This window comes from Humibacter soli, assembly GCF_054779035.1.
Map to the genome: position 1 here is coordinate 623656 of NZ_BAAGYX010000002.1, position 53539 is coordinate 677194.

Annotated in this window: 62 protein-coding genes, 2 tRNA genes and 2 pseudogenes (2 of these 66 running past the window's edge); 36 read left to right on the top strand and 30 right to left on the bottom strand. The window is 66.4% G+C overall.

Annotated elements, in window-relative coordinates; translation table 11 throughout:
- Positions 1-775, top strand: partial view of a glycoside hydrolase family 13 protein gene (locus ACYVDN_RS16025; protein WP_460573184.1) — the end only. The gene continues 1136 nt to the left of window position 1, outside the view; only the last 775 of its 1911 coding nucleotides appear in the window; its start codon lies off the left edge, out of view; its stop codon occupies positions 773-775.
- Positions 776-990: 215 nt separating this feature from the next.
- Here the strand turns inward: ACYVDN_RS16025 and ACYVDN_RS16030 are convergent, their stop codons facing one another.
- Positions 991-1215, bottom strand: a complete 225-nt coding sequence (locus ACYVDN_RS16030) for a hypothetical protein (protein ID WP_460573185.1) — start codon at positions 1213-1215, stop codon at positions 991-993.
- Positions 1216-1298: 83 nt separating this feature from the next.
- Between ACYVDN_RS16030 and ACYVDN_RS16035 the strand changes: the two genes are divergently transcribed.
- The 3 genes from ACYVDN_RS16035 to ACYVDN_RS16045 all read left to right on the top strand — a co-directional run bounded on the left by ACYVDN_RS16035 (position 1299) and on the right by ACYVDN_RS16045 (position 2045).
- Positions 1299-1796: a MarR family winged helix-turn-helix transcriptional regulator gene (locus ACYVDN_RS16035; protein ID WP_460573186.1), complete on the top strand. Its 498-nt coding sequence runs from the start codon at positions 1299-1301 to the stop codon at positions 1794-1796.
- A gap of 62 nt (positions 1797-1858) precedes the next feature.
- Positions 1859-1933, top strand: a tRNA-Thr gene (locus tag ACYVDN_RS16040).
- Positions 1934-1971: 38 nt separating this feature from the next.
- Positions 1972-2045 (top strand) — tRNA-Met (locus ACYVDN_RS16045).
- A gap of 240 nt (positions 2046-2285) precedes the next feature.
- Here the strand turns inward: ACYVDN_RS16045 and ACYVDN_RS16050 are convergent.
- Positions 2286-3470 (bottom strand): site-specific integrase, encoded by a 1185-nt coding sequence (locus tag ACYVDN_RS16050; RefSeq protein ID WP_460573187.1) that lies wholly within the window; start codon positions 3468-3470, stop codon positions 2286-2288.
- A gap of 1398 nt (positions 3471-4868) precedes the next feature.
- Between ACYVDN_RS16050 and ACYVDN_RS16055 the strand changes: the two genes are divergently transcribed.
- Both ACYVDN_RS16055 and ACYVDN_RS16060 read left to right on the top strand, forming a co-directional pair.
- Positions 4869-5219 (top strand): hypothetical protein, encoded by a 351-nt coding sequence (locus ACYVDN_RS16055; protein ID WP_460573188.1) that lies wholly within the window; start codon positions 4869-4871, stop codon positions 5217-5219.
- A 179-nt stretch (positions 5220-5398) separates the two neighbouring features.
- Positions 5399-5737 carry a hypothetical protein gene (locus ACYVDN_RS16060; protein ID WP_460573189.1) on the top strand — a complete coding sequence of 113 codons (339 nt, stop codon included), beginning with the start codon at positions 5399-5401 and terminating at the stop codon, positions 5735-5737.
- A gap of 161 nt (positions 5738-5898) precedes the next feature.
- Here the strand turns inward: ACYVDN_RS16060 and ACYVDN_RS16065 are convergent, their stop codons facing one another.
- The gene (locus ACYVDN_RS16065; protein WP_460573190.1) at positions 5899-6288 is read right to left on the bottom strand and encodes an MmcQ/YjbR family DNA-binding protein; all 390 of its coding nucleotides are present in this window, start codon (positions 6286-6288) and stop codon (positions 5899-5901) included.
- 145 nt (positions 6289-6433) lie between these two features.
- The gene (locus tag ACYVDN_RS16070; RefSeq protein ID WP_460573191.1) at positions 6434-7312 is read right to left on the bottom strand and encodes a DUF695 domain-containing protein; all 879 of its coding nucleotides are present in this window, start codon (positions 7310-7312) and stop codon (positions 6434-6436) included.
- A gap of 555 nt (positions 7313-7867) precedes the next feature.
- Between ACYVDN_RS16070 and ACYVDN_RS16075 the strand changes: the two genes are divergently transcribed.
- A complete protein-coding gene (locus ACYVDN_RS16075) occupies positions 7868-8233 on the top strand; it encodes a hypothetical protein (RefSeq protein WP_460573192.1) in 366 nt (121 codons plus the stop codon).
- Here ACYVDN_RS16075 and ACYVDN_RS16080 read toward each other — a convergent pair.
- The 4 genes and pseudogenes from ACYVDN_RS16080 to ACYVDN_RS16095 form a co-directional block, all read right to left on the bottom strand.
- Positions 8220-8516 carry a helix-turn-helix transcriptional regulator gene (locus ACYVDN_RS16080; protein WP_460573193.1) on the bottom strand — a complete coding sequence of 99 codons (297 nt, stop codon included), beginning with the start codon at positions 8514-8516 and terminating at the stop codon, positions 8220-8222. The two genes, ACYVDN_RS16075 and ACYVDN_RS16080, sit on opposite strands and share 14 nt — an antisense overlap.
- A 79-nt stretch (positions 8517-8595) precedes the next feature.
- Positions 8596-8940: a type II toxin-antitoxin system PemK/MazF family toxin gene (locus ACYVDN_RS16085; protein ID WP_460573194.1), complete on the bottom strand. Its 345-nt coding sequence runs from the start codon at positions 8938-8940 to the stop codon at positions 8596-8598.
- A pseudogene (locus tag ACYVDN_RS16090) lies at positions 8937-9209 on the bottom strand (ribbon-helix-helix protein); the annotation flags it as partial. The gene ACYVDN_RS16085 and the pseudogene ACYVDN_RS16090, both read right to left, overlap by 4 nt.
- A gap of 243 nt (positions 9210-9452) precedes the next feature.
- A complete protein-coding gene (locus tag ACYVDN_RS16095; protein ID WP_460573195.1) occupies positions 9453-10040 on the bottom strand; it encodes a TetR/AcrR family transcriptional regulator in 588 nt (195 codons plus the stop codon).
- 44 nt (positions 10041-10084) lie between these two features.
- On the opposite strand from ACYVDN_RS16095, the gene ACYVDN_RS16100 reads away from it, so the two are divergent.
- Both ACYVDN_RS16100 and ACYVDN_RS16105 read left to right on the top strand, forming a co-directional pair.
- Complete coding sequence (locus ACYVDN_RS16100; protein WP_460573196.1) at positions 10085-10417, top strand: antibiotic biosynthesis monooxygenase family protein; 333 nt, start codon at positions 10085-10087, stop codon at positions 10415-10417.
- Positions 10418-10603: 186 nt separating this feature from the next.
- Positions 10604-12910, top strand: coding sequence for an FUSC family protein (locus ACYVDN_RS16105; RefSeq protein ID WP_460573197.1), 2307 nt, complete (start codon positions 10604-10606; stop codon positions 12908-12910).
- A 7-nt stretch (positions 12911-12917) separates the two neighbouring features.
- Here ACYVDN_RS16105 and ACYVDN_RS16110 read toward each other — a convergent pair.
- Both ACYVDN_RS16110 and ACYVDN_RS16115 read right to left on the bottom strand, forming a co-directional pair.
- A pseudogene (locus ACYVDN_RS16110) lies at positions 12918-13275 on the bottom strand (metallopeptidase family protein).
- Positions 13276-13366: 91 nt separating this feature from the next.
- Positions 13367-13597: an Lsr2 dimerization domain-containing protein gene (locus ACYVDN_RS16115; protein ID WP_460573198.1), complete on the bottom strand. Its 231-nt coding sequence runs from the start codon at positions 13595-13597 to the stop codon at positions 13367-13369.
- A gap of 376 nt (positions 13598-13973) precedes the next feature.
- On the opposite strand from ACYVDN_RS16115, the gene ACYVDN_RS16120 reads away from it, so the two are divergent.
- Positions 13974-14555 (top strand): ASCH domain-containing protein, encoded by a 582-nt coding sequence (locus ACYVDN_RS16120; RefSeq protein ID WP_460573199.1) that lies wholly within the window; start codon positions 13974-13976, stop codon positions 14553-14555.
- A gap of 106 nt (positions 14556-14661) precedes the next feature.
- Here ACYVDN_RS16120 and ACYVDN_RS16125 read toward each other — a convergent pair whose 3' ends face one another.
- The gene (locus ACYVDN_RS16125) at positions 14662-15330 is read right to left on the bottom strand and encodes a VOC family protein (protein WP_460573200.1); all 669 of its coding nucleotides are present in this window, start codon (positions 15328-15330) and stop codon (positions 14662-14664) included.
- Positions 15331-15449: 119 nt separating this feature from the next.
- Between ACYVDN_RS16125 and ACYVDN_RS16130 the strand changes: the two genes are divergently transcribed.
- A complete protein-coding gene (locus tag ACYVDN_RS16130; RefSeq protein WP_460573201.1) occupies positions 15450-16622 on the top strand; it encodes an alpha/beta hydrolase in 1173 nt (390 codons plus the stop codon).
- A 7-nt stretch (positions 16623-16629) separates the two neighbouring features.
- On the opposite strand, the gene ACYVDN_RS16135 is transcribed toward ACYVDN_RS16130, so the two are convergent.
- Positions 16630-17391, bottom strand: a complete 762-nt coding sequence (locus ACYVDN_RS16135) for a Pr6Pr family membrane protein (protein WP_460573202.1) — start codon at positions 17389-17391, stop codon at positions 16630-16632.
- Between the two features lie 126 nt (positions 17392-17517).
- Between ACYVDN_RS16135 and ACYVDN_RS16140 the strand changes: the two genes are divergently transcribed.
- The 4 genes from ACYVDN_RS16140 (at position 17518) to ACYVDN_RS16155 (ending at position 19043) form a co-directional block, all read left to right on the top strand.
- Positions 17518-17745: an RNA-binding S4 domain-containing protein gene (locus ACYVDN_RS16140; protein WP_460573203.1), complete on the top strand. Its 228-nt coding sequence runs from the start codon at positions 17518-17520 to the stop codon at positions 17743-17745.
- 139 nt (positions 17746-17884) lie between these two features.
- Positions 17885-18217, top strand: coding sequence for an ArsR/SmtB family transcription factor (locus ACYVDN_RS16145; protein ID WP_460573205.1), 333 nt, complete (start codon positions 17885-17887; stop codon positions 18215-18217).
- Positions 18214-18690: an SRPBCC family protein gene (locus ACYVDN_RS16150; RefSeq protein WP_460573207.1), complete on the top strand. Its 477-nt coding sequence runs from the start codon at positions 18214-18216 to the stop codon at positions 18688-18690. Before ACYVDN_RS16145 ends, ACYVDN_RS16150 begins: the two co-directional genes overlap by 4 nt.
- Positions 18687-19043 (top strand): VOC family protein, encoded by a 357-nt coding sequence (locus tag ACYVDN_RS16155; protein WP_460573209.1) that lies wholly within the window; start codon positions 18687-18689, stop codon positions 19041-19043. Before ACYVDN_RS16150 ends, ACYVDN_RS16155 begins: the two co-directional genes overlap by 4 nt.
- 22 nt (positions 19044-19065) lie before the next feature.
- Here the strand turns inward: ACYVDN_RS16155 and ACYVDN_RS16160 are convergent, their stop codons facing one another.
- Positions 19066-19644, bottom strand: a complete 579-nt coding sequence (locus ACYVDN_RS16160) for a TetR/AcrR family transcriptional regulator (protein ID WP_460573211.1) — start codon at positions 19642-19644, stop codon at positions 19066-19068.
- A gap of 110 nt (positions 19645-19754) precedes the next feature.
- Here ACYVDN_RS16160 and ACYVDN_RS16165 point away from each other — a divergent pair, with 110 nt between their 5' ends.
- On the top strand, positions 19755-20774 hold the full coding sequence (locus tag ACYVDN_RS16165) for an aldo-keto reductase family protein (RefSeq protein ID WP_460573213.1): 1020 nt from the start codon (positions 19755-19757) through the stop codon (positions 20772-20774).
- A gap of 4 nt (positions 20775-20778) precedes the next feature.
- On the opposite strand, the gene ACYVDN_RS16170 is transcribed toward ACYVDN_RS16165, so the two are convergent.
- Entirely contained in the window at positions 20779-21336 is a 558-nt protein-coding gene (locus tag ACYVDN_RS16170; protein WP_460573215.1) for a class I SAM-dependent methyltransferase, read from the bottom strand.
- A gap of 281 nt (positions 21337-21617) precedes the next feature.
- Here ACYVDN_RS16170 and ACYVDN_RS16175 point away from each other — a divergent pair, with 281 nt between their 5' ends.
- Entirely contained in the window at positions 21618-22070 is a 453-nt protein-coding gene (locus ACYVDN_RS16175; RefSeq protein WP_460573217.1) for a hypothetical protein, read from the top strand.
- A 44-nt stretch (positions 22071-22114) separates the two neighbouring features.
- Here ACYVDN_RS16175 and ACYVDN_RS16180 read toward each other — a convergent pair whose 3' ends face one another.
- Both ACYVDN_RS16180 and ACYVDN_RS16185 read right to left on the bottom strand, forming a co-directional pair.
- Entirely contained in the window at positions 22115-23071 is a 957-nt protein-coding gene (locus ACYVDN_RS16180) for an SDR family NAD(P)-dependent oxidoreductase (RefSeq protein WP_460573219.1), read from the bottom strand.
- Complete coding sequence (locus ACYVDN_RS16185; RefSeq protein ID WP_460573221.1) at positions 23068-23514, bottom strand: MerR family transcriptional regulator; 447 nt, start codon at positions 23512-23514, stop codon at positions 23068-23070. The genes ACYVDN_RS16180 and ACYVDN_RS16185 overlap by 4 nt, the downstream gene beginning before the upstream one ends.
- Positions 23515-23656: 142 nt before the next feature.
- Here ACYVDN_RS16185 and ACYVDN_RS16190 point away from each other — a divergent pair, with 142 nt between their 5' ends.
- Together ACYVDN_RS16190 and ACYVDN_RS16195 are read left to right on the top strand one after the other, a co-directional pair.
- On the top strand, positions 23657-24160 hold the full coding sequence (locus ACYVDN_RS16190) for a hypothetical protein (protein WP_460573223.1): 504 nt from the start codon (positions 23657-23659) through the stop codon (positions 24158-24160).
- Positions 24161-24287: 127 nt separating this feature from the next.
- Positions 24288-24797 carry a DUF6611 family protein gene (locus ACYVDN_RS16195; protein WP_460573225.1) on the top strand — a complete coding sequence of 170 codons (510 nt, stop codon included), beginning with the start codon at positions 24288-24290 and terminating at the stop codon, positions 24795-24797.
- 57 nt (positions 24798-24854) lie between these two features.
- Here the strand turns inward: ACYVDN_RS16195 and ACYVDN_RS16200 are convergent, their stop codons facing one another.
- Positions 24855-25340: a hypothetical protein gene (locus ACYVDN_RS16200; RefSeq protein ID WP_460573227.1), complete on the bottom strand. Its 486-nt coding sequence runs from the start codon at positions 25338-25340 to the stop codon at positions 24855-24857.
- A gap of 475 nt (positions 25341-25815) precedes the next feature.
- On the opposite strand from ACYVDN_RS16200, the gene ACYVDN_RS16205 reads away from it, so the two are divergent.
- The 6 genes from ACYVDN_RS16205 (at position 25816) to ACYVDN_RS16230 (ending at position 29403) form a co-directional block, all read left to right on the top strand.
- Positions 25816-26577, top strand: a complete 762-nt coding sequence (locus tag ACYVDN_RS16205) for an alpha/beta fold hydrolase (RefSeq protein ID WP_460573229.1) — start codon at positions 25816-25818, stop codon at positions 26575-26577.
- Positions 26574-27041 carry a MarR family winged helix-turn-helix transcriptional regulator gene (locus ACYVDN_RS16210; RefSeq protein WP_460573231.1) on the top strand — a complete coding sequence of 156 codons (468 nt, stop codon included), beginning with the start codon at positions 26574-26576 and terminating at the stop codon, positions 27039-27041. The genes ACYVDN_RS16205 and ACYVDN_RS16210 overlap by 4 nt, the downstream gene beginning before the upstream one ends.
- Before the next feature lie 29 nt (positions 27042-27070).
- The gene (locus tag ACYVDN_RS16215) at positions 27071-27415 is read left to right on the top strand and encodes a metalloregulator ArsR/SmtB family transcription factor (protein ID WP_460573233.1); all 345 of its coding nucleotides are present in this window, start codon (positions 27071-27073) and stop codon (positions 27413-27415) included.
- Entirely contained in the window at positions 27412-28173 is a 762-nt protein-coding gene (locus ACYVDN_RS16220) for a YqjF family protein (RefSeq protein ID WP_460573235.1), read from the top strand. Before ACYVDN_RS16215 ends, ACYVDN_RS16220 begins: the two co-directional genes overlap by 4 nt.
- Before the next feature lie 91 nt (positions 28174-28264).
- Positions 28265-28732, top strand: coding sequence for an SRPBCC family protein (locus ACYVDN_RS16225; protein ID WP_460573237.1), 468 nt, complete (start codon positions 28265-28267; stop codon positions 28730-28732).
- Positions 28729-29403, top strand: a complete 675-nt coding sequence (locus tag ACYVDN_RS16230) for a class I SAM-dependent methyltransferase (RefSeq protein ID WP_460573239.1) — start codon at positions 28729-28731, stop codon at positions 29401-29403. Before ACYVDN_RS16225 ends, ACYVDN_RS16230 begins: the two co-directional genes overlap by 4 nt.
- 19 nt (positions 29404-29422) lie before the next feature.
- Here the strand turns inward: ACYVDN_RS16230 and ACYVDN_RS16235 are convergent, their stop codons facing one another.
- The 5 genes from ACYVDN_RS16235 to ACYVDN_RS16255 form a co-directional block, all read right to left on the bottom strand.
- Positions 29423-30025, bottom strand: a complete 603-nt coding sequence (locus ACYVDN_RS16235; protein ID WP_460573241.1) for a gamma carbonic anhydrase family protein — start codon at positions 30023-30025, stop codon at positions 29423-29425.
- 30 nt (positions 30026-30055) lie between these two features.
- Positions 30056-30328, bottom strand: coding sequence for a type II toxin-antitoxin system RelE family toxin (locus ACYVDN_RS16240; RefSeq protein WP_460573243.1), 273 nt, complete (start codon positions 30326-30328; stop codon positions 30056-30058).
- Entirely contained in the window at positions 30325-30546 is a 222-nt protein-coding gene (gene relB / locus ACYVDN_RS16245; RefSeq protein ID WP_460573245.1) for a type II toxin-antitoxin system RelB family antitoxin, read from the bottom strand. Before relB ends, ACYVDN_RS16240 begins: the two co-directional genes overlap by 4 nt.
- 39 nt (positions 30547-30585) lie before the next feature.
- A complete protein-coding gene (locus ACYVDN_RS16250) occupies positions 30586-31323 on the bottom strand; it encodes a class I SAM-dependent methyltransferase (protein WP_460573247.1) in 738 nt (245 codons plus the stop codon).
- Positions 31324-31424: 101 nt separating this feature from the next.
- Positions 31425-33827, bottom strand: coding sequence for a polysaccharide lyase family protein (locus ACYVDN_RS16255; protein WP_460573249.1), 2403 nt, complete (start codon positions 33825-33827; stop codon positions 31425-31427).
- Between the two features lie 465 nt (positions 33828-34292).
- Between ACYVDN_RS16255 and ACYVDN_RS16260 the strand changes: the two genes are divergently transcribed.
- The 4 genes from ACYVDN_RS16260 (at position 34293) to ACYVDN_RS16275 (ending at position 36071) form a co-directional block, all read left to right on the top strand.
- Complete coding sequence (locus ACYVDN_RS16260; RefSeq protein ID WP_460573251.1) at positions 34293-34562, top strand: type II toxin-antitoxin system Phd/YefM family antitoxin; 270 nt, start codon at positions 34293-34295, stop codon at positions 34560-34562.
- Positions 34559-34945: a type II toxin-antitoxin system VapC family toxin gene (locus ACYVDN_RS16265; RefSeq protein WP_460573252.1), complete on the top strand. Its 387-nt coding sequence runs from the start codon at positions 34559-34561 to the stop codon at positions 34943-34945. The genes ACYVDN_RS16260 and ACYVDN_RS16265 overlap by 4 nt, the downstream gene beginning before the upstream one ends.
- Before the next feature lie 295 nt (positions 34946-35240).
- Positions 35241-35771: a hypothetical protein gene (locus ACYVDN_RS16270; RefSeq protein ID WP_460573253.1), complete on the top strand. Its 531-nt coding sequence runs from the start codon at positions 35241-35243 to the stop codon at positions 35769-35771.
- Between the two features lie 63 nt (positions 35772-35834).
- On the top strand, positions 35835-36071 hold the full coding sequence (locus tag ACYVDN_RS16275; RefSeq protein WP_460573255.1) for a hypothetical protein: 237 nt from the start codon (positions 35835-35837) through the stop codon (positions 36069-36071).
- A 156-nt stretch (positions 36072-36227) separates the two neighbouring features.
- On the opposite strand, the gene ACYVDN_RS16280 is transcribed toward ACYVDN_RS16275, so the two are convergent.
- Positions 36228-36647 carry a PNPOx family protein gene (locus ACYVDN_RS16280; RefSeq protein WP_460573257.1) on the bottom strand — a complete coding sequence of 140 codons (420 nt, stop codon included), beginning with the start codon at positions 36645-36647 and terminating at the stop codon, positions 36228-36230.
- The gene (locus tag ACYVDN_RS16285; RefSeq protein ID WP_460573259.1) at positions 36644-37252 is read right to left on the bottom strand and encodes a TetR/AcrR family transcriptional regulator; all 609 of its coding nucleotides are present in this window, start codon (positions 37250-37252) and stop codon (positions 36644-36646) included. The genes ACYVDN_RS16280 and ACYVDN_RS16285 overlap by 4 nt, the downstream gene beginning before the upstream one ends.
- 133 nt (positions 37253-37385) lie before the next feature.
- On the opposite strand from ACYVDN_RS16285, the gene ACYVDN_RS16290 reads away from it, so the two are divergent.
- Positions 37386-39881 (top strand): MMPL family transporter, encoded by a 2496-nt coding sequence (locus ACYVDN_RS16290; protein ID WP_460573261.1) that lies wholly within the window; start codon positions 37386-37388, stop codon positions 39879-39881.
- Positions 39882-40273: 392 nt separating this feature from the next.
- Here the strand turns inward: ACYVDN_RS16290 and ACYVDN_RS16295 are convergent, their stop codons facing one another.
- Positions 40274-41239, bottom strand: coding sequence for a LacI family DNA-binding transcriptional regulator (locus ACYVDN_RS16295; protein WP_460573263.1), 966 nt, complete (start codon positions 41237-41239; stop codon positions 40274-40276).
- 171 nt (positions 41240-41410) lie between these two features.
- Here ACYVDN_RS16295 and ACYVDN_RS16300 point away from each other — a divergent pair, with 171 nt between their 5' ends.
- A complete protein-coding gene (locus tag ACYVDN_RS16300) occupies positions 41411-43414 on the top strand; it encodes an aldo/keto reductase (protein WP_460573265.1) in 2004 nt (667 codons plus the stop codon).
- A gap of 51 nt (positions 43415-43465) precedes the next feature.
- Here the strand turns inward: ACYVDN_RS16300 and ACYVDN_RS16305 are convergent, their stop codons facing one another.
- A complete protein-coding gene (locus ACYVDN_RS16305) occupies positions 43466-43669 on the bottom strand; it encodes a DUF1918 domain-containing protein (protein WP_460573267.1) in 204 nt (67 codons plus the stop codon).
- 431 nt (positions 43670-44100) lie between these two features.
- Between ACYVDN_RS16305 and ACYVDN_RS16310 the strand changes: the two genes are divergently transcribed.
- Complete coding sequence (locus tag ACYVDN_RS16310) at positions 44101-44490, top strand: VOC family protein (RefSeq protein ID WP_460573269.1); 390 nt, start codon at positions 44101-44103, stop codon at positions 44488-44490.
- Positions 44491-44665: 175 nt separating this feature from the next.
- Here ACYVDN_RS16310 and ACYVDN_RS16315 read toward each other — a convergent pair whose 3' ends face one another.
- Together ACYVDN_RS16315 and ACYVDN_RS16320 are read right to left on the bottom strand one after the other, a co-directional pair.
- Entirely contained in the window at positions 44666-46465 is a 1800-nt protein-coding gene (locus ACYVDN_RS16315) for a beta strand repeat-containing protein (protein ID WP_460573271.1), read from the bottom strand.
- 137 nt (positions 46466-46602) lie between these two features.
- Positions 46603-47628: a hypothetical protein gene (locus tag ACYVDN_RS16320; RefSeq protein WP_460573273.1), complete on the bottom strand. Its 1026-nt coding sequence runs from the start codon at positions 47626-47628 to the stop codon at positions 46603-46605.
- A gap of 538 nt (positions 47629-48166) precedes the next feature.
- On the opposite strand from ACYVDN_RS16320, the gene ACYVDN_RS16325 reads away from it, so the two are divergent.
- From ACYVDN_RS16325 to ACYVDN_RS16335, 3 genes are read left to right on the top strand one after another with little or no spacing between them, the layout of a single operon-like run.
- A complete protein-coding gene (locus ACYVDN_RS16325; protein ID WP_460573275.1) occupies positions 48167-48613 on the top strand; it encodes an FAS1-like dehydratase domain-containing protein in 447 nt (148 codons plus the stop codon).
- A complete protein-coding gene (locus ACYVDN_RS16330; RefSeq protein WP_460573277.1) occupies positions 48613-49041 on the top strand; it encodes a hotdog family protein in 429 nt (142 codons plus the stop codon). Before ACYVDN_RS16325 ends, ACYVDN_RS16330 begins: the two co-directional genes overlap by 1 nt.
- Entirely contained in the window at positions 49023-50240 is a 1218-nt protein-coding gene (locus ACYVDN_RS16335; RefSeq protein ID WP_460573279.1) for a UDP-N-acetylmuramate dehydrogenase, read from the top strand. The genes ACYVDN_RS16330 and ACYVDN_RS16335 overlap by 19 nt, the downstream gene beginning before the upstream one ends.
- Before the next feature lie 255 nt (positions 50241-50495).
- On the opposite strand, the gene ACYVDN_RS16340 is transcribed toward ACYVDN_RS16335, so the two are convergent.
- Both ACYVDN_RS16340 and ACYVDN_RS16345 read right to left on the bottom strand, forming a co-directional pair.
- Entirely contained in the window at positions 50496-51092 is a 597-nt protein-coding gene (locus ACYVDN_RS16340; protein ID WP_460573281.1) for a hypothetical protein, read from the bottom strand.
- A 63-nt stretch (positions 51093-51155) separates the two neighbouring features.
- Positions 51156-52727, bottom strand: a complete 1572-nt coding sequence (locus ACYVDN_RS16345) for a PspC domain-containing protein (RefSeq protein WP_460573283.1) — start codon at positions 52725-52727, stop codon at positions 51156-51158.
- Positions 52728-52841: 114 nt separating this feature from the next.
- On the opposite strand from ACYVDN_RS16345, the gene ACYVDN_RS16350 reads away from it, so the two are divergent.
- Positions 52842-53539, top strand: partial view of an ATP-binding protein gene (locus ACYVDN_RS16350; protein ID WP_460573285.1) — the 5' portion only. 547 nt of this gene lie beyond the right edge of the window; the window shows 698 of its 1245 coding nt (coding positions 1-698); its start codon is at positions 52842-52844; its stop codon lies beyond the right edge, outside the window.

Genomic DNA, 53539 nt, shown 5'->3' on the forward strand with positions numbered 1-53539 from the left:
TGGCGCGATGACCTACGCCAACTTCACGCGGCCGGTGTGGGGGTGGCTGTCCCAACCCGGCAGCCCTTCGACCTACTTCGGGCAGCCCGTCGGTGTCATCCCTTCTTATAAGGGGCATGAGCTCGTGGATGCCCACAACCGCTTCGCCGCCGCCTTCCCGTGGCGGGTTCTGCAGGGCACGATGAACGCGATCGACTCCCACGACGTGCCGCGGTTCCGTACCCACGCCCTGGCGGGCACGGCCCCTGTTGCGCTCGGACTGTCGGTTGCGTTGCCCGGCATCCCCGTGGTGTGGGCGGGCGACGAGTTCGGGGTCGTGGCCGACGACGGGGAGGAATCGCGGATGCCCATGCCATGGCATCTGCTCGACGCGCCGGCCGACGACCCGCCGGTCGACGCCGCGACCGGGGTCACAGCCGCGCACGCGCAGGAGACGCACGCGCTCTACCGAGACCTGATCCGGTTGCGGCGGAACCACCCCGCTCTGAACGACGGCGGCATGCGGTGGCTGCACGTGGGGGATGACGTGCTGGTGTTCATCCGCGAGTCCGCCGAGGAGTCGGTTCTCGTCGTGGCGTCGCGTGGTGCCGCGGACGTGCGGGTGCCGTTCGACGCGGCGAAGGGGTGGGATGCTGCGCAGTCGCTCTTCGGTGAGCTGGCTGTCGACGTGGATGCCCCGGGAGACGAAGACGAGGGCGGCGTGCGCCTCCGCGTCGCCGGCGCCCAGTTCGCCGCGCTGCGCCTCCCCGGCGTGGTAGTGCCGCCCCGTCGCTGACGCTGCGCACCATTCCCCGTGGGTTGAGGAGCACGCCGCAGGCGCGCGTCTCCCGTGGGTTGAGGAGCACGCCGCAGGCGCGCGTCTCGAAACCCGCCGCAGCCGCCGTCCCTCGTCCCTCCCGCGAGACTGCATCCCCGCGCCAAACCCGTGGGTACACCCCGCTGTGATGGCGTGGGCGTGAAGTCTCGCGGTCGGGCGACTGGCGGTGGGTATCAGGCCGCGCGGGGTGCCGGGCACACCAGACGGCTGGCGGTGTGCTGGTCGGTGGAGCGCTCCACCACGTGCTCGGTCATCGGATGCCCGCAGATCGGGCACGCCGCGTCGGCACGCCGCACGTCAGGCGCCTCCGGGTGTCCCGCCCCGAGCTGCGCGGGACCGGTGAATGTGCGCACGACGCTGTTGAACTTCTCGTACCAGCCCCAGAAACCGCGTGCCACGGCATCCTCCTCGTCCGCGTGCATTCATATAGTTAGTGCACTAATGATTAGTGCAAGCGTAACATGGTGGTCAGGAGGTTGCGATGAGTCAAAGCGCGGCGGAGAGATCCGATGACCTGGTCGAGGCGGCCCCGCCAGCCAACGACCTGCTCAAGCTGCAGAACCAGGTGTGCTTCGCGCTCGCCGTTGCGTCTCGCAGCGTGATCGCGCTGTACCGCCCGGTGTTGGAGCCGCTCGGGCTGACGCATCCGCAATACCTCGTCATGCTCGCCCTGTGGGAGGAGAGCCCGCGCACTGTCGGCGCCATCGGGCGCGCCTTGCAGCTTGAGCCGGCGACCCTGTCACCCCTGCTGAAGCGTCTCGAGGCGGCCGGACTGATCGACCGAGTGCGCGACCCGCAGGACGAGCGGATGCTCCGCGTCGGCCTCACCGAGACAGGTCGTCGGCTGCGCGAGCAAGCGTTGGGCATCCCGCCGCAGATCATCGAGAAGCTCGGCATGCAGCTGTCGGAACTGGAGGAGCTGCGCACCGTTCTGCACCGTGTGATCGGGGCCGCGACCGGGGACGGTAACGCGGCTTAACGGGCAACCGGATGATGGTATCCTCGTACGGTTGCCGAAACGGCCTACGGTCGCTCGGCTCCGCCCCGATAGCTCAGTGGTAGAGCACTTCCATGGTAAGGAAGGGGTCGTCAGTTCAATCCTGACTCGGGGCTCCAGCTTTGTGCAGAGGCAAGATCGCCCGCACGAAGTCTGCGGCGGGATAGCTCAGGTGGTTAGAGCACACGGCTCATAATCGTGGTGTCGCGGGTTCAAGTCCCGCTCCCGCTACTCATCTAGAAAACACTGGGAACGGCAGCCATTGGATGGCTGCCGTTCTTGTGTTTCAGGGTCCTTTTGGACACACATTGGACACAGCCCGACGGGTGCCAGAAGAGCGCGTCGGAGGGGATGAGCGGCGCGGTCCGACCCGGCGTTGTTCGATGTGCGTGTGCCGTGTCCGGATGTGTCCACGTCCTCATCGCAGGGGGACGGCGCGAAGGTTGGCACGGACCCCGATGCGGCTCGAGATCAGAACAGCGTCGGACCTTTCGTGGATGCTCGCGGTCCGGTTGCCGGGCTAGGACCCGATGCGTCGTATGCTGCCGGTGGCGGCGTTGGGTTGCTGAGCCGAGCGGCCTGGTCCAGACGGTGCGCGACGTTGTCGAGGTCGTCGGTGAACAGGTCGGCGTACACGTCGAGGGTCATCGCGGCTGAGGCATGGCCGAGCATCCGCTGCACCGCCTTGACGTTGGCGCCGGCGGAGATGGCGAGGCTGGCCGTCGTGTGCCGAAGGTCGTGGATGTTCATGTGGGGGAGTCCCGCCGCGTCCAGTGCTCGGTCGAACCAGGAGTTGTACCGGATGGTCGGGGTGACCATGTGCTGGCCGTACCGGTCAGGGAACACGAGATCGTCCGGACGTTTGCCGGCAATGGCCGCGGCCATGCCGGAGGCAAGGAGCGCGGGGTAGGGCACACTGCGGCGCTTGTACGTCTTCGGGCTGCCCACCACGATGTCTCCGCGGACAAAGACAGCGTTCTCCACCACGTGCACGCGACGCCGCTGCAGGTCGATGTCCCGCACACGCAAGGCCGACGCCTCACCCCAGCGCAGCCCGCAGTAGCCCAGCAGCAGGATCAGAGTTCCGTGATCGCCGCACGCATCCGCGAGGCGGCGCAACTCTTGGTGTGTGAGGTAGCGATGTTCGCGTGAGACCTTGCGAGGCAGGTTGACGCCGCGTGCCGGATTCGAGGAGATGCGACGGTCACGGACGGCGACATCAAGAATCGAGGCCAGGATGCCATAAGCCCGATGAACGAGCGCGGGCGACTTGGATCGTGCACCATCGACGCCGCCGTTCGCCAGTGCCGACACCCACGCCTGCACTTCGCTGTGACGGATAGATCCGATCGTGACGTCGCCCCATCGAGGCTTCACGTGCAGACGCCAGGCCGATTCCATGACCGCGACAGATGACGGCTTGAGATGCGTCTGCGTGGCGAACCACTCGGCACCTAGCGAGCCGATCGTGACACGGCCCGAAGCCGAGTCGATGTAGTCGCCGGCAGCCTTCTTCAGCTCAACGGATGCCAGATACAGCTCTGCATCGCGCTTGGTGCGGAACCCACGCTTGGCGCCCTGACTGTGATCCGGTTTGCGGTAGCGGACCCGATAGCGGCGACCCTTGGCGCTCTCGTACGGCTCGATGCTTCCCATGGTGAGACTCCTGCCCTCACCTCTAATTCACGAATGAGGTCAGTTCGCGACGTTCTCCGGCGCGCACTCGGCGGGCTGTGGAAGCGGACGGTGCGCAAGCGGATCCTGTCCTGCTGCGCGCGTTTGTCGTCAGGCGTCCTGTGCCGGAGAATCGCCGTGTCTGTGTGCACGTGCGGGCTGATTCGAGGGCTTTGGTCCGTCACTGGTTGAAGGAGTCGTGTGTCGGAGGTCGCCGGTTCAGCATCGAGATCGGTTCCGCATGCTGACCACGTATTCGAGATGACGGCGCAAGCTCATTTCGCGTCGCGGATGGCGATTCTGGCGGCGATCCTTCGTCACTTCTGGTGGGTCATTGTGCTGCCCGCTGTGATTGTCGGGGCCGGGTGCGGGTTCGCAATTTGGCACGGGGTCACGTCGTCGTCGTGGGGCTCTGCCGTGATCGGGGTTCTTTTTCTGGTCATCATGTCTGGCTGCGGAGCGTTTGGCTTTCTTCGTGAGGTACAGCGTTACCGGGGTCTCGCGAGGGAGTCAGCTCGGAAGTCGTTACGCCTTGCGACAGGGTTTGATGAGGACGGGTTCTGGTTCATCCGCAACGGCCGACCGTTGTGGATTCCTTACGCCGCGATTGGCACTGTTCGTGTGTCTCTAGGTTGGGTGCTTCTGTGGACTAGGACGAGGGCACGTACCATCGGTATTCCTCGCGAACTGGTTCCGCAAGTCGCTCTCAATGCTCTTCGTCACGCCGCGCAGCGCAACCAACGGGCAGGACGTGTCGCAAATCCCTGGCGCCTCAGCGAGCACACCAGCGGCAAACGACAACGCGCCGCCGCGTAAGCTCATTGGCCCGCGGGAGGATCTGCTTTCGCGCGACAATCGCGCGAGGTGATGCTGAGCCAGCCTCGCGTGCAGCGCATCGGACTCGTACTCTGGGCGGGTGGGCGAAGACTGGCGGCTAACCGACCAAGAGACCTACCTCGAGGGTAGGTCCCTGCGCTTCGCAGGCTGGACCGCTTATCGACCCGGCTGGGACCACGACCACTGCGAGTTTTGCTTCGCGGAGATCTCCAACGACTCCACTGGGCACGCCGAGTACAGCGAAGCATGGGTGACAGCTGACGACGGATATACGTGGGTGTGTCCGCAATGCTTTACCGACCTCCGCCAACGGTTTCACTGGGTCGTCGTCGACTCCTAATACGAGCCCGCAAGCCCGCAACCGGATCCGCATAAGTTCTTTGAGCGGTTGGCAGTCTGGTAGAACGATCGAATGCACGCGGTCGCGATCAAGCCGGGTCCGGGGAGAACTACACGTTTGGTGAAGACGCAGGTCCGGTCCGCATGACGTTTGAAGAAGTGAGCGTCCCTGCCCTCTGGAGAGGCACAGAAGTCTCCTCTCGGGTGCGATTCGCGGCCGGTGATATCTGCGTCGTGGAGGTCAGCGTCGACGGCGGGATCGAGGCCAGTGCCGAGGGTCCGGACCTGTTTGAAGCTCTCGCATTGGTTCGCGGTCAGTTGGAAGTTCACGAGGTGCTGATCGGCTGTAACGGGGCTCGCCGTGACGTGTTCCCGTCGGTCATGCAGCGCCAGGCGACCATAGATAGACGAGCGTATGTGCTCGCAATGCCGCGCGGGGCCTCGAGGCCGTCCACGGTAGACGTGTTCGCTCCGGCACCTGACATGTCCTTGCTCGGCACCGTGGATGAGCAACGAGCGTGGTTTGACACCTGGCGTCAAAGCGGGCTGGCATAGCTGCCCGCAGGCCGATCACCTAAGGGGCGGCCTTTGTGCACTTCAACTGCCTGACGCCGTCTTGAGGAGTGTCGTGCGGGTGTCTGGAGTCTCCGGAATACAGTGATCCAAGCTCAGTTTCCGAAGGGATCACGGTGATGCGCGCAATTGCGTTGAACGCTGCCTCCTCGGAGTCACCCGTGCTCGCAATCGAGACCTCGTCGGGGAGGCTGACCGGCAGATGGATGGGCGATGGCACAGTCCCGGTTGGCGAAGTTCTTAGTCTCGGACTCGAACTCGCTCGGCCGCACACCTGGGCCGAGATCTCAGGGGTCAACACCAATCCTGGTGGTGTTGATCTCGGTGCCGGGCGGGTGCACGGAACGGTCGAACTCGCGTTTGAAGACGGGGTGCTCGCTGTCCGGATCGGAGAAGCAGTCACGCAACTGGAGGTGCTTGGCGAGGTCCCCGCAGATGCGATTGGTGCACTCGTGCTGATCCCGGAGGACGACATCGAGCACTGCCCGACCGGAGCCTGAGTCGTGCTGAGCCGCCAGCGACAGGCCATTGGCAGAAGGCCTCGTCCACGGATCGGATTGCACTCCTGTGCACGCAACCGGATCCGCTTGCGTGCAGGATCGTCGGAGCAATCTAGCCACTCCGGGCGGCTCGGCGAGGTGTTCCTTGTTTGGCTCGTCGTCTAACGGCCAATGTCGTCGATCTCACGCCGCAGATACCGTGGAGCCTGTACACGCCACGCCTCTGTCACGAGCTCGGCAAGATGGTCCTGGTCGATGCCGGCCATGCGGAACGCGACTTTGGGTTGCCCCCAGGGGGTGGTGGTGCGCAGGAACACCGTGGGCGCCATCTCAATAAGGGCGAGCGCGTCCAGGCTGTCGGCGACCTTCACGCCGACGACGAGCTCGGCCGCGATGATCTCGCGCACGTCAACGGGGATGCTGGGCCAAGGACGGCACTCCCACGCATATAGCTTGCCGCGAACGAACCACGCAGCGCCGCCCGTCGTCGACCGCTCCTCACTTCCAGGCAACCCAACCGCAGTGCGGCGCAGATCGTCGAGATCAGCCATCCTGTGACGATATTCCCCACCACCGACACGGAGCAGAACGCATCAGCTAGCGATCCGTCAGTGACGCATCCTGATCGCGGACGTATCGGCGAAGGAACCGCTCCCTAGAGAACAACGAGTCCGCAGACCGATCCGCCTGCGGGCGTTAGCCGATGAAGCGGTGGACGTTTCGCCAGCCAGGATCCGCAATGGTCTTGATCTCTAGGCGATGTTCCGTGGCCCATTGCGTGAGGGTGTCGGTAGCGTTCTGGTCTTCGCTATCCGTGTAGAGGTGGAAAGTGCGATGCCCAGAGATGGTGTCGTATGCGACGAGAATGCCGCGTCCCGCCAGAGTTGACTGCATTCCGTCTTCCAATGCGCGGAGAGACTCGAGCACATCAGCATCGGCGGGCAGGCCATCGGCGCGTGTCGGGTAGCTGACGCGGATTTGTTGATAGAGGTCATGTGTCGGATAGTCGACGCGGCGCAGTGCGGGGCGATAGCTGGCCAAGCCGGGCGAGCCGTTCTCGTCCTGCCAGGACGCGATCACCCAGTCGTCTGGGCTGCTCTTCTGGCGCATGGAGGCTACCGCTTCGATGACACCCTCGCCGGTGACCGCCTGGTCTGGCAGATTCGTGACAGCGTCGATGCTCCCGATCCATCGTTCGACGTTGTCTTCACCTAGGAGCCAGTCCAAGAGCAGAAACGACACCTGTAGATCCGCCCCGCCCGGTAGGTTCGCGAAGCTGGGGTGGTAGACGGCAACATGCACGCGCTTGCGGTTCAAGTCGGGGTCCAAGCCGAACATGGTCTGCGAAAGGTCGATGTTGGCACCGGCGATTTCGAGGTTGGCAACTAACGCGCTCGGGTCGGCCTCCTGACTGGATCGGAATTCCCACGTCGGGTCTGCTGCTGGCGCGGCACGAAGCCAGCGAGTGGCGGCCGGTCGCCGCTCCGGGTCCCCGTCGCCGGTCACGGTCAATCGATGTTCCGATTCGCTTCCAGCGCTGAAGTGCCAGGTGAGTTGTGGGTCGATCGCCTTCACCCGTTTGTCTAGCTGGCTCAGCAGAGGCGATGGACCGTGTGGGTCGATGTTGTGCCCCTCCCGCCGCCACCAGTCCCAAAACTCGAAGACGGGATGCGAGTTGGCTGGGGCCGGTGCGCTCCGGCGAAACAATGGCACAGCCGACATGCTCCCATCTCAGCGTGCGGGAGGGAAAGGCAACCGCCCAGGAGCCGGTACACCGCCGTGCATCGATCGCCCCATATCTTCGTCCCGGCGTCCAGGGGACCCCAATGCACGTATGACCCGCGCGATGAAAATGCCCGAAAGGGTCCGTCAACTGCAACGTGGTCTAGCGCGACGCCAAGTCTCGCCGGGAGCGGTCAGCGAAGCATTCCTCGACATGACGACAACGGTCAAGAGACGAAGGACTAATGATGAGATCGATCGAAGCGATGAGAAGGAAGTGACGGGTGAAACGGCCCACGGAGGCTAGAAGGCCCGACGGATCGAAGATGGGGCAATGCACGCAGGCACTTTCTGTGGGTCCCTGTTGTTGCGTCCGCAACGACAGGGGTTGCGTGTAAACCGGGTTGCATGGCAAATCGAGACCTTTCTAGGAAGGCCAAACGGCGTAAAGCCGCCTATGCGAGGCAGCGTCGACAGCACGACGTAGCGACGACTCGACACCTTGAAGAGCACGCGCAGGAGGCCGCGGCGCACGGCGCCGCCGCCGCGGAATCTGCCGCGCGTGCCAGATGGGGCGCGCGCGACGACGCCCTTGATCGGCTGTCCCAGGTCGGGCGGATCCTCGGTCGGCTTCGGTTCGAGCAGGACGCTCTCGTTTCCGAGCGGGACGAGTTGATCGCCCACCTTCGCGAGAAGGGTGTGAGTTGGAACCAGATCGCATCGCGGACCGGGCTGAGCAGACAGGCCTTGTCGAAGCGCGTCAATCGCGCGTGAGCTTCTCCACCCGTTCCAGCGCGGCGGCGTGCTTGACGTGTTCCTGTTCGATGTCGTAGTCGTCCTGGATGGTGAGCCAGTAGCGATCTGAGAGGCCGAGTGCTCGGGACAGTCGAAGTGCTGTGCCGGCGGTGATGCGTCGCTTGCCACGGATGATCTCGCTCATTCGCGCCCGGGGCACGCCGGTTGCATCTGCAAGGCGGTCGGCGGTCATGCCCAGCGGTTCGAGGAATTCGGATCGGAGAATCTCGCCCGGGGTGATCGGATCATGTTCCTTCACCATCAGAGCTCCTTCGCGTTTTGAGTCGTGACCGGGCCACGCATCGTAGGACCCATGCGTTCGGGAGGCAGCGTTGATGCTCTCAGAGGTCGAGGAAGTCGGCGAGCCATGTGCGCACCTTGGCGAGGCACTCGGGCGAGACTTGGCCGGCAATGCCGGTGATGCGGTCGCGGGAGAGGGTGCGGGGTTGTTCGGTCATGATCCAGGACGGGCGGTCGAGGCCGCTCGGTCCGTCGACGCGGATGTGGTTTGGCCAGCCGCGGTCCGTTGTGGTGATGGGCAGCGTGATGACGAGGGTCGTGACGGCGTCGAGGTATCCCGTTGACGCGACAATGAGGACCGGGCGGTGACCGCCCTGTTCCCGGCCGCGAACGGGCTCGAGGGATGCCCAGGCAACGATTCCCGGGGCGAGCTCGAAATCCGTCACGAGGTGGCGTCGGTCAGCTCGGCGCGCTCCCACTCCGCGGACTCGGCCGCATGCGACGCTGCGTCGGCGGTCGAGGTCGCTGCGACAGCAGTTTTCAGCGATCGCAGCCGTTCACGTCGGTCTTCCGCATCCGCGAGCCTGGCCAGGTGAGCACCCAACGTCAGGCCGTCGCGCGCGGCCTGCGCCTTTAGTCGATCGCGAAGCTCGTCGCTTACCTTGATCGTGGTGGTCATACTCTGAGTATACCGACCCTCGCGAAATCTGGGCCGGGGTCCGTTTTCGGACGCACTTTGGACACAACCGCCCTCAACTCACGTGCTTCCTATGCCATTGATGAGTGTCAAAACCCGCGTAATTCCGCGGATTTTCGACTTCGCTGACACACGCAAAAGCATCCCCAGCGAGCACACGGCTCATAATCGTGGTGTCGCGGGTTCAAGTCCCGCTCCCGCTACTTTCCTTGAGACACGCAAGAACGGCAGTCATCGGATGGCTGCTGTTCTTGCATCTCCTCATCTCGTTCGGCCGGCGTGTGGGTGACCCGCGCCGTTGAGGAAGACCGAGGTGACAGCGGCCGCGGTCTCTTCGACTCCCCTGCGACCGCTGGTGGTCGCGTTGAGCGCACCCTTGATCAGGCCCGAGAATAGGTCCAGGTGAACGGTGAGAGCAAGGTCGTCTCTGAGGGAGCCATCGGCGAGCCCGCGTTGAAACAAGTCGTACATGGGCTGAGTCACTCTGGCATCGAAGTCGGGCTGGGTTCTGCTGTACGTTGCGGTGTCCGCGTTGAGGGCGACATATTTGCTGCCGGTGGCGAGCACGGCCCGAGTCAGGCGAGCCAGGCCTTCTTCGAAAGGGATGGCCTCCAGACGCGCCTCTTCGACCCGTGTCGCTAGTTCCTGGACGCTTGCGGCGGCCATCGCACTGAGCAGAAGCTCGCGAGTGGGGAAGTACCGGTAGAGCGTTGCGCGGCTGATGCCGGCAGATGCTGCGATCTCACCCATTCCTGCGGTTTCGCCGCGGTCCGCGAGCACCCTCGCCGCGCCATCGATGATGGCCGCTTCGGTTCGGCGTCGCGATGCGTCGTTGTTGGCCAACTTCATGATCCGATCTTCTGGATTGTCGACACCCAGTCTAGACACCAGCGATGCTTAATGAGACGCTGGTGTCTCACATTGACGAAAGGGACATCATGTTCGCACGGGTGCAAACCGTCCAGCAGCCCATCGAGCAACTCGACAGGCTTGCGAAACTCGCGAGCGAGCAATTGGCCGCGGTACCGGATCTACCGGGATTCGACGGGTTCTACTACCTGATCGATCGCGACAACGGCAAAGCTCTTGTGATCTCATTCTGGAAATCCGAGGCCGACGTGCGCCGGCTCGAGGCTGGTAACTCGGCGATCCGAGAAAAGGTCAAGGCAGAAGCACGTCTCGAGTCCCCACAGTCCGAAGTCTTCGAGGTCGCCTTCAAGTCATAGCCGCGCGCCACCCGCCCTCTCCGAGAGCCTGAACGTCTGGGAGCGCCGCAGGGCGGTGACCGTAGTGACGCGGCGCATACCGCCGGTGATCTCGCTCACCACGGACGCCCGCCGAGTCGTAGTGTGTGCTCAGAGTGTGGCGCCCGCTCATCCTGCGGCGTCGTGTGACGATGCGCGGGAGGCCGTGTGCGCTTCAAGGCTTGGCTGAACAAGCGGGATCCGGCATACGCGGCTCTGCGACGCGCCGGCAGGACGGCCGTCGTGATGCCGCTCATCTTCGCGTTCGGGAGCCGAGTGATCGGCGACGCCGACGTCGCAACGTTCTCTGCGTTCGGCGCATTCGCGATGCTGCTGCTCGTCGACTTCAGTGGTCCGTTGCGTTCCAGAGTGCAGGCGCAGATCGCGCTCGCCGTGACGGGGGCGGTGTTCGTCTGCCTCGGAACACTCGCCTCGAATCCGGTGTGGCTCGCGGCGCTCGCCATGGCCGTCATCGGCTTCATCGTGCTGTTCGTCGGCACGGTGAGCTCGGTGCTGGCGTCGGCGAGCACGTCACTGCTGCTGGCATTCATACTTCCGGTCACGATCCCCGGCACGCTCGACTCAATCGGTCCGCGACTTCTCGGTTGGGGGATCGCATCCGTGGCCAGCGTCATCGCAGTGGCCGTGCTGTGGCCGACACCTTCCCGAGAACCACTTCGAGGCCCGGCCGCTGCCGCGTGCCTAGCTCTCGCCGTGCGGTTGCGGGCGGATGTCGCATACATGCTCGGCAACGGAGATTCGGACCTGGCCGCTGATCGCGCGCGTGCCATCGCTGCGGCGGATGCCGCAGTGAGCGCTTTGCACGCCGGATTCCTCGCGACGCCGTACCGCCCGACAGGGCTCAGCACGCCTGCCAGAACCGTCGTGCGGCTGGTGGACGAGCTGAACTGGCTGAACGCCGTCATCGCGCAGGCGGCGAAATACCAGCCGTCACCCACGCCTGCGCACAAAGCGGCCGGCAAGGTGAAGAGCGCGGCGGCATCGGTGCTGGAACAGGGCGCAACGCTTCTGTCGACGACCGGTGGAGATCCCGCCGAACTCGAAGCGGCCCTCGAACGACTGACCCAAGCCAGAACCTTCGTCGAGTCGACGGCGATGGCGCTACCGAGCCGGGCATCCGGAACGGCATCCGGGATGGAATCCGGATCGGTCGTCGGGGATGTCGCCGGCGCGTTCATCTCGGCGCTGGACCCGGGATTCCGTGCTCAGGAACTGAGCCACGCGGTGGCTCAGGTCGGCGAGAACATCGTGCTCACGGCCGAGGCGGAGCGGCGAACGTGGTTGCAGCGGGTGCTCGGCAGGCAGCCCGGGAATCTGCTCGGACCCTTTGGCGCAGCCGTACAGCGTGCGACCGGCTATCTGGAGTGGCACTCCGTCTGGCTGCGCAACAGCATTCGAGGCGCGATAGCTCTCGGCATCGCCGTTCTGCTCGCCGACCTCACGGGTGTCGAGCACTCGTTCTGGGTCGTGCTGGGAACGCTGTCGGTGCTCAGGTCGAACGCGCTGAGCACGGGCCAGACCGCCTTGCGCGGTGTGCTCGGAACTGTGGTCGGCGTCGTGATCGGTGCTGCCGTGCTCTTCCTCGTTGGCGACAACCCCGTCGTGCTGTGGATTCTGTTGCCGATCGCCATCTTCGTGGCGGGCGTGGCACCGGCCGCGATCTCGTTCGCCGCCGGGCAGGCGGGTTTCACGGTCTTACTGGTGCTGCTGTTCAACATCATCGCCCCGACCGGCTGGACCGTCGGGCTGCTGCGCATTGAGGACATCGCGCTCGGATGCGTCGTCAGCCTCTTCGTCGGCCTGCTGTTCTGGCCGCGCGGTGCATCCGCGGCGCTTCGGCAGTCGCTCGCCGAGGCGTACGACGACGGCGTGCAATACCTTGCAGCCTCGGTCGCCTACGGCCTCGGACGCTGCGACGACACCGCTCCGCGTGGTGCCGAACCTGTTGCCCAGTCATTGCGTGCAGCTGCATCGTCGCGTCGATTGGATGACACGTTCGGCACCTATCTCGCCGAACGCGGCACGAAACGGCGTCCGCTCGCGGAGGTGGCGGCATCCGTCACGGGTGTTGCCGGTCTGCGGCTCGCGAGTGACGCGATCGTCGACATCTGGGATGGACAGGAGATCGTCGATGGGGACCGCGGCGCCGCACGCAGGGCGCTGGGCGAGTCGGTGGACCGACTGAGCGACTGGTACCGCGAATTCGGGAGGCAACTTGTCGATCGAGCCGACGCGCCACGGCCGTTGCTCCAGGATCCTGTGATCGATGCACGACTCGCCGAGGCGGTGACCCGTGACCTGAGCGACGACTCGGGGAAGGCGACGGCGACGGCCGTGCGCATCATCTGGACCGGCGACTATCTCGATGTCGTTCGTCGGTTGCAGCCGGTCATCATCGGGCCCGTTGGCAACCTCGGCGAGGTCGCGCAGGCGCGTGCGCGGCAAGGGGCGTAGGTGGCGTCTACGCCCACCCGAGTTCGCGTAGGCGTGCGTCATCCAGCCCGAAGTAGTGCCCGATCTCGTGCACGAGAGTGATTCGCACGCGCCCGCAAGGCGTCGAGATCCGCGCTGTGCTCCTGCATGTTGTTCTTGAACAGAGTGATCCGGTCGGGAAGCTCCCCGTAGCCGTACACGCCGCGTGTCTTCAGCGGGCGTCCGCTATACAGCCCGAAGAGCCGCGGCCGCTCGTTCGCAGGCTGGTTCGCGATGAGGATGGCCACATTCTCCAGACCCCGCACCATGTCCTCGGGCAGCGCGTCGAATTCCTCGCCGACCATCGCCTGGAAGTCCGCATCGGAGATCTCGACCATGCCACCCATTGTGTCTGCCGGGCCGTGGATGAGTCGTTCGACCTGTGCCGGCTAGTCGTTTCGTGTCTGTGGCGCTCGAGCCCGATGCGCACTCACGACGTCATCGCCGGGTCTTGACCGCTCGGTCGAGCTTGGTGGTGCGGTACTGTCGCAGGCCCCCGTCCACCGTGGCCGCTGCGATGAACGGTTCCAACGCGGCGTACAAGCGCTCTTGGTTCTCCGGCGTCAGGTCGATGCTGTAGAACGTTCCCTCGATCGCGAAAGTCACTGCCGTTGCGCCGGGCTGTCCGTCGAGGTCGTCGACGATCTCTGTGTGAACGCGTTTGGCCATGAGCCCACCCTATGAGGACGCGGGTGTCAGGTCGCACGACAGTCGGCGGTTCATCCCAGCGTGTCGGTTCCGATCCCGCGGCCATCCACGGAATTCCGAGGCCCGACCTCGGTGGTATGCGACCTGCCACTATGAAACGAACAATCTTCGCAACCGCCTGACGATGATTTCAATATGCCCGCGGCACTATCACCCCGAACCTCACCTTGCCGCACCCCTATTGGGGTGCCCCGACAAGAATCGGTGATTGCGTTGCTGTAGTGGTAGCCGGCGGGCGCACACAAGGATGGCCGTGAGTCACGATCGCAGACCTCAATGCGGTCCTGGCTTAGAGCGATCCGGGGGATACGTGGGCCAGAGGACAGGTGACATCGACATGACCGGATGGACGCAGGTGTCGTGTGCCAGGCGTCGGCACATCATCACCGAGCACACCGAGTTGTTGATTGCGCATGCCAATCTGAACTTCGCCGTCGGACCCGGGCAGAAGGGGCCGGTCTCCTTCATCGAGTGGGTCGACGAAGAGGATCGCACCACGCCCGAATTGCGCGACTTCAATTACGGCGGCGCGGGCTGCGAACACTTCGTGCTCGAGGCCACCGGTTGGGCGGAACCCCGTCACATTCGGAATCGAACCAGTCACCGGGCAGCGATCTATTCTCCTTGCATGGAGTTCAGTGCAGAACTGCGCGAGGCTGTGCTGGCCGGTGACATCACGGTGTCGTTCCGGCTCTGGCAGCGACCGCGGGTGAAGACGGGCGGGCGCTACCGAGTTGGGCCGGGCCATATCGTCGTCGACTCCGTTGAGCTGGTGCCGTTCGTGTCGGTGTCGAACGACGATGTCATTGCGGCGGGAAAGACCGACCGCGAGGCCTTGCGGCGACGAGCAGCGCACGCGGGCCCCATCGCCGACGACACGATGCTCTACCGAATCGAGTTCCACCCCGTCGGAGAGTAGAGACAGCAAGCTGCTAGTTCACTAGTGACGTCATCGCCCGAGCAACCCGTCGCATCCGTCTCTTAGTCAGGCGCTCCAGAGCGTGCACGCTTCCCTACGGCTAGGCTCACCACCCGGCGAAGGCGTCCGGCCAGGGTGCGACGTCGACCTCGTTGCCTTCGGGGTCGGCGAGTGTCCACCAGTCCGGACCGTTGTCGCGAACGATGGTGCCTCCTGCGGCCAGCGCTGCCTCGATGCGGGCCGCGGCCAGGTCGGCAGGCACGAACAGATCGAGGTGGATGCGGTTGCGTTGCGGCCGCGGAGCATCCATCTGCTGAAACCAGACGTTCGGGCCGAATCCGCTCGGCGCGAACGCGTCTTCTTCGCCGAAGAATTCGTAGCCGAGCACCGCAGCCCAGAACGGCCGTACCGCGTTGATGTCGAGGGCGTCGATCGCGATCTGCATCACTTGCACCCTGGAGGGATCGGCGGCGATGCCGAGTTCTCGCGCCGCCTGTGAGATCTGTGCGGCAAGGGCGCTGTCGCGCTCGCTGAGCACCCATCCCTGGGCCATGACCTCGTGCGTCTGCAGTCGCACGATGACGCCCGAGTAGCGCAGGTCGACGTCGGGGTGGTGATTCGCCGCCTCGGCCAGCGCGCCGATCCTGTCGACGAGTTCGACGCCCTTCGCGAACGAGCCGGTCGCGAAGTACGCCGCGGCCCCTGTCGAAAGGACTCGCCAGTCCTCGACTCCGGCCGCCGCATGGAATTGCTTCGAAGTAATCAAGTCGACCATGTTCCGGAGCCTACGCAGTGCCGGTGGGTGCCTCTACCCTTGCAACTCCACCCGGGCTCCACCCGAGTTCCACCTGCGGGCCGAAGTACCGTTCCCACGGGCCCCCGTAGACAGGATCTGTGACTCGAACCCGGAATCATCCTCTCTTTCGCTCGCTCGTCGGTGCGCTCTCGACCATGCTCGGTTTCGTGCTGCTCGTTGCCGGGATCCTCGGCTTCGGGCCGGACGCGCCCGCCGGTGTGGGCGCTCGCGCTCTCTCGGTCGCACTCATCGTTCTCGGTGTCGCCGCCATCGTGTTCGCCGTGTTCCTGAGCCGCCGCGCAATTGCGGCGATCGTGGCGATCTCGGTCACGGCCGGGGTGCTGATCGTCGGGACGGGAGCCGCCATCGCAACTGCCGTCATCCCGTGCACCTTTCCCACCGCATCGCACAGCGCACTCGACACGGGGACAGGCTCGACGGCGACGGCGACCCCGACCGGATACCTGCGAGCCACCGACGGCACCCGCCTCGCGTACTACGCGTTCGTTCCGAAGCACCCGATCGCGAGCCTGGTGTCCACGCATGGCTCGGGCGCGAACAGCACGGCGGGGTACCTGCCCGTTGCCCGGCAGCTCGAGTCCTACGGCGTCGCGACGTATCTCGTCGACATCCGCGGGCATGGGGCATCCGGCGGTCCGCGTGGCGACACGCCCACGGTCGCGCAGCTGCAGCTGGATGAGCAGACAGCCGTCGACTTCGTACATCGCGCCCAGCGGGTACCGGAGTTCGTGGGCGGGCACTCGGCTGGTTCCGGGGTTGTGCTGAACAGCGTCCCGCGCATCGCCGACGACGTCGCCGGCTACGTCTTCGTGGCGCCCGACTTCGGCCTGCACTCCGGCACGGAGATCGAGGATGACGCATCGAACTTCGCCACGGTCTGCCAGCGTCCACTCATCGCGGCCACCGTCACGCACGGGCTCCTGGCCGCACACAGCCCCGCCGTCGGATTCGCCTACACGGCGACTCAAGTTCGGTCCGCCGGCCTGGTCGACCGCTACACGGCGGAGATGGCGATCGCGCAGAATGCGACAGATGCGGCATCGGCGCTCGCGGGCATCCACCAGCCTGTCGGCGTCTGGGTCGGCTCACGTGACGAGGTGTTCCAGCCCGCGAAAGTCGTCGTCTACGCCCGGAATGCGCCTCACGTGACGACCACCGTCGACGCCGGGGCGACGCACCTGGGCATCCTGAACACGGTCGCCTCCGATATCGGTCCCTGGATCGCGGTGCATGCGAAAGGTCAGGGCTAGCGGTTGGTCATTGGTCGGTTCCCGGGTCGCCCGACGCGCTCGAGACGCGAGTCCTCTCGGCGACCGAGGATGCTACCCGTACCCGACCGCCGTCATCGTGCACGAGCGCGGGCAGGCGCTTGTCGAGGATCGTAAGCAGAGCGGCGATGGCGACCGCGATGAGCAGGATGACCGCGCAGTTGCGCACCGATTCGCCGAACCCGATCAACTTGACGTCGAGGAACGGATACGGATACCAGCCCGTGAGCGCGCCACGCACGAAGGTGTAGATGAGCCAGGCGAGCGGCCAGATCATGGTGTATCCCATGACGGGCCACGACATGCGAGGGCGAGGGCCGAACACCAGCCATCCGATCAGCGTCGCCCACGGGGAGATGTAGTGGAATCCGATGGTCGCTGCGAGCGCCCAGCCTGTCGGATGCACGAGCGAGGCGAGGATCGTCTCGTACACGAGACCGGTGATGATGATGCCGAGGATGGCGTCGAAGCGGAGTGTGCGCCACAGTGTTCCGTCGTGCCAGATGTCGACCGCGAGCACGATCGACGTGCCCAGCACGAACAGGTTGCTCTGAATGGTGAAGTAGCTGAAGAGGTTGATCAGCCGCTCGCCGAGGCTCTGGTTCGTCGTCGGCATGAACGTGTTGACGTCCTGGCCGCCGGTGAAGACGAGCACGAGCTGGATGACCAGCGCCGCCCCCACGATGACCGCAATTCCGCCGAACCACAAACGTGCTGCGCGCGCACGCGCACCCGTCGTCGATCCCCCCATGACACCGCCCCCGGTCTGCGACCGACGCGGTCGCGTGTTCAGGATAGTGGTCTGTGTACCGGGGTCAGCCGAGGCCCGTCGAGCATCCGCCGGGACGTCTTCACACCGACGACTAGCATTCCAGGCATGACGAGCCGGGCGCCGATAGACGACATATCCATCGGCGGCGAGAGCATCCGGCTCGGGCAATTCCTCAAGTTCGCAGGGCTCCTCGACTCCGGCGGAAGCGTGAAAGAGGCCATCACCGAGGGCCATGTGTTCGTCAACGGCGAGGTCGATCTCCGCCGTGGGCGGCAGCTGCAGGTCGGTGACGTCGTCAGCTTCGATGGGCGCAGGGTTCGCGTCTGCCCGTGATGGGCTGGTAGCGCAGGGAACCCGCGATCGCTGGCTGAAGGGGCCGTCCCATCGTCTTCGAGCCGTCTGAAAAAAAAACTCAACTCAGGGGTTCACCTTTCTGCTTCTTCCTGCAATAGTGAACCCTGTGGTTGAGCGAATGGATGGCGAGATCGGGGCGGTTCTACAGGCGCTGGCCGATCCCACCCGCCGGCGCATCTTCGAGCGGCTTGGGCGCGCACCCCTCACCGTTTCGGCGATCGGGGAGCCGTTCAGCATATCGCTGACCGCGGTGATGAAGCACGTCACCGTGCTCGAAGAATGCGGGCTCATCCAGAGCCAGAAGATCGGACGGGTGCGTACCTGCATGGTGCGTCCAGGCGCGTTGCGTCACCTGGAGGAATGGATCGTGCAGCAGCGGACCGCATGGGAGGTGCGTCTCGACGCGCTCGACGACCTCGTGAATAACAACGAGAGAGGAGAAGAGAGATGACCGAGCACTCCGTGCTCCACACGAGCTTCACGGTGGAGAAGGACTACAAGGCTGATGTCGGGCGAGTCTTCGCGGCATGGTCGCGGGAGGATGAGAAGGCAGTCTGGTTCGCTCCGGCACCCGCAACTCACTCACTCGACTTTCGTGTCGGCGGCGGCGAGCATGTCGTGAGCCCACACCCAGGCGGCGGAGAGATCTCGTTCGACAGCGTGTACAACGACATCGTGCCGAATAGGCGCATCATCTACACGGGCGTGCTGTCGGCGGGTGGACGCGTGTCGACCGTTTCCATCACAACTGTCGAGTTCGAGCCCAGCGCTGCCGGTACCCGGCTCGTCTTGACCGAACAGGACACCTTCCTCGACGGCCAGGAGCAGCCGGACTGGCGCGAGCGGGGCACCGGCGACTGGCTCGACAGACTTGGCATCGCCGTTGACGGCGCGGTTTCAGGAGACCAGGAGGTGTCGAGATGAGCGTCCGCCACGTTCTGGCCGTCGTGCCGGTCACCGACTTCGACGTCTCGCGCGAGTGGTACGAGCGACTCCTCAGTGCTCCGGCGACCAATGTGCCGATGCCCGGCATCCTCGCCGAGTGGCGCGTGACTCCCGAGGGTTGGGTGCAGGTCACGGTCGACGACAAGCGCGCCGGGTCGGGACTGCTCAACTTCGCAGTGGATGACCTCTCGACTCATGTCAGCGCACTGCGTGCCTGCGGAATCGACGTCGACGATACCCAGAAGGTGAACAAGGGTGTGCAGCTCGCTGCGGTCAACGACCCCGACGGCAACACGATCACGTTCATCGGGGATTTCCGCGAGAAATACTGACGCGAACGTCGCCACCGAGGCGTCACGCGACGATGAGCCCGTCGAGCAGCACGTCGATCATGCGCGGAGAGCTGTCCGCGTCACCGCCCTGGTCGTCGGCGAGGCGGCTGAGGGCGTGGATCAGGTCCTCAGCGCGGATGCCACTGCGGAGGGTCCCATCTGCGGCGCCGGCGTCGAGGATGCGCTGCACCTTGGGGGCGAGGATGCCGAGAAAGAGGGCTGGCAACGGTTGGTAGGCGGGGTCTCCCGAGTGCAGCGCGCTCGCGAAGCCGCGCTTGGTCGCGACGAAGCGCCCCAGGCTCACCGACCATCGGCGTAGTGCCTCTGCTGGCGGATACTCGGCGGCGAGGCGCTCGGCCTCGTCAGCGGTGGTGTCGAGCTCCCGGCGGAAGACCGCGATGATCAAGTCCGAACGCTGCGGGTAGTTGCGGTAGATCGTGCCGACCCCGACGCCGGCACGTGTGGCGATGTCGCGCATGGGGGCATCCACTCCGGACTCCGCAAAGGCGCTCTTGGCCGCCTCGAGCACGGCTTCGGTGTTGCGCGTCGCGTCGGCGCGCCTGCGTCGGGTCGGCACCGCGGATGTCTCGGTAGCGCTCAACAGAATTCCCTCGTGACAAACGGAACAACGTTCCGTATGATTGCGGACGACCGTTCCGCTTATCTCGAGTGTATCGCCCGAGGCGGGATCGGTCCCTAGGAGGAACCACCATGCACTACCGTCCACTCGGCCGCACGGGCATCCAGGTCGCGCCCTTCGCGCTCGGCGCCATGATGTTCAGCTCGTTCGGCACCAGCGATCAGGATGAGGTGAACCGGATGGTGAGTCGCGCCCTCGAGGCGGGCATCAACCTGATCGATACCGCGGATGCGTACGGCGATTCGGAGGAGATCCTCGGTCGCGCGCTGAAAGGACGTCGCGACGAGGTTGTTCTCGCGTCGAAGTTCGCGCGCCAGATCGGCGACGACCCGAACCACCAGGGCGGCTCGCGGCGTTGGATCATGACGGCTGTCGAGAACACGCTCCGCCGGCTGCAGACCGACCACCTCGACCTCTACCAGATGCACCGCCCCGACCCGCGGACCGATGTGGAGGAGACGCTTTCGGCGCTCACCGACCTCGTCCGCAGCGGAAAGGTGCGGACGATCGGCTCGTCCGACATGCCTGCGTCGGAGATCGTCGAGGCGCAATGGGTCGCCGAGCGTCGAGGGCTGGAGCGCTTCCGCACCGAGCAGCCGCACTACTCGCTCCTCGACCGCACGATCGAGCGCGAGGTCCTGCCGGTCGCGCAACGGTACGGCATGGGCACCATGATCTGGAGCCCTCTCGCCAGCGGGATGCTCACCGGCCGGGTCCGTCGCGGTCAGGAGACCGACCTGCGACGCACCCGCATGTTCGCCGCCCTGCGTGACGAGCGTCGCATCGACGCGGTCGAGCAGCTCATCCCGCTCGCCGCCGAGGCCGGCATGTCGCTCACTCACATGGCGCTCGCCTTCGTCATTGCCCACCCTGGCGTGACCGCTGCGCTCATCGGCCCGCGCACCATGGAGCAGCTCGACGACCTGCTCGCCGCGGCCGACGTCGAGCTCACGGATGACCTCATGGACCGCATCGACGAGATCGTTCCGCCGGGAACGGGAGTCGGCAGGATGGACCAGGAGTACAACACCCCGCCCATCGTGTCCGCCGAGCTTCGGCGGCGTCCCGTGCCGGAGCGCTCGGCCGCGTAGTAGGTCAGCCGAGCGGCTGAGTCGCCGTGATCACGGTCAAGCGGCGACGGCCGGCGGGATGCTGGCTGGTGCGAACGTTCGTCAGGCCATGTTGCTCGAGATCGGCGACGACCACCCTGGTTTGAGCGGGCGTGATGCCGTGGCCGGGCTCGGTCAGCGTTTGCTCGGCGATGAGAAGTCGTCCACCGGGGGCGAGCTTCCGTGCGATGGCCGCGAGTCCCTGGGTGCGGTTGTCCCAGTGATGCATCGACGCGATCGAGTAGATCACGGTGAACGAGTCGTCATCGAACGGCAGATTCTCCGCGGCGGCGACCCGAACGTCCGCGCCGGGGACGCGCTTGCGCACCATTGTCACGAACGTCGACGAGGGATCGACAGCGGCGATCCGGTCGGCGCCGATGCGCTGTGCGGCCAAGTCGACGGCCCCGCCCGCGCCGCAGCCGACCTCGAGCACTCGGTCATCCGGCTGCAATTCAGCCAGCTCGATCACCGCACGCGCGCTCGACGGATTGCGGGAGAACAGCGCGTACGCACGGGAGGCGAGCCATCCGAAACCGGCCACCAGCCCAGGCTAGGTGACCGGATGCGTCGGCGGTAGAGGTGCCGAGCAGCCATGCCACGTGGCCACCTCGTCCCGAGTGGGTGGGGTCATCCCTCCACCTCAAAGTCGTCGCCACTTTCTGCGGATGCCCGGCACCGGATTCCGCGACAAGTGGCGACGACTTCAGCGGGCCTTGGGTGCGGGGGGCCAAGTCGGTGTCGGCGAGATTGATTCGACTTGGGTTCCTTCCGCTGAGACAACGCCTCTGCCAAGGTGGGGTAACTCACAATGGAGGGCGAGCAATGTCGATCACTTCGCGGGATACGAAGTCCGCCACCGCGCAGAAGTTGCCGGGGCGATCGCTGTTGATCAGCTCACGACAATTACTGATCAATTGCGTCGCGATCGGAATCGGCTACTCGGCGCTCGCCAGCGCGTCGCGCGGTGGCAGCACGGCTGCATACGAAGTGAACATGACGCTGCATCCGAGCCCGATCGTTTATCTCGCGATCGTGGTCGCGTATTTCTATGCCATTCACCGAGTTCTGGTTCGAGCCGCCAGCGAGTCCGACGCCTCGCGTGTGTTTCGGCGCACCTCGCTAGTGGTTTTGCTCATCGCTGTTGGTTCGATCGTGATCGCCGACGTATGGTTCTTTACTTCGCCGCTTGCGGGCTGGCCCACTCCGGGCACCTGGATCGCCCCATTCCCGTTCGGCGTTCAAGACGTGACCACGCAGATCTTGACCGGCGAATAGTCGAGCCGTAGCGGAGCTCCATGCCGCGGGTTGCATATACGCCCTCACCGCATGAGCTCCTCCGACAGCACCCAGAGGCGGTCCGAGGCGTCGGGGTCGAGTGCGTACGCGGCGACACCGGCGGCGTCGATGCCGCACGCCGTCGAGTCGTCGACCACGGCCTGCTGGCTGTTCTCGAAGTAGCGGCCTCCGATGCCATCCAGAAGCGGTGACGTACCGACGAACACGCTGGTCGCGGCACCCTGTGCGGGCGTCTTGTAGACGTACCGACCGGAGGTGCGCAGCTGTTCGAGGACCTCCGGGTCGTAATAGCGAGCAAGGCCCGAGTCCATGACGGCGCCAGGATGCACGGCGTTGACGGTGATGCCGTCATCCGCCCATCTGTTCGTGGCGGCGACGGCGAACAACACGTTCGCGGTCTTGGACTGCGCATACGCGAGCGCCGGGTCGTAGTCGCGATGCTGGAAGTCGATGTCGTCGAAGTCGACCGGTGCGTTGAGGTGCGCTCGCGAGCTCAGGGAGACCACTCGTGCGGCATCCGCCCGGCGAAGAGCGGGCAGCAGCCCCGTGGTGAGGCGGAAGTGACCGAGGTGGTTGGTGGCGAACTGCGCCTCATGGCCTTCCGGGCTCAACGTGAGGGTCGGCAGGGCCATCACGCCGGCGTTGTTGATCAGGATGTCGAGCGGCCCCGTGAACGCGTCGGTGAGAGCGTCAATCGAGGCACGGTCGAGCAGATCCAGCTGCACGGTGTGGACCGCGTCGTTTCCGGTGGTCCGACGGATGTCACGCGCTACGGCGTCCGCGGCCGCGAGGTTGCGTGCTGCGATGGTCAGTTCCGCACCGGCGGACGCGAGGGCCCGCGCCGTCTCGACGCCGATTCCGCTCGCGCCACCGGTGACCAGGGCGTGGCGTCCGGTGAGATCGATGCCGGCGACGACGTCGGCTGCGGTGTTGTTCCACCCGAAGGGGGATTCGATTCGCAGGGTCGTGTCGATGGTCATGGGGTTGGCTCCTTCGGATTGATCTGGTGGATGACGCGCACGAGGTCGTCAGCGATGCTGGCTGCGCGCTCGGTGTCGTGGGCCTCCAGGGCGGTCCAATACGCCACCTTGAGGTCGAGATAAGTGAGACGGGTCTGCATGTCGACGATCTCGCCTCGGATCCGGTCCGCGTGTGCGGCGAACAGCGCCTTGCGTTGTGAGGCGACGACATCGGTGGAGCCGCGGTCATCGAAATACGTGCGCATGTCTTCGATCGACATCCCGACAGCGCGAAGGTTCGCCAGCGTCTCCAGCACGAGCACATCCGACTCGCTGTAGCGGCGGTGTCCGCTGGACTGATCTCGAGCGACGGGTGCGACCAATCCGATGCGCTCCCAGTACCTCAGGGTGCTCTCCGGCAGCCCGGCGCGTAGCGCGGCCGCGGCGATCGTGAATGAGCTCATATCCCGAGTATCCGGAACTTGAAGCACTTCAAGTCAAGCCCGCGGCTACGAGCGTGTGAGTCCCGTTAGCGCTGGGCCCGAGTTCGTATGGGAATCGTGTAGTCCGGAATCAACGCGTGCGATTGAGCGCACGCTCAGATTCGTGACCATCACGACCTTCATTCCCAGCCTTCGTGCGAGCATCCCGGACCCGCTCTTACCGACTCATTGGCCGGCGAATACCAGGCCCACCGTGAACGACGTCATCGTCGGAGTGGTGTCCCTTTCGGCGCTCGCACGAGTCGAAGGCACGCCCGTCGTGCTCGAGGCTCCCGGCTCGGTGGGCGCCGTCGTGGTGGCAACCGTCGTCGACGTGACCCGTGACGGCGACCGGCTGGATGTCGAACTCGGGCTCGATGCAGTGGCGGTCCTTCCCGACCCGGCGTTCACCGACGCGCGATTGGTCGGCCGTGCGTCGGTTGCGCACTCCGGTCATGTTCGAGTGCACACGACGGGCGACCCGCTGCGCCATCCAAGCAGCCTGCCCGAGGACATCGTCGAGGGTGACATCGTCGCCTTGCCGTGGTCGGGGGAGCATCCATTCGGCTCGGTTCCTGTCGTTCACGAACCCGCGGTCGTCGGCGCCGGGCAGCCGGTGCGCGCATGACGCTCGAACGGTTCTGCGGCCGTCTCGCGCAGGCACCCGATAGGGCGGCGTTAGGGTTCGGCGGTTGGGCGTGAGGATGCCGTTAGGCCGCGGTCTGGGAGAGGCGCGGTGTGCGCAGAGTGAGTTCATGACCACCTCTCCGCAGGTCTCTCACCTCGTCTACGAGCCATCAGGTCGACTCATGCGGTTGCTCGATTCCGCCCGCCCCTGGGGTTCCTTCCAGGTCGGATATGCGCGATACGGACTTCGCACCTGCCGGCTCGTGGTGTACCCGCCCGGCATCAACCGCGGTGAGCGTGTGGCGTTGCGGTTGTGGCGTGCGTGGCCGATCGCCGGCGCGATGCTCGGTCTGCTGACCGTCTTTCTCCTGCTGCCGAGCCTCTGGGGTGCCGTCGTGGTCACGGCTGGATACTTCGCCGTCGCGACCGTGCTTGCTCACTGGGCCCGCCGCACACGGCGCGGAGTTCGACAGGAGATGGCGATCGAAGGCGTAGCCGACGTGGATGACGGGCGTAGCGGACACGTACGCCGCCTCGCCTCCATGCTCGAGCGCGCGGACCACGCTCTCGACTCTGCACAGATCACACCTGCCGAATACGAGAACGTGTGGACGATGGTCTACGCCCAGCTTCGCTGATCGACGTACGCGCGTCGCCGCTGAGCGGCGCTCGCCGATGCCGGATGGCAGTCCGGGCTATTGCGTGACGTGGGTTCCAGCGGCCAGCCCCACGATGCTCCAGACGATCAGGCTGAGGAGCGGAGCAGCGCCGGCGATGATGATGGCCGCGATTCCGAACTTGCGTCCTTGGTTGCGCGCGGTGGCATTGATTCCTTGCACCAGTGACCAGATGCCGAACACCGAGCCCAGGAGAACCTGGATTCCTGCGGCGACGAGGTTCGGTTGCGCGTTGAATCCGACATGCACGCCCTGTGCTGAGACGTCGTTGTACTCGTAGACAGTCGTTCCGAAGACTCCGACGAGCGCGGACCAGATCACAGATACCGAAATGACGCAAATGGCCATGATCATTGCGTTGCGTCCCCGCTTTACAGAGTCCCGTGCCGACAGGCCATTCAATGAGGGCGGAACTCCGATTGGGGCGGACAGCGGGGGTAGTTCCCAGCCTTCCCAGCCCGGTCCTTCGAGGTCAGAATCAGCGGGTTTGGGACCATCCGTCATCGTTGGCTTCTCCGGTCTCGGGCAAACGCTGACGTTGAGTATACGGTCGTTTGTGGATGTCAGTTTCATGCCGTCTTTTAGCAGCCGGTCCATAGACCTCGCGCGTAAGGGAATTCTGCCGTGTAGTTACGGCGAGGCGAGGCGGCTGGCGAGTTCGCAGTCGGTGTGCCTTCTCGGCTGCGGTCGGGATTGAATCCAGCCGCTCGAGCTGCAATCGAACCTCGGGTTGGGCGGCAACCTCGTCAAGTGACAGAAATGTGACGCCGCCTTCGTCGTCGACGGGGCAGACGAAGGGTGGACGCGATCGTGCGCTGACGTGATGAAGCTAGCTGTATCCACATGGCGACTATTTGCGTCTTCGGGTCTCGGGCACGTGGGTGCCTCGCAGCCGCGGGGACGCCTCGGATACGGCGGCGCCGGTATGGGGGGAGAGGATCGTTGCATGATGTGTGTCATGACATGTATGCTGTGACACATGAATACTTCAAGCGAACCCACCATCGTGACCGTGCCGTGCTTCTCCGGGGCGCCGTGGTCAGCCCGACAGCTCGAGCCCTTCGCGGGTCGCAAGGTGCAGACGATGCGCCTTCCGGAGGCACTTGACGACGTCGAGGCCTACGCCGACTTCGTCGCCGATCAGGTCGCGGGTCTCGACTCCTACGTTCTCGTGGGCGACTCCTTCGGCGCGGTCGTCGCCCTCACCCTTGCCACGCGTAGGCCCGCCGGCTTGGTCGCGCTCGTGCTCTCGGGTGGCTTCGCCGCCAACCCGCTGCCCAAGTGGAAGGGTGTTGCCTCCCGCGCGTCGCGCTTCGCAGGAGGCCCGCTCTACCGACAGGGCACGTTGCGTTTCCACGCGTACCAGCTGGCATCGAAGTTCGACGCGACCGCAGAGATCCCGCAGACCCAGAACGACTATCGCCGGCTCTTCGTCGAGAACACGCCCCGCCGTAGCTACACAGCACGAGTCACGTCCGTCATCGAGTTCGACATTCGCGATCGGCTCAACCGAGTCGAGGTGCCTACCCTCCTTGTCACGCCGCAGGATGACAAGCTCGTCGGCCTCGACGCCGCCAAGGTCATGCTCGCCGGCATTCCGGATGTCCGTGAAGTCGTCCTACCCGAAACGGGCCACATGTTCCGATTCACCCACCCCGACCTGTACGGCGACGCCATCACCGGGTTCATCGACGCAGCAGCCGGAGCGAAGGCAGCGTCATCCGATACATTGCACTCGTGAGATCCGGCGAACATCTGCGGTATCTGGTCCTCGCGGCCCAGCGAGAAGGCAACCGGATGTTCGCCGCCGCTCTCAAGCCGCTCGGACTCACTCCGGCGTGGGCCGAGACCCTGGACATCCTCGAGGAACGTGAGCCGCTGACCATTCGGGAGCTCGGGCTCCTGTTGGTCTGCGAGGGCGATCATCCCAGTCGCCTTGTGACGCGGATGGTCGCGGCCGGCCTCGTCAGCACCGAGCCGTCGCCCAAGGATGACCGAGCCCGCCTGGTCAAGCTCACGCCTGAAGGACGGGCCCTCCTGCCGCGCTTGCGCGAGGTCGAAGAGCAATTCCACGCCGGAATCGAGGCGGCTCTCACTTCGGGTGACCTGGAGGTCTCCGAGCGCGTGTTGGGAGCGTTCATTCACGGGACTCCCGCGGGAGAAGCGCTCCGGCTGCGGCTCGACACGGAGCCCTTCAGAGGTTAGCTATTTAGCACAGGTGCTATATTGCGATCATGCAAGACGGTATTGGGGACGTGTTCGAGGCCCTTGCTCATCCGACGCGACGGCAGATTCTCCAGGACCTCAAGGGTGGAGAGATGGCCGCAGGAGAGATTGCCGCGCAGTTCTCGGCCTCAGGGCCGACGATCTCTCGGCACCTCGGCGTCTTGAAGAACGCTGGTTTGGTCACGGAACGCCGCGACGCGAACAGGATTCTCTACTCACTCGTCGGAGACCGATTGGCGCTTTCCGTCGGCGACTTCCTCTCGACGGTGTGCCCTGAACAGATAGTCATGCGCGGGGTCAGAAAGCGGTCAGTCTCTTCGGGCAGTAGCCGAGCTGAGGAGGCCACCGCATGAGCGCGGTTGGAACTCTCAAGGCTCAGTTGCGTCGCCGCTTGCTGGTCAGCTACGCCGTCGATCCCAGCGTGGCCACCCGACTACTTCCGGAGCCCTTCCGCCCGCAGCTCGTCGGTGATCGCGCGGTCGGCGGCTTCTGCATGATCGGGTTGCAGTCCGTGCGGCCAGGATGGTTCCCTTCGTCCGTCGGCATCCGCACCGAAAATGCCGCGCACAGGATGGCCGTGGAGTGGAGCGAGAGCGGAAGGACCCGGTACGGCGTCTACATCTTCGAGAGGCACAGCTCATCGCTCTTCCCCGTGGCCGTCGGAGGCCGACTATTTCCTGGCGTGCAGCGGCACGCCCGTTTCGAGCTCGATGAGACCGAGGCGCGGTTCCGAGTAGAGATGGATGCCCCGGATACCTATGCGCTTGCGGACGTGGAACTCAGCGAGTCGTTGTCGAGTTCGCTGTTCACAGACATCGATGCGGCATCCGCGTTCTACCGCGACGGCGCGATCGGATGGTCGCCACGGCGCGACGGTCGTGGCGTCGAGCCCATCGAGCTGGTCTCGCAGGCCTGGGCCGTCGAGCCCGGGCACATCCACGAGGTCCGATCGTCGTTCTTCGACTCGCTTCCCGCTGGCGCCGTGGAGCTCGACAGCGCCCTGGTCATGCGGAACATGCCTTTGACGTGGGATGTCCCTCGCGCACTGCCAGTAACGGTCGCAGTCCGACCGAACGTCGCCGGAACGAAGGACCGCACACCCGCAGGTTGAACCGCGCGCGCCGCGGATACGTGTACAGCGCTGAGGGGGCGAAGGCTGCGGGATCCGCGGCAACGAGGCTCAGTCACCCGAAGCCGACTCCATGACCATCAGAACCGAGAGTCGAATCACGGTCGCCGGAAGCGTCGACGACCTGTGGGCCTACCTGTGCGATGTCGCGCGCTGGCGGGAGTGGGCGCCGACGGTGCTCGAATGCTGGATGCGCGACGACGAGTCACTGCAGCCCGGAGCGTGGGTGGAGCAGCGAGCCAGGGACCTGTGGATGAACCATCGCAGGAGTGAACAGGTGACGTCGGTCGACCCGCCCAGCTCCATGGCGTTCGTCGGCACCATGGGAACCTCCGTTGCCCGCTGGGGGATGGAGTTCGAACCTGCGGATGACGGCCACGCGGACGCCATGATGTGGGTCGAGGTCGACATGGCGACTGTCATGCGCGTCATCCCGCAGCGAGCGCTGCAGAACCGGATTCAGCGGGTGAGCGACATCGAGATGGCGGCGATCAAGCTCGCGGTGGAGTCCGACGTGCAGGCGAGCGCGGGGCCGACATGACTCAGGCCGACCGCACCCGAGAGCGGCTGATCGAGACCTACCGCAAGAAGGCGAAGCGTTACGACACCACCTCGCGGCTCTATCCCGTGCCCGGCTACCCGCAGCGAGAGCAGCGCATGCGCACCATCGAGGCGCTTGGATTGCATGCGGATGACCGGGTAGTCGACATCGCGTGCGGCACGGGCCTGAACTTTCCGCTGATCGAAAGGGTGATCGGACCCGGAGGTCAGATCATCGGCGTCGATCTGACGGATGCGATGCTGGCTTGCGCTGAGGAGCGGGTCGAAGCGAACGGCTGGAGCAATGTGAGCCTTGTGCAGGCGGATGCTGCGAGCTTCCGGTTTCCGGCCGATGTCGACGCGATCGTGTCCACGTATGCCCTGACCCAGGTTCCGGGATGCGAGCAGGTGATCGCCAACGGAGCGGCGGCGCTCGCCGCCGGTCGCCGTCTTGCGGTGCTGGACCTCAAGATTCCGGACCGAACGCCGCGATGGCTGTCGCGATTCGGGATCGCCGTGGTGCCGACATCCGCCTCCCTCGACGAGTGGGTCACGTACCGCCCATGGGAGACGATCCGAACGGCGGTGAAGGATGAGCTCGCCGAGCCATCCTGGACCGAGTTGTGCTTCGGGACCGCCTTCCTCGCTGCGGGGTTATCGCCCAGGGGCTGACAACAGGCGGTGCCGACGTTTAGTCGCCGTCGACGACCGTGTCCTCGCGGTGCATCCCGTGGAACTCGGACTGGCGGCGCATGATCTCGCCCATCGATGTCTCGCGATCGGCGCCGTAGACCGTGCCGGCGAAGTCGAGCTCGCGCTGAATCGCCCAGATCTCGTCGTGCCGCTCAGGAGGCAGGATCGTGGCGGGATCTCCGACCGCTATCCATCCGATCGGCACCACCGCGCCCGGCGCGAGAGTGGTGTTGACCTGCACGACACCGTTGATTCGCACCTCGGCTCCCGCGCCGATCACGCTGCCCGGGAACAGCGAGGCGCCTGTGGCGATGAATGCCTCGCTCTCGACCGTCGTCCCGTTGACGTGGGCGTGCGGCCCGATCATGACCGAGTCGCCGATGTGCACCGGATGCCCCGCGCGGCCGCGAACGAGCGCATGCTCCATCACCACGGTGTCCTTGCCGATGACGACTTCCCCGTCCTCAGCCGTGATCACCGCGCCGTGCAGGATGCGCGCGTCAGGGCCGAGACGAACGTCACCGGTGACCACCGCCGACGGCGCGACATATGCGGACGGATCGATCTGCGGTGCCTTTCCGCGATGCCGGTACAAGGTCATGAGGTCAACCCTCCCGTTTCTTGTTCGTGCCTAGCGTCCGCGGTAGATCTCCGAGCGGTGACCGAGTCCGACTGCCACGATCACCAGCGTGTTGTCGCGGATCTCCACGATGACTCGCAAGTCACCGACGCAGTATCGCCAGTAGCCGGCGAGGTCTGCGGTCAGGGTCTTTCCCCATTGGCGTGGATCCTCGAGCTCGCAGACCTCGTCGAGGTACGACTTGATGCGTCGAAGCACTGCCTTGTCGAGATGTCGGGCCGCCTTGTCGAATTGCGGTGCGGTCTCAAGCCGCCAGCGGCTCACACGCCCAGCTCACTCCACAACTCTGTCGCTGGGCGGCTTTCTTTGCCGGACTCTTCCCACTCGCGCACCACAGAATCGGCCCAAAAGCGCTCTTCCAGATCATCGAGGTGCTCGTGCAGCGCCTCGCGCACATAGAAGGTCTTCGAGCGCCCCGTGCGTCGAGCCAGCGACTCGAGGCGTGACTCGTCCTCGGGTGTCAGCCTGATAGAGATTGCCATGACGATCGCCTCCTGCGATACAAGTATCGCACCAGATGCTCAGCGCCGGGGCGACGCCTCGATGAGCCACGACGTGTAGTGCTCCTCGACCACACCGCCGAGGGCAGCCACTGCAGATGCCGCAGCTTCCACCTCATCCGGCGACCAGTCGCTGAAGGTGCCGAACAGTGCCCGCACCTGGTCGGACGTGAGCTGAATCGTCCACCGATACCGGTGAACGTCGTCGATCGAGAAGAGGCCGGACTCGGTCATCCGCTCGACTGTCGCATCGACATCTTCCGGTCGGCCGGGTCGTGTCGTGTTACGACGGCGCACGATGCGCTCGACCTCGTGACGGAACGGAGTCCACGCGACTCCGCTGTCCCCGAAGACGTTGCGCCACACGAGCAGGCGCCCATCGTCGGTCAGAGACCGGTGGATGATCGGCAGCACGACGTCGAGGTCGAACCAGTGAATGGATGTCGCAGCCACCGCCAGATCGAACGACCCCGGCTCGACGCGGAGTTCCTCCGCCCGCGATCGAACGACGACGGCATCCGGGAAGCGTTGTTCGAGCAGCGTCGCCAGCCTCGCTCCGGGCTCCACCGCGACGACGTCCATGCCGCGTGCGAGGAGCTCGCCAGTGGCTTGGCCGGTGCCGGCTCCGAGGTCGAGAGCGCGCCGACCAGGTGCGACGAGCCCGGTGGAGACGACGTCATGCCAGAGTTCGGCCGGGTACGGCGGCCTCGCTGCCGAGTAGCTCTGGGCAACCCCGTCGAAGTGCATCGCATCAACCACATCGAGACCTTACGACGAGCCGGACCGAGTCAGCACAAGCACCGAGCGAGCAAAGAGCGGGTGGCATCTCGTGTCGAGAGTTGCCACCCGCTCAGCATCGATCAGGCGCCCGGGCCGTTCTTGCCCGTGACGCTGGTGCTCGCGCGCCCGCCGTTGGCGCTCACCGCGATCTCGACCCCCGATCCGATCCCACCGAGCACGCCGCTGGCGTCGACGGTGATCTCGGCCGTGGCGGAGCCGCCGGGCGGGATGCTCGCGGCCACCGGAACCGGGAACTTGTTCGGATCCCGTCCCGTGACCGGCGGCAGGCCGCGCACCTGAACGCGGCCGTTCGCACGCCACTGCACGGAGTCGAATCGAACGTCGCGGGCCGTGGCGGCGCCGGTGTTGGTGACCGTGACCTTCCACGTACCCTTGCTGTTGCCCTGTCTCGACGCAAGGTCTGCCGTGGCCTTGAGCTCGGCGTTCCCCGGGGCGTTCTGTTCGTCGACCTCGAGAAGGATGGTGTCCCATCCAAGGCCGTTGCCCGCTGCAGCGCCGGCTCCTCGCGTGAAGGTGATGGTGTTCGTGCCAACGACCAGCGCGCTCGCCGGGAAGGTCAGCACGGCCGTGCGCGGATAGCCGCTTCGGTCTGCCTGCCGCGCGATCGTCGAGTCGTTGTTGTTCGGCAGCGAGCCGGTGATCACCGAAGAGTTCCCGTTCACCGCGACGGTCGGACGGCTGCCCTGCTGCATCGCCGTCGCGACGGTCAGGTATGCGGTACCGGTGAGCTCGCGGTCGAGCGTGAACGACATCGTCCAAGTGCCGCCCTGCGTCTGCGCATAGTACCAGTCGGTCGGCTCCCAGCTCTCACCGACGACGAACGCCAGGGTGCCGGGCACCTCGCTCGGCTTCTCGTACGAGCGAGGCTCGGAGTGCACAGGAGACTTCGTCGCCAGTGCGAACTCCTGGGTGCTGCGGTCGGAGCGGCCGATCTGCCACAGGAACGTCGACCTGTTCGTCGGCGCCCAGGTGATCGTGCCCAAATCGGTCGTCGCTCCCGAGACCGTGACCCCCGTCTGCTGGTACTGGTCGACGACCGAACCCTTCGACGCGAACGCGTACAGCGTGTATGCGCCGGGTGTCGTCGTTCCCGGCACCCAGGCGGCGGGGATGCCCGGCAACGAGAACGACCCGTCGGCCGCTGTCTTCACCCAGTACGTGGGCTCGTGGATGCTGTAGACATCCGTGACCGTTTGCGTGGACAACAACACGTAGAAGCCGTCGGCCGGTCGGCCATCCGCGAGCTCGAGCTTGCCCGTGACCTTCGATCGTGCGCTCGGCGTCGGGTACAGGCCGTCGACGATCCAGGAGGCACCAGCTCGGTTCTCGGCGATCTCCGTGTGGGCGGCTGCGGCGGCGTTGGCGATCACCTCGTCATCCGTCGCGCCCGTCGAGAGGTGGGTGAACCACGGGCCGTAGAGCCGCCGGTATCCCTGGGGAAGGTTGTAGCCGGGCAGGCCGTAGTGATTTGCGCCGAAGTAGTTGAGGATAAGCGCGTCTTGGTGGATCGCGAGGTCTTGGTGGTCGGGGCCGACGCCGTAGAACGCGCACAGGGTGTCTTCGGTGACACCGCCGAGCGGCGTCAGCCATGCGCCGAACCCGTGACCGTAGTGGCCGAACATCGGGTTCTCGTGGTGGTAGAGACTCCAGTTGTACTTCGTGTACACGTAGCCGGCGGGAAGGTTTCCGGAGTTGTCGTCGGGGGAGGGCAGGTTCGGGTTGTTGATGCCGTCGACCTGCCAGGTCTCGTCTTGGATCGACTGCTGCGTCGCCAAGTAGGCGTAGGTCGGCTGCTTGCCGCCGCCGCGCTCCCAGTTGTAGGCGTTGTCGAGGATGGCCCTGTCCCAGCGCGCATTCATGCGCACCTCGTTGATCGACGTGGCGACGGATGCCGTCAAGATGTCGTACCCGTACAGACCCCGCTTGCCACGACGCATGATCAGGTGATGCTCGTGCTGCAGCGGCGTGCTCGTCGTGTCGAGGAACGCGACCTCGACCAGGTCGCGGGACGCGCGCAGCACCTTCACCTGCGTGCAGACCAGGCGGGTCTTTCCGCCGCCGGCGTCGATGTAGAAGGAGTGCTGCCTGTCGGGGTCGCGGGGATCGACGCCGTTGAGGTTGTGCGCGAGCTCGGTGCCGTCGACGACGATCGAGGTCGCCGTGATCGAGGTGTCGGTCCACCCGGTCACGACGCCGCCTGCCGCATCGTCGCGGCCGAACGTGAAGGTCACGAGCCCGTTGTCCAGCACGAGCGATGGCACCTGGTCGGGGAACACGTAATTCCCGACCGCGGCAGGATGACCGCCGATGGTCACGCTGACGTCACCGTGCGCGGGTGGTGTGGCCGCTGCCGCATGCGCCGCGGAGGCGGCCGCCGTATTGGCGGCGACAGCGCCAGCCGTCACCGCGCCGAAGAGTCCCAGCGCCGAACGCCGCGACAGCCCTTGCTTCCCCAACTCCATGAACTGCTCCTTTGCGTTTCATTGCGTTGAATGAATCGTTTCATCCAGCCAAGCGGGAGATTACTCCGCACGTGCCCCGGATGGGGGTGTTTGCCATCCGTTGCCGTGGGGCTCCTGTCGCAGCGCTTCAGCTGCGCCCTGCTCGGATTTCGGAGATTTGCTACGACACGCTGAGTGGAGGCAGCCCGCACCGGCGTGTCACGCCAGATTTCCGAAATCCAGCAGGACGGGCCAGCAGGAAGAGGGGCAGGAAGGGCCAGATGAAAGCGTTAGCCGGATGGCCATGCACAGGGTCAACCGATGGTGACGAATTCCACAGATGCACGACTCGTCCCGCCCTGGCGGCAGGCAGGAGCCTAGCGTCGCACCATGACCAACGACACCGACTCGACGTATCTGTCCTATGACCAACGCAACATCGCAACTAGACTTAGTCCATCGGGTCTAGTCCACAGGAGAACACGCATGCGCACCGTGAATATCCACGACGCGAAGACTCACTTCTCACGCCTGGTCGACGCTGCGACGAGTGGAGAGGTGATCGTGATCGCCAAGGCGGGCATCCCTGTGGCGAAGCTCACTCGTCTGGATGCGCCAACGACGCCTGCGAGACGGACGGGGTTCCTCGAGGGCGCCGCAACGATCCCAGATGACTTCGACACGCTGATGCAGGATGAGATCGTCGCGATGTTCGAACGTACGGAGTCGGTGGGAAACCACGAAGGCGCGTCGTGAAGCTCCTGCTCGACACACACATCCTGCTCTGGGCGGCGTACTCGCCCGACCGCCTCAGTAACGCCGCCAGAAAGCTGCTCGACGACGAGCTGAACGAGTTGGTGTTCAGCGCAGCATCGATGTGGGAGGTGGCGATCAAGGCGGGGCTCGGTCGTCCCTCATTCGACGTCGCACCCTCCGTGTTGAGGCGAGGACTCATCGAAGCGGGCTACTTCGAGCTCGACATCACAAGCGCGCACGCCGTCGCGGTCGGCGAGCTGCCGCCTATCCACGGCGATCCGTTCGATCGGATGCTCGTCGCTCAGGCACGCGTCGAAGGATTCACCCTGCTCACCTCGGACAAACGCGTCGCCGAGTACGGGCCGCCGAGTCGCCTCATCTGAGCCCCGCCTCTGCGCTTTGCCCGGATTTCGGACATTCGCCGCGCCGCGCCGCGTAGGGGTCGTCCGCACCGGTGTGTCACCGCAAATCTCCGAAATCCGGCTGGGTGCGATGAGCGGCCTCCATCCGGCCGATGAACGAAGGCCGATGAACGAAGGCCCGATGAACGAAGGCCCGATGAACGAAGGCCCGATGAACGAAGGCCCGATGAACGAAGGCCCGATGAGCGAGGGCCGATGAACGAGGGCCGATGAACGAAGGGCCGATGAGCGAGGGCCGATGGGTGAGGATGGTGCGGTGAGTTACGACGCCGACGAGAGCATCGTCGAATATCAGGCGCGGCGCGTGCGGCTCGTGACCAATGCTCGCTTTGAGTCGTTCGTCGAGGCATTCGAGCAGGCCGTCCCCGAGCTGACCGACGAGGATGCCCTTGCCCGGCTCAGTGACGACGACGATTGGTCCGGGTTTGTGCGAGGGCTGAGCTGGGAAGCGCCCAGCGGCTTCGTCCGCGTCTGGTCCTCGCGACCCGGCGAGCTCATGCGGTTTGCGGGGAGCGGCACGCCGAGTGCCGTGTGGCTCGTCCAGAACCACGGCGTCACTGCACGGCTGTTCCGGCACGATCCGAGCGCCATGCTCTACTCGCCGATCCGCATCGAGGCGCACGCAGCGGCGCCGGCCGGAACCGTCGTGAGCTTCGATGTTCCGAGCGTTCAGATGCGCGGATTCGACATCAACAAGATCACGCAGGCCGGCGCGGAGCTCGACCGTGCGCTCGGCGACCTGATCGAGGACCTCGGGCTGCCCAGGCCGAGCGCACTGCGTCGATAGGTGTCCTGGCGTCACGATGACGTGGCGCCGAGGCGCCTCGAACGACCGTATGATTCGAGCACGATGCTTGAGAACTTCCAGCCCCAGTTCGGCACCCAGATCGTCGTGGTCAAGAACGTGCCGTACACCCTTGTGCAGACGGATCCCGACGATCCGTGGAGCATCATGCGCGGTGAGACGCTGATCGGTTCGCTCTACCGACCGGATGGCGGCGGCTGGGCCGTCTGGCCGATGCTGGACGCCTGCACGTACATCCCCCGCGCCGCGACTCCCGGCGAAGCGCTGCGGCAAGCCCTCTAGTAGCCCGCGTCGAGGATGGGCGCGTCCCGCCGTGGGTTGAGGAGCACCGCGGAGCGGCGCGTCTCGAAACCTTGACGTGCGCTGGCGGGCGGGTTTCGAGACGCGCGCTTCGCGTGCTCCTCAACCAGCGGTGCTCCTCAGCCAGCGGGGGAGAGACTAGCGGCGGCGAAGCGCGATCATCGGGATGACTCGCGTCGTGCGCTTCTCGTAGTCGAGGAACCCGGGATTCAACGCGGTGAACTCTGCCCATGCCTCGTCGCGGGTCGCGCCGGTGAGGTTGTCGGCGCGCACGTCGACGGTGCCGGCATCCGGGGTCTCGATACTGATGTCGGGGTGGGCGAGGAGGTTGTGGTACCAGGCAGGATTCTCCGGCGCACCCGCCTTCGAGGCCGCGACGAGCCAGGTGTCTGCATCGAGACGCATGCCGCGCACGGGAGTGACTCGCGCCGTGCCGCTCTTCGCGCCGATGTGATGCATCAGCACGAGGCCGTCGCCGAACCCGTTGGTCTTGACCGTGCCGCCGTTGGCGCGGAACTCATCGATGATCGGCTGGTTGAAGTTGTCGTATCCGCTCACGTTCTTGTCCTCTTTCCAGGCACGGTCATGCTGCGTTCGGGTTGTTGTTCGGTCCACGCGCCACCCGGTCCGAGCAGCACGCGCCAGAGCCAGTCTGCAACGGTTTCCACGGGTGGGCGCGGGTCGCGTTCGAGCCACGCGCGCACGACGCCGAGCGCGGATCCGGTGATGCCGGCGGCGACGACGTCGATCGGTACGCCCTCGAATGCGGGAACGACGGTTCGGCTGATGCCCTCTGTGGCGAGACGCTCGATACGGTCGCGCATCCTGGCCGTTGCGAGGGCCGAACCGTGGTCGCCGAGCACCCGCCGATAGAGGAGATCGTTCTGCTCGATGTGGTGCAGATAGGCGAAGAGCTCCTTCGGCGGACCTGACACCGGCGCCGTGATCTCCAGCAGAAGGCTGCCCGCCTCTTCGACGGCCTCGTCGAGGGCATCCGCGAGCAGCACGTCCTTGTCGGCGTAATGCTGATAGAAGCTGCTGCGGTTCACGCCGGCGCGATCGGCGATGTCGGCGACCGTGATCTCGTCGAGGCTGCGCTCGCGGCCGAGCTCGAGCAGTGCGTCTTGCAGGCTCCTGCGGGTACGAGTGATCCGGGCATCCATGCAGGGGATTCTGTCACGGAGCACCGCGTTGGCTGTGAGTTCTGCGACATTTGGCGGTTATCCAACAGGTGTCGGATAGCGTGGTGGACGGCTCGAGGGTGCGCCGCATCCCACCACTCGAAAGGGCACGTCGTTGGCCAATCTGCTGAGCCGTCTCGGTCTCTTCTCCACTCGTCGTCCCTGGACCGTGCTCGTCGGCTGGCTCGCCGTTCTCGCGCTCGCGGGTGCCGCGTTCCTGGCTTTCGGCGGCACGCTTGCCACGAGCTTCAACATCCCGGGCACCGCCACGTCGAAGGTCACCACCCAGTTGCAGAAGCAGCTCGATCAGACCGGTGGCGCGACGGGAACGGTCACGTTCCAGACATCCAATGGCGCACAGCTCAGCGAGGCCCAGAAGTCGCAGATCTCGGCGCTCCTGAAGTCCGTGGGGACGCTCAAGGGCGTCGACTCGGTCGTCGACCCGTTCACCACGACGGCCCAGCGGGATGCCCAGGCGACGAAGCTCGCAGACGGCAAAGCCCAGCTCGAGACCGGGCAGCAGCAGATCGACGCCGGGCGCGCACAGCTCCAAGCCGGGCAGCAGCAGCTCGACGCGGCCATCGCCCAGGCGAAGGCCGCCGGAGCCTACGACCAGGCGGCCGCACAGTTCCAGGCCCAGCAGCAGCAATTGGATGCCGGCACGTCACAGCTCGATGCCTCGCAGACCAAGCTCGACGCCTCGAAGACGCAGTTGACAGCAGGCCAGCAGCTCCTCGATGACTCGGCAGCCATCCGCACGGTCTCGAAGGACGGCACGACGGCGATCGGCCTCGTGCAGTTCAAAGACACGCTCTTCAATCTGTCCGACTCCGTGAAGTCGTCGGTGGCGTCGAAGTTGGATGCCGCACACATCGACGGCGTAGATGTCAACTACTCCTCCGAGATCGCCACCTCGGTCTCCGGCATCATCGGACCGGGTGAGGTGACCGGTGTCGTCATCGCGCTGATCGTGCTCGTGCTGATGCTGCGCGCACTGCGTCCCGCGCTGATGCCGCTGGTGTCGTCGCTGATCGGCGTGGGCGTCGGAGTCGCGGGCTCGATGGCGTTCTCCGGCGTCGTCGACATGTCGTCCGTCACGCCGGTGCTCGGCGTCATGCTCGGGCTGGCGGTGGGAATCGACTACTCCCTCTTCATCATCAACCGCCACCGACGGCAGGTTCTCGCCGGCATGGACATCCGCGAGTCCATCGGACTGGCGAACGGTACGGCGGGCAACGCCGTCGTGTTCGCAGGTGCCACGGTGCTCGTCGCGCTGCTGGCGCTCAACATCACGGGCATCCAGTTCCTCGGTGTCATGGGCACGGTCGGCGCCGTCTGCGTGCTGATCGCCGTGCTGATCGCCGTCTCGCTGACCCCTGCGCTACTCGCCATGCTGGGCAAGCACGTGCTCGGACGCAGGGCGCGCGCCAAGATCGGACACGAGGAGCACCAGGCTCAGGTCGTGCGTCCGATGCGCACCGGGCGGGCCATCCTCACCGTCGTCGCGGCCGTCGTCGGTCTGCTCATCGTCGCGCTCCCCGCGTTGACGATGCGCCTCGGACTGCCGGATGGCTCGACCGAGTCGACGACCTCGACCCAGTACCGCGCCTACATGACGGTCGCCGACAAGTTCGGTGCGGGCATCAACGGCCCGCTCATCGTCACCGCCACTCTGCCGAACGCGGTGAGCGCCGACGACGTCACGACCACCCAGGCGAAGATCTCCGGGGAGCTCATGAAGAACTCCGACGTCGTCGCTGTCGCACCGATCGGTACCTCGGATGCCCGCGACTTCATGGCGTTCGAGGTCGTGCCGAAGGACGGGCCGAGCAGCGCGTCGACTGAGACTCTCGTGCATGACCTGCGTGGGTCATCCACTCTCTCGGGCGGAGTCGAGGTCGGAGTCGCGGGGCAGGCGAGTGCGAACATCGACGTCTCGGAGATCCTCGCGAACGTGCTGCCGCTGTATCTCGCGGTCGTGATCGGCCTGTCGCTGATCATCATGATCGTCGTCTTCCGGTCGCTGCTCGTTCCGCTCATCGCCACCGGCGGCTACGTGCTGTCTCTGTTCGCGGCGTTCGGAGCCATGACCGCGGTGTACCAGTGGGGATGGCTGAGCGGGGTCTTCGGCGTGCACGATCCCGGTCCGGTGCTGAGCTTCGCGCCGATCATCGTGATGGGCGTGCTCTTCGGGCTCGCGATGGACTACCAGCTGTTCCTCGTCTCCGGAATGCGTGAGGCCTACGTACACGGGCTGCCCGCACGGGCGGCTGTCGTCTCGGGCGTGCGTGCAGGTCGAGCCGTGGTGACGGCGGCGGCGATCATCATGATCTCGGTCTTCGGCGGCTTCGTGTTCTCCGAGCTCGCCATGGTGCGACCGCTCGGCTTCGGCCTCGCCGCAGGCGTGCTGTTCGACGCGTTCGTCGTGCGGATGCTGCTCGTGCCCGGGCTCATGCACCTGTTCGGCAAGGCCGCGTGGTGGCTGCCGAAGTGGCTGAACCGCATCATCCCCGATGTGGATGTCGAGGGAGCCGCCCTCGAGCGTACGCACCAGATCCACGGTGTCGCCGCCCCCGAGGCGCCCAAGCCCGAGGTCGTCGCCCCAGTCTGAGCCGGTGGGAGTCGGGCTTCGGCCCCGACTGTCCCGTCATCCGCCCCGGTCGACCCCACACGGTCGACCCCGGTCGCCCGCGCCGGTTCGCCCGACCTCTCCGACCGACCCGGCTCGCCCGACCGACGCTATTGCGCCATTTGCGCGCAATAGCGCCAGCCAGAAGGGCGCAATAGTGCGCAAATGGCGCTGTTGCGGGCGGGTGGCCAGATCGGATGACTGGCCGGATGATCGGGGCCGGATGATTGGGGCCGGATGATTGGGACCGGATGATCGGGGCCGGGTGACCGGGCGGGATTGCGTGCCGGGTGACCGGGCGGGATGACTGGGCTGGGTGACCGGGCCGGATGACCGGGCCGGGTGACCGGGCGGGACGACGTGCCGACCCGGGCTCACGCCGACTCGCGCAGGACCAAGGTGTGGTCGACGGTTCGGTGGAGATCATCCCGGCGCCCGGCGAGCAGGGCCTCGGCCAGTTCGAGCGCGCGGTCGGCGAGCTCCGGCATGTCGACGGCGAGGGTCGTGAGCTCCGGGGTGACAAGGGTGCCGATGTCGAGGCCGTCGATGCCGACGACGGCGACATCCTGCGGAATGTGGATGCCCGCCATGGCGAACCCCTTCAGCGCGCCGACCGCGAGGACGTCGTTGAAGCACAACACGGCGTCGAAACCGGTCGGACCATCGGCAAGGGCTGCCGCCGCAGCGACCCCACCCCGATGAGTGACGGGCGCATGCATTCGGACGACCGGCTCGAGCCCGTGCTCGGCCAGCACCCGTCCGAGCACGGACATGCGCATCGACGGCCCCTGGTCCGCGTCGATCACCGCGATGCGCCGGCGTCCGGTCGAGAGCAGGTGGGCGACGACATCCCTCATGCCTCGCTCGTAGTCGAACCGAACCCACGCTCCCTCGTGCACGGGGTCATCCGCGAGCAGCACCGTCGGTGTGCGCACGTCGATCGCCGACCGGTGCTCGTTGGGGAGGTGCCCGATCAGAGCGTCGACCCGGTCGGCGACGGATGCTACGCGCTCGGCACCGCCGTGCCCGCTGAGGTCGACCATGAAGAGGCCCCACTCCCTGGCGGCCGCCCGGCGTGAGAGCTCCGATGCGAGCTCCGGGTAATAGGGATTCCGCAGATCGCCGACGACGAATCCGATGGTGACGTCGCGCCCACGAACGAGACGCTGAGCCGCGCGATTGGGTCGATAGTGCAGGGCTTCGGCAGCATCCATCACCCGTTGCCGCGTGGCAGGACTGACATCGGCCATGTCGTTGAGCGCCCTGGTGACGGTCTGCCGCGACACCCCGGCGGCCGCCGCGACGTCGTTGATCGTCGGCAGCTTCTGGGCAATTGCCATGGGACGAATCGTACTGATAAAGTCGCAAACCGTGAACGTTCACGGCTCGGATGCCCCACAGGCCCCGAAACGCGGTCGATACGAGAACACGAGGGGCCGCTGGCCCGTTCTTCTACCGGGTTCCAACCGGCGTTCGCCCAAGACGATCGATGACGACGAAAGGTAGGCCGCATGGCCGAGGCACTCCAGCACGTGCGATGGGGAATCGTGGGACCGGGCGGCATCGCCCACCGCTTCGCGGAGCAGCTGCCGCACAGCCGAACCGGCGAGCTCGTCGCGGTCGCCAGCAGGAACGTCGACCGGGCGCGCGCGTTCGCGGCCGAGTTCGAGTCCACGCCTGGTGCCATCCGCGTGCACGAGTCGTATGACGCGCTGTTCGCCGACCCCGCGATCGACGCCGTCTACATCGCGACCGTGCACACGGAGCACGTGCGGCTGACCATCCAGGCGCTCGAGGCCGGCAAGCACGTCATCTGCGAGAAGCCGCTCTCGATCGATCACGCCGGCGCGATGGTCGTCGTCGAAGCGGCCCGCCGCAGCGGACGGTACTTCGCCGAGGGCTTCATGTACCGCTTCCACCCCCAGATCGCGTTGCTCGCCCAGCTCATCGCCGACGGTGCGATCGGCGAGGTGCAGCACGTGGATGCCTCGTTCGCATTCCGAACTGATGCCCCCGCCGAGCACCGGCTGCTCAACCCGGAGCTCGCAGGGGGAGGCATCCTCGACGTCGGCGGTTACTCGATGTCCTCGGCCCGTCTCGTCGCCGGAGCAGCCACCGGGACCCGTTTCGCCGAGCCCGTCTCCCTGACCGCGAACGGCACGATCGGGGAGTCCGGGGTCGACGAGTGGACGACGGCATCCGTCGTCTTCGCCTCCGGGATCACCGCGCACCTCACCTGCGGCGTGCGGGTGCAAGACGACAACCGCATCGTCGTGTCCGGCTCGCGAGGGCGCATCATCCTGCCTGAGCCGTGGGTGCCCAGCACGGAGGAGCCGACCGTGGTCGAGGTTCGCAGGACGGATGCCGCACCCGAGGTCATCCGCCTCGAGCCCGCATGGCAGTACGCGCTGCAGGCGGATGCCGTCGCCGAGCACGCTGCGGATGGCCAGAGCCCCGAGGTGAGCTGGGCCGACACCCTCGGCAACGCACGCGGGCTCGACCGGTGGCGCGAGGCGATCGGGCTGCGCTACCCGTTCGAGGTCGAGACGGCGAACATCCCGCCGTACAGCGGCAAGCCGCCGGTGCGCCGGTCGGATGCCCCGATGCGGTACGGCCGCATCCCCGGCCTCGACAAGGACGTGTCGCGCCTCGTCATGGGCGTCGACAACCAGACCACTCTCGGTCACGCCTCCGCGATGTTCGACGACTTCATCGAGCGCGGCGGCAACGCGTTCGACACTGCTTACATCTACGGCGGCGGCCTGATGGAGCGCCTGCTCGGACGCTGGGTGGCGAACCGAGGCGTTCGGGATGACGTGGTCATCGTCGGCAAGGGTGCGCACACTCCGCACTGCGACCCCGAGTCGATCGTTCGGCAGCTCGACGAGACCCTCGACAGGCTGCAGACCGACCATGTCGACCTCTACCTGATGCATCGCGACAACCCGGACATCCCGGTCGGCGAATTCGTCGACGTGCTCGACGAGCAGGCGCGGGCGGGCCGCATTCGCGTCTTCGGCGGCTCGAACTGGTCGATCGCGCGCTTCGAGGAGGCGCAGGCCTACGCGGACGCGAACGGCAAGCAGCGCTTCTCGGTGCTCAGCGATCACTTCGGTCTGGCGCACGCGCTGGACGTTCCGTGGGCGGGATGCCGTCACGTCACCGACGTCGCGGACCGCGAGTGGCTGGAGCGGACCGGCACCACGCTGCTGCCCTGGTCGTCGCAGGCCCGCGGGTTCTTCGCCCGTGCGGATCGGGATGACACCTCCGACGCCGAACTCGTGCGCTGCTACTACAGCGACGACAACTTCGAGCGTCTGGCCAGAACGCGTGAGCTGGCATCCGAGCTGGGGGTCGCCCCGACCGCGATCGCCCTCGCTTACGTGCTCGCGCAGTCGTTCCCGACGTTCCCGCTGATCGGACCGCGCAGCATCGAAGAGACGCGCACCTCGCTCGCGGGGCTCGACATCGAGCTCTCCCAGGACCAGGTGCGCTGGCTCGACCTGCGCAGCTGAGGTTCGATCGCCGTGCCGTCGAGGGGGAGACCTCTCGGCGGTGCGGCGAACTCAACCGGCGGACGTGTTCGAGGCGGGATGCTCCACAGTGGCATCCGTTCCCGGATACACGAGCATCTCGTGCCCATCGTCGAACCGCACAAGGTAGGGCGGTGATCCGTCTGCACCTCGTACCTCGACGATCTCGCCGTGTCGATCCGGCGTCTCGACCGTCACTCCGCGAATGACGATGCGCTCGCCCGTTTGTGCACGCATGGCCACCATCTCCTTTGACGACCATTCCAGGTTACGTCCCACGAACTGGGGTACGCAGGACGGCACCTATACCTTCGACAAGTCTTGACAGTCTCTCGTGGTGAGAGGAACCTTTTTCTTGGGTCGCTCATAGCTCTCCGTGGGGGCGGCGAGCTGGCGGCCCGTTTGAAAACTCGCCCGCTTACCCCATTTCTCCCGATGAGCCGGAATACCGGCCCATCGGGTGTTTTGGTTAATGCGCCACCCACACCACGCACTCATCTCACCCTCCGCCGCTCACTCCACATCACGTGCTCGCCACTTGTTGTCGTATCCCCGCGTGGGATGCCGCGCAAAGTGGCGACGACTTGGTGGTCGGGTCGTGGAGAGGTGGCGGATGTCGGTTGTCAAACCCCATGACAGGCGCGCCATGGCGGACATAGGGTGAAGCCATGTTCAGTGCGATCGATTCCTTCAGCGGATTCAGCGTCGACGACCTTGCGCGCGCACGGGAGTTCTACCGCGACACTCTGGGACTCGCGGTCGAGTCGGAGGGTGACATGGGCATCCGTCTCACGCTGCCGGGCGGGGGCGAGGTCTTCGTCTATGCGAAACCGGACCACAGCCCCGCGTCGTTCACGATCCTGAACTTCGTCGTCGACGACATCGAGGCGTCCGTGGACGAGCTCAATGCCGCCGGCGTCGTCACGAAGATCTACGACAACGCGGAGTTCCCGACCGATGCGAAGGGCATCGCGCGTCCGAACAACCCCGAGTGGGGCCCGGACATCGCGTGGTTCCGCGACCCGGCGGGCAACGTGCTGTCGGTCATCCAGGCCTGACGCGCCGACTCCTCCTCGTGGGCTGAGGAGCACGCCGAAGGCGCGCCCTCGTGGGTTGAGGAGCACGCCGAAGGCGCGCCCCCGTGGGTTGAGGAGCACGCCGAAGGCGCGCGTCTCGAAACCCGTACGCCATCCGACGCCGGGCTTCGAGACGCGCGCACCTACGCGGCCTTAGTTACGACCGCACGGAACGACGCGTGAACAGCAGCGCGCCTAGGCCCCCCAGTAGCGCCAGCACCGCGGCACCGATGACGCCGAAAACGTTCGATCCGGTGTCGGCCAGGGCATGGGGATCCGCGATGGATGCCGATGCCGAGACCCCGCTCACGGCGTGAGTGACCACCGTGGGCTGAATGGTGCTGGCCGGCTCGGTGGAGCCAGTGGTGCCCGTGGTGCCGGTGGGTCCGGTCGGTCCCGTGGGGCCGGTCGGTCCCGTAGGCCCGGTCGGCCCAGTGGGGCCCGTCGGGCCGCTCGGGTCGCCCGGAACCGAGGTGTCCGAACCCGTCGTCGTCGAGTCGCCGAGCACGCTGATCGCGTCTCCTCCGACCGTGACCGGGAGCGCCACTCCGATCGGCGCCAGCAGCCCGCTGGCCAGTCCGCCGTTTCCGGTCGTGCTGTCACTGGAGCCCGTTGCAGGGTCACCGGCGGCGGTGTTCGCTCCGGTGCTGGTGGAGTCGCCTGCGACGCTGATCGCGTCGCCGCCGACGGTCACCGGGATGCCGGCGCCGATGGGTGCCAGCAGTCCGCTCGCCACGCCCCCGTTACCGGTGGTGCTGTCGCCCGAGCCGGCTGAAGAGCCCGCTGCGGGGTCGCCCGCGGTGGTGTTCGCCCCGGTGCTGGTGGAGTCGCCTGCGACGCTGATCGCATCGCCGCCGACCGTCACGGGCGCGCTCGCCCCGATCGGTGCCAGCAGTCCGCCGAGCACACTGTTGTCACCGCTGGTGGTGCCGCCCGACGTGCCCGCCGAGCCGCTGGTGTTGCCCGTCGAACCGGTGTCCGCGCCCGTGCTGGTGGAGTCGCCGACCACGCTGATCGCGTCGCCGCCGACCGTCACAGGTGCGCTGGCACCGACATCCGCGAGCGCTCCGCTGAGAACGCCGCCGGTACCACTCGTGGTGCCTCCGGAGCCGCCGCTCGAGCTGGTGCCCGTCGCCCCGCCGGCGCCCCCGCTATCCGAGGTCGTCGTCGTGGCGGCATCCGTGGAACCGGAGTCACCGAGGGCACTGATGGCGTTCCCGCTCACCGTGATCGGCGCGTTGACGCCGATCGGCAGCAGCAGACCGCCGAGCAGCGCGTCGCTTCCCGTGGTGGATGTCGGGGTGGCGGCGGTTGTCGGGCTCGCGGCGCCGGACGAGGTGTCCGACGTACCGGATGTCGAGTCGCCCACCGCGCTGATCCCATTGCCGCTCACCGTGATGGGTGCGTTCACCGTTACCGGGGCCACCAGGCCGCCGAGCACGCTGTCGCTACCGCTGCTCGTCGCGCCGGTAGAGCTCCCCGACGTCGACCCGGAGGTCGACGGCTGTGGTGAGGCGGAGGTGGTGGCATCCGAGCTCGTCGAGCTTCCGGCGACGCTCACCGCGTTGCCGGACACCGTGACGGGTACCGAGACCGTCCCTCCGACGACACCACCAGAGGCGATGCCGTTGTCTCCCGACGTCGTCGCTGCCGGTGCCGACGGGGTCGTCGCCGCCGGTGCAGTCGTGGTCGAGGTGTCAGCAGGTGCGGCCGGAGCAGCCGGCGTCGACGGCGTGGACGAGGTCGCCGCGCTCGAGAGCGCATCGCCGAGTCCGCTGACCGCGTCGCCGACGACGGAGACGGGTGCACTGAGATTGATGCCGAGCACATCGCCGGAGCCAGCTCCGTCGGTGCCGCTCGTGGAGGGCTGGGCGGCGTTGGCCGCACCGATTCCCGCCAGTGAAAGGCCGCCGAGGATGACCGTGAACCACAGTCCCCTCGACACGATCTTGTTCATGATTGTCAACTCCTGATCGAGCGGTTGGTCGCTTCCGGGCGTAGGTCACCGCGGAAGGCTGAGGTCACTTCTTCCGTCCGGTGGCGCGGCGCATCGCGAAAGGATGCCGTGCCGCGGCAGGACGGAGCGGACCCCGCTCAGTCAGGTGTCGAGTCGGTCTCGTATGCAGGAATGGTCGGAAGGTCGTCGTCAGCCGGCGCGCCCACCAGGGCGACGGACGGCGCCTGAGCGCCGACGCTCGAAGGCAGATTCGCGACGGACCCAGCGCCGCCGGGACCGCTCCCAGAACCCGAGCCCGGACCCGACCCGGATATCGCAGGCGCACTTTGACCCGGAGAACCGGGGGAGGGCGCATTCGGAGTCGCGGGCATCCCAGCCCCGCCTGGCGTCGCGCCGCCGAACGACGAGGAGACAGATGCCTGCCACGACGACCAGAAGTCAGTGAGGACGAGTGATGCCGCGTTCGTGTCAGCCGTCGTCGACTCGATGGTCGCGACCACCGAAACTTCGCCGGACCCGCCAGGAGCTGTGGGCGTCACGCCGACGGACGGCGTGGAGGGCGGCGTCGGCTGGGATGTCACCGGAGGAGGTCCGAGGACCGTTCCGGTCGTCTGTGCCGCCGAGCCGAGCACGGAGTCGACCGCTCCCGCCACCGGGGCGGTCACCGCTGAGACCGGGCCGACTGTCGAGCTCAGCGCACCGCCGACGACGGGAACGGAGCCGACGAGCTGATCGACGGCTCCGGCGACCGGGGCGACGGTCTTGGTGACCGAGACCGACTGCACGACCGAGGTGACCGTGCTCGCGACGGGCTGAGTGACGTGCTGAACCGGAGCGGGCAGAGCCTGCGCAACCGGGGCGACGGCGGACGAGACCGCATGGGTCACGGTGCTGACGGTGCTCTCGACCGGAGCCGTGACCGCGCCGACGAGCGACCCGACAGAGCCGAGCACGGAGCTCGAGGCAGGAGCCGCTGGGGTCGGCGGAGCAGGATTCGACGCGGCCGGAGCAGAGCTCGACGGCGACGTCGGGGAGGGCTGGTCGGCCGACGCGGAGAGGGCGCCGAACGCGAGTCCGAGCAGCACGAGGCCACCGGCGACACCGAGCCCGCACAGCAGCAGGCGCAGCACAGCCGATGGCGTGCGTGCTTCCAGCCGGTCCATGTCCCCCCTAGTACGTGAACCTGCCCTGACTCTAAACCCGATCGATTCCGTTGGGAAGATCGTGTCGCGACACGCCGGTCGCTGGATGTCGCAGGAGAGGTTTTCGAGTGTGTGAACCAGGCCGACTTCCGCGCGATGTCGGGGGTTCCGCGTAGCCTCGAGTCGAGAGGGTGGATTTTTCTCGAACCACAACATCTAGTGGAATGACAATCGTGTGATTCACGTTATATAGTGGGTGAACACCGCGCGGAACACCTCAGCCGTAAGCACGAGGGGGTTGGTTGCGGCGGGTGGATGGAGCACCGATCCGATCCATCCGAAGGTTCCGATCAGGGATTTATTTGGGGAGGTCATCATGGATGAGAACGAGAACGTCGGCGGCTACGCAGTACCCGTTGACCCGATGGACCTTCTGCAGTGCGATAGCTGCCAGTAGGCAGTCTGCACTGACAGACAGACGAAGAAGAGCCCTCCGGCGGATGCCGGGGGGCTCTTCTCGTTCGGGGGTCGCCATGTGGTCATCCCTAGAATGAAGTGCGTGGCAGTGAACCCCGCGATCCAGGGCCGGACGTACCCGCCGGTCGACGCTTATCTCGTAGGGCGAGAGAAGGTGCGGGAGTTCGCGCGCGCCGTGTTCGCGACGAACCCGATCCACTTCGAGGTGGATGCCGCACGTGCGGCGGGTCACGCAGACGTGGTCGCGCCACCGACGTTCCCGGTCGTGGTGCAGGAAGGCACGCTCGCGCAGTTGCTCGGCGACCCGGAGGCCGGCATCGACTTCGGGCGCGTGGTGCACGGCGACCAGCGCTTCGAGTATTCCCGGCCGGTGGTGGCGGGAGACGAACTGACTGCCCACCTCACCGTGACGTCGGTGAAGTCGCTCGGCGGCAACTCCATGGTCACCGCGACCACGGTGATCGACGATGCGGCGGGCGAACATGTCGTCACCGCAACGTCCACGCTCGTGGTGAGGGGAGAGGACTGATGACCACGATTCCGACCATCGACTCCCTGACCGTCGGCGACGAGGTGGCGAGCGCTCAGCACCTCATCACCCGTGACTCGCTCGTGCGCTACGCGGGGGCATCAGGCGACTTCAACGCCATCCACTACCGCGACGACATCGCCGAGTTCGTCGGCCTCCCGGGAGTGCTCGCGCACGGGATGCTCACCATGGGCATCGCCTCGCAGGCCGTCGTCGACTGGGTGGGCGACCCGGCGCGCGTCGTCGACTACCAGGTGCGCTTCACCCGTCCCGTCGTCGTCGACCGCAACGACGGCGCGACCCTCGACGTGACGGCCAAGGTCGCGTCGATCGACGCGGACGCCGGTCGTGTGCGCATCGACATCACGGCGAGCGCCGCAGGGCAGACGGTGCTCGGCAAGGCGCAGGCGTGGGTGTCCTTGGCGTGACCGGTGTGGGAGCAACGGATGTCACGCCGACGTTCGCGCAACTGACGACCATGCGGGTCGGCGGCCCGGCACAGCATCTCGAGAGGGCGCAGACCGAGGACGACCTCATTGCCATCGCGCGGGACGCTTATGCGAGCGGCGACGACGTGCTGCTGCTCGGTGGCGGATCGAACACGATCGTGTGCGACGACGGGTTCGACGGCACGGTCATCCAGATCGCGACGCGTGGCGTGGAGCGTATCGAGTCCGATGGTCCAGGCCGGCAGGACGCCGTGCGGCTTCGCGTGCAGGCCGGCGAGTCGTGGGACGGGCTGGTGGCGCTGGCGGTTCGCAACAGGTGGGCCGGGATCGAGGCGTTGTCGGGCATCCCCGGCAGCGTCGGCGCGGCGCCTGTGCAGAACATCGGCGCCTACGGCCAGGAGTTCTCGTCGGTGCTCGTCGCCGTCGACTTTCTCGACGCGGCCGACGGAGACGTGCGCCGGATGACCGCGTCGGACCTCGAGCTCGGCTATCGCACCTCCGTGTTGAAGCGCGGGCTGCAGGGAGTCGTGGTCGCTGTCGAGATCGAGCTCGAGCAGCGTCCGGATGTCGGGGCTGCCCTCAGCGAGCCCGTCGCGTACGCCCAGCTGGCCAACGCCCTTGCGGTCGACGTCGGCACGCAGGTGTCGCTCGGCGAGGTCCGGCGCACTGTGCTGTCACTGCGGGAGTCGAAGGGGATGGTGCTCGATCCGGACGACCCCGACTCGGTCAGCGCCGGCTCGTTCTTCACGAATCCGATCGTGTCGACGCATTTCGCACACACGCTTCCGGCGGATGCCCCGCGGTGGCCGCTCGTCGCGGAAGAGCCCGACCTGGTCGCGCCCCTCGACGCGTCGCGCGCAGAGGAGAGCCAGGTGGTCGGGCTGATGGCGGATGCCGCCGTCGACCGCGAGCGCCGCAGAGCGTATGCCGAGTCGGCCGGACCGGGCGTGAAGCTGAGCGCGGCGTGGCTGATCGAGCAGGCGGGCATCCATCGTGGATTCGCCTTGCCGGGATCGGGCGCGGCCATCTCGAGCAAGCACACCCTGGCGATCACGAACCGAGGCGGGGCATCCGCCTATGAAGTGGCACAGCTCGCGTCATACGTGCAGGGAAGGGTGCAGGCCGAGTTCGGAGTTCTGCTGCACCCCGAGCCCGTGCTGGTCGGCCTCGAGCTCTAGGTGTGCCTTCCCGGTGGGTTGAGGAGCAACGCGCAGCGCGGGTCTTCTCGTGGTTTGAGGAGCTCGCGAAGCGCGCGTCTTCCTCGTGGGTTGAGGAGCACCGCGCAGCGGAGCGTCTCGAAACCCGGCCTCCCCGAAGCATGCGGGTTTCGAGACGCGCGCGACTGCGTCGCGTGCTCCTCAACCCACGGTGAGGGCGTGCTCCTCAACCCACGGTGAGGGCGTGCTTGTCAACCCACGGTGAGGGCGTGCTCCTCAACCGGCGGTGGGGAAGGAGCGGGCCCGGCGCTGGGCTCGACGGATCGCCGAGAGCAGCGCGAGCAGCAGGATGAACGCGCCGACGGCGACCACCACGATGACCGTGATCGTGCCCGGCGTAAGGGATGACGCCCAGTGCGCGAACGCCACGGCGTTGCCCGGCACGGTGGTCAGGGTGAGCATCAGCGCGGAGAACGCGAGCACGATGAGTCCCCACGCGATCGCGCCGGATCGCACGCGGGGCCGCGGCACGCCCTCGAGAGCGGTCGCGTAGCGGTTGGCGTCGACGGGCGCCCCGGGGTCGGGGTGCGACTGTGAGGTGCTCCTGAACCACGCGGTGCCGTTGGGCGGTGTGGATGCCGGACCGCTGTTCTGCTCACCCTGCGGAGTGTCATCGATGTGCAGGGTGGGAGTCGGGTCATCCGGCTGCACGGTCGGCGATGTGATGTCGAGGCGCTCGGTGTCGGCCACGTCGTCGAGTTGTCTGGTGACGGCAACGTCGTCGAGGCGCTCGGTGGGCGTCGTGTCTGCGTGCTGCTCCGTCGGCGTCGCGTCGTCGGCGGGCGTCGGCTTCTCGTTCTCGTTCTCGTTCACGTGAGTGGTCCTTTCACAGCAAGTTGGTCAGGTCGTCGATCGCAGGATGGGACTGCGCGCGTCTCATTCGTGGAACCCGTCGACCTGGTAGATCGTCACGGCTCCTGCGCCCTGGTCGATGTGGACCTTCACGGTCGGAGAGCTGTTGCCGAAGGAGTAGAGGTGGGAGTTCGACTCGCCGGCGGAGAGCGAGGTGGAGCTCGTTTCTCCGTCGGGCTTGACGACGTTGACGGTGCTGCCCGATGCGTGCTGGACGACGTCGATGCTGGCGTCGGCGTTGGTGTCGAGCCAGATGCTGACCGACCCGGCGTTCTGTACCACGTCTGCGGTGTGGTGCTGCGAGTCATCCGGGTAGCTGAGCTCGACGTGCCCGACCGGCTGATAGATCGAGACGGTACGGGAGTTGCTGTAGCTGACATACGGCCAGACGACGGCGTGGTCGCGTGGCGGGAGCGCCGCGCACAGCGTGCCGACGATCAGCAGGATCGAGACGAAGCCCAGGAATCCGCTCCTGCGGCGGAGTGCGCCGGCGAGCACCATCGACGCGCCCACCACGGCGGTTGCGACGGCGAGTCCGATCGTGAGCGCGTATGGCTCGGCGAGGGAGCCGAGCGCGATGGCCGACGAGATGCCGCCAAGTACGATCGCGAGGCCCAGGGCGATGCCCACGTAGGCGGCACTGGTGCGAGGGTTGGCCGCCTTGCGGCGACGGCGGGCCAGCTCGGACTCGACCGCGAGCGTCTGGGCTTGCGCCCTGATCTCGGCCGAACGCTGCTGCTTGATCGCGCGAGCGTCGGCGGCCTGCTGGGCGTTCCAGGCGGCGTACTCGGCGCGCCAGGCATCCTGTCGCGCGCGCCAGTCGGCGACGTCGTCCTGCTCAGAGGTGGGCTGACCCGATCCAGAGCCGGAACCCGGGGTGCCGGACCCGCCGGCATCCGTCGTTTGATCGGGAAGAGTCGATGCCGGGGCGGCGCTCGCGGAAGCCGAATGCGCGGCGCCGCCACCGGCATCCGTCGGTGAAGTCGTTGTCGACGTGGTCGAGGCCGGCGGATAGGTCGGTCCGGCGGCCGTCGCGGGTTGCGCAGGCGGGATGCGCCCGCTGCGCGCCGCCCAGATCACGAAGGCCACGATGAGTCCGATGATCAGCAGAGCCCAGAGCACGCGGCCGACGGAGGCGAACCAGGAGAGGCCGCCCCAGAACTGGGCGCCCGCCCACCAGAATCCCTGCGCGAACGGCAGGAACGAGAACAGCGCCAGCACGATGATGCCGATCATCGCGGGCTCGAAGTGCCCCCTGATCAGGCGTTCGAGGTGGATGTCGCCGCTCGCGTCCGGCAGCAGCAGCCACGCGGCTGCGTAGAGCAGGAACGCAGGGCCGCCGAGGATGGCCACCACGATCGCGATGCCGCGCACGATGATCGGGTCGATGCCGAGTCGGGCGGCGACCCCGCCGCAGACACCGCCCATCCAGCCGTTCTGACGGATGATGCCGAGGCTGCGGATCCACCCGAAGAAGCGGGCGGAACTCGCGGAGGCGCCGCTGGTCGTGGCGCTGGGCGCCGGGCCGGGCATCCCGGTTCCGGCTCCCGTCGGGCCAGGCTGCTGGCTGGATGACTGCGTGGTGTCTTCAGGCATGTTTCGATCGTGCCCGACCCACTGCGCGGTCCGCGATGGGGGATCACCCTGATCGACCCCTGAGATGTTCCCATGGATATGCCAGGGGATCAGGTCGGATGATTGGATTCCTGTATGTCGTCCCCCTCTGCCGGCGCTCCTGGGAACCCGCGGGTGCCCGGAGACACGCGATCGCCCTTGCGCCCGCAGCGCCCGCCGCTGCTGCGTCCGCGCGAGTGCGTGCTGGGCGGCGTGTGCGCGGGAATGGCCGGCCACCTCGGGTGGCGGGTCGAGACGGTCAGGTGGTTGGCGGTCGCGCTCGCGCTGTGCGGCGGGGCGGGCATCCTTCTCTATGCCTGGCTCTGGGCGATGACGCCACTCGAGCCCGCCGAACCCGGCACGCTGGGCGTCACACGTCGCCGCCTGCCGGTGCCGTGGCTGTTGTTCGGCGCCGCTGTACTGCTCGGGATGCTCGTGTTCGGCCTCGGCGCCGGATTCCGTTCCGGCGTGGTCGCCGCCGCCACCCTGCTTCCGGTCGTCACGGGCGTGATCGTGTGCGGGGCAGGTGCCGTGGCGTGGGATCAGCTCGTCGACGAGTCGGCTCCGCGCGGAGAGACCGCGGCGCGCTGGCTGCGCACGGCAAGCGGGGCGGTGTTGGTCGCGGTGGGCATCCTCGGCCCGTTGGCCTGGGGGAGTGCCGCGCCCGGCTGGTCGTGGCTGCTGTTCATGGGGAGCCTGCTCGCTGGTGTCGTGGTGCTCGCCGGCCCGTGGGCTCTGCGGCTCTGGCGGGAGCTGATCGCCGAGCGCACGAAGCGGGTGCGGGAGGAGGAGCG

Coding starts and splice junctions, on each gene's coding strand:
- ACYVDN_RS16315 (WP_460573271.1), bottom strand. CDS start 46,465: ATGAACAAGATCGTGTCGAGGGGACTGTGGTTCACGGTCATCCTCGGC.
- ACYVDN_RS16185 (WP_460573221.1), bottom strand. CDS start 23,514: ATGAGCTCATTCACGATCGCCGCGGCCGCGCTACGCGCCGGGCTGCCG.
- ACYVDN_RS16145 (WP_460573205.1), top strand. CDS start 17,885: ATGGATGGCGAGATCGGGGCGGTTCTACAGGCGCTGGCCGATCCCACC.
- ACYVDN_RS16295 (WP_460573263.1), bottom strand. CDS start 41,239: ATGGCAATTGCCCAGAAGCTGCCGACGATCAACGACGTCGCGGCGGCC.
- ACYVDN_RS16260 (WP_460573251.1), top strand. CDS start 34,293: ATGCGCACCGTGAATATCCACGACGCGAAGACTCACTTCTCACGCCTG.
- ACYVDN_RS16230 (WP_460573239.1), top strand. CDS start 28,729: ATGACTCAGGCCGACCGCACCCGAGAGCGGCTGATCGAGACCTACCGC.
- ACYVDN_RS16275 (WP_460573255.1), top strand. CDS start 35,835: ATGCTTGAGAACTTCCAGCCCCAGTTCGGCACCCAGATCGTCGTGGTC.
- ACYVDN_RS16075 (WP_460573192.1), top strand. CDS start 7,868: ATGGCAAATCGAGACCTTTCTAGGAAGGCCAAACGGCGTAAAGCCGCC.
- ACYVDN_RS16165 (WP_460573213.1), top strand. CDS start 19,755: ATGCACTACCGTCCACTCGGCCGCACGGGCATCCAGGTCGCGCCCTTC.
- ACYVDN_RS16300 (WP_460573265.1), top strand. CDS start 41,411: ATGGCCGAGGCACTCCAGCACGTGCGATGGGGAATCGTGGGACCGGGC.
- ACYVDN_RS16305 (WP_460573267.1), bottom strand. CDS start 43,669: ATGCGTGCACAAACGGGCGAGCGCATCGTCATTCGCGGAGTGACGGTC.
- ACYVDN_RS16180 (WP_460573219.1), bottom strand. CDS start 23,071: ATGACCATCGACACGACCCTGCGAATCGAATCCCCCTTCGGGTGGAAC.
- ACYVDN_RS16235 (WP_460573241.1), bottom strand. CDS start 30,025: ATGACCTTGTACCGGCATCGCGGAAAGGCACCGCAGATCGATCCGTCC.
- ACYVDN_RS16205 (WP_460573229.1), top strand. CDS start 25,816: ATGAATACTTCAAGCGAACCCACCATCGTGACCGTGCCGTGCTTCTCC.
- ACYVDN_RS16140 (WP_460573203.1), top strand. CDS start 17,518: ATGACGAGCCGGGCGCCGATAGACGACATATCCATCGGCGGCGAGAGC.
- ACYVDN_RS16150 (WP_460573207.1), top strand. CDS start 18,214: ATGACCGAGCACTCCGTGCTCCACACGAGCTTCACGGTGGAGAAGGAC.
- ACYVDN_RS16125 (WP_460573200.1), bottom strand. CDS start 15,330: ATGGTCGACTTGATTACTTCGAAGCAATTCCATGCGGCGGCCGGAGTC.
- ACYVDN_RS16115 (WP_460573198.1), bottom strand. CDS start 13,597: ATGGCCAAACGCGTTCACACAGAGATCGTCGACGACCTCGACGGACAG.
- ACYVDN_RS16080 (WP_460573193.1), bottom strand. CDS start 8,516: ATGGTGAAGGAACATGATCCGATCACCCCGGGCGAGATTCTCCGATCC.
- ACYVDN_RS16330 (WP_460573277.1), top strand. CDS start 48,613: ATGACCACGATTCCGACCATCGACTCCCTGACCGTCGGCGACGAGGTG.
- ACYVDN_RS16215 (WP_460573233.1), top strand. CDS start 27,071: ATGCAAGACGGTATTGGGGACGTGTTCGAGGCCCTTGCTCATCCGACG.
- relB (WP_460573245.1), bottom strand. CDS start 30,546: ATGGCAATCTCTATCAGGCTGACACCCGAGGACGAGTCACGCCTCGAG.
- ACYVDN_RS16345 (WP_460573283.1), bottom strand. CDS start 52,727: ATGCCTGAAGACACCACGCAGTCATCCAGCCAGCAGCCTGGCCCGACG.
- ACYVDN_RS16200 (WP_460573227.1), bottom strand. CDS start 25,340: ATGACGGATGGTCCCAAACCCGCTGATTCTGACCTCGAAGGACCGGGC.
- ACYVDN_RS16220 (WP_460573235.1), top strand. CDS start 27,412: ATGAGCGCGGTTGGAACTCTCAAGGCTCAGTTGCGTCGCCGCTTGCTG.
- ACYVDN_RS16225 (WP_460573237.1), top strand. CDS start 28,265: ATGACCATCAGAACCGAGAGTCGAATCACGGTCGCCGGAAGCGTCGAC.
- ACYVDN_RS16320 (WP_460573273.1), bottom strand. CDS start 47,628: ATGGACCGGCTGGAAGCACGCACGCCATCGGCTGTGCTGCGCCTGCTG.
- ACYVDN_RS16195 (WP_460573225.1), top strand. CDS start 24,288: ATGACCACCTCTCCGCAGGTCTCTCACCTCGTCTACGAGCCATCAGGT.
- ACYVDN_RS16255 (WP_460573249.1), bottom strand. CDS start 33,827: ATGGAGTTGGGGAAGCAAGGGCTGTCGCGGCGTTCGGCGCTGGGACTC.
- ACYVDN_RS16310 (WP_460573269.1), top strand. CDS start 44,101: ATGTTCAGTGCGATCGATTCCTTCAGCGGATTCAGCGTCGACGACCTT.
- ACYVDN_RS16050 (WP_460573187.1), bottom strand. CDS start 3,470: ATGGGAAGCATCGAGCCGTACGAGAGCGCCAAGGGTCGCCGCTATCGG.
- ACYVDN_RS16065 (WP_460573190.1), bottom strand. CDS start 6,288: ATGGCTGATCTCGACGATCTGCGCCGCACTGCGGTTGGGTTGCCTGGA.
- ACYVDN_RS16135 (WP_460573202.1), bottom strand. CDS start 17,391: ATGGGGGGATCGACGACGGGTGCGCGTGCGCGCGCAGCACGTTTGTGG.
- ACYVDN_RS16155 (WP_460573209.1), top strand. CDS start 18,687: ATGAGCGTCCGCCACGTTCTGGCCGTCGTGCCGGTCACCGACTTCGAC.
- ACYVDN_RS16100 (WP_460573196.1), top strand. CDS start 10,085: ATGCTTAATGAGACGCTGGTGTCTCACATTGACGAAAGGGACATCATG.
- ACYVDN_RS16175 (WP_460573217.1), top strand. CDS start 21,618: ATGTCGATCACTTCGCGGGATACGAAGTCCGCCACCGCGCAGAAGTTG.
- ACYVDN_RS16095 (WP_460573195.1), bottom strand. CDS start 10,040: ATGAAGTTGGCCAACAACGACGCATCGCGACGCCGAACCGAAGCGGCC.
- ACYVDN_RS16285 (WP_460573259.1), bottom strand. CDS start 37,252: ATGGATGCCCGGATCACTCGTACCCGCAGGAGCCTGCAAGACGCACTG.
- ACYVDN_RS16035 (WP_460573186.1), top strand. CDS start 1,299: ATGAGTCAAAGCGCGGCGGAGAGATCCGATGACCTGGTCGAGGCGGCC.
- ACYVDN_RS16120 (WP_460573199.1), top strand. CDS start 13,974: ATGACCGGATGGACGCAGGTGTCGTGTGCCAGGCGTCGGCACATCATC.